The 57,671-nt window shown below is 41.0% G+C and carries 49 protein-coding genes, 6 tRNA genes and 1 riboswitch (1 of these 56 running past the window's edge); of the genes, 34 read left to right on the top strand and 21 right to left on the bottom strand.

Annotated elements, in window-relative coordinates; genetic code table 11:
* Window positions 1–252, top strand: a 252-nt coding sequence (locus tag BLR53_RS09910; RefSeq protein ID WP_143007859.1) for an integrase core domain-containing protein, incomplete at its 5' end; no start/stop codon positions are given.
* Window positions 253–515: 263 nt separating this feature from the next.
* On the opposite strand, the gene BLR53_RS09915 is transcribed toward BLR53_RS09910, so the two are convergent.
* On the bottom strand, window positions 516–2,306 hold the full coding sequence (locus tag BLR53_RS09915) for a M61 family metallopeptidase (RefSeq protein WP_074589781.1): 1,791 nt from the start codon (window positions 2,304–2,306) through the stop codon (window positions 516–518).
* Between the two features lie 144 nt (window positions 2,307–2,450).
* On the opposite strand from BLR53_RS09915, the gene BLR53_RS09920 reads away from it, so the two are divergent.
* From BLR53_RS09920 to BLR53_RS09935, 4 genes are read left to right on the top strand one after another with little or no spacing between them, the layout of a single operon-like run.
* Window positions 2,451–3,527: an efflux RND transporter periplasmic adaptor subunit gene (locus tag BLR53_RS09920; protein WP_037442869.1), complete on the top strand. Its 1,077-nt coding sequence runs from the start codon at window positions 2,451–2,453 to the stop codon at window positions 3,525–3,527.
* Between the two features lie 10 nt (window positions 3,528–3,537).
* On the top strand, window positions 3,538–6,651 hold the full coding sequence (locus BLR53_RS09925) for an efflux RND transporter permease subunit (protein ID WP_074589312.1): 3,114 nt from the start codon (window positions 3,538–3,540) through the stop codon (window positions 6,649–6,651).
* 10 nt (window positions 6,652–6,661) lie between these two features.
* Window positions 6,662–7,975, top strand: coding sequence for a TolC family protein (locus BLR53_RS09930; RefSeq protein ID WP_074589783.1), 1,314 nt, complete (start codon window positions 6,662–6,664; stop codon window positions 7,973–7,975).
* A gap of 17 nt (window positions 7,976–7,992) precedes the next feature.
* A complete protein-coding gene (locus BLR53_RS09935) occupies window positions 7,993–8,847 on the top strand; it encodes an N-acetylglucosamine kinase (protein WP_037442865.1) in 855 nt (284 codons plus the stop codon).
* A gap of 6 nt (window positions 8,848–8,853) precedes the next feature.
* Here BLR53_RS09935 and BLR53_RS09940 read toward each other — a convergent pair whose 3' ends face one another.
* On the bottom strand, window positions 8,854–9,345 hold the full coding sequence (locus BLR53_RS09940) for a GAF domain-containing protein (RefSeq protein ID WP_037442863.1): 492 nt from the start codon (window positions 9,343–9,345) through the stop codon (window positions 8,854–8,856).
* A gap of 187 nt (window positions 9,346–9,532) precedes the next feature.
* Window positions 9,533–9,730, bottom strand: coding sequence for a hypothetical protein (locus tag BLR53_RS09945; protein ID WP_037442861.1), 198 nt, complete (start codon window positions 9,728–9,730; stop codon window positions 9,533–9,535).
* Window positions 9,731–10,138: 408 nt separating this feature from the next.
* Here BLR53_RS09945 and BLR53_RS09950 point away from each other — a divergent pair, with 408 nt between their 5' ends.
* Entirely contained in the window at window positions 10,139–12,658 is a 2,520-nt protein-coding gene (locus BLR53_RS09950) for an NACHT domain-containing protein (protein WP_074589314.1), read from the top strand.
* A 13-nt stretch (window positions 12,659–12,671) separates the two neighbouring features.
* Here the strand turns inward: BLR53_RS09950 and BLR53_RS09955 are convergent, their stop codons facing one another.
* From BLR53_RS09955 to BLR53_RS09970, 4 genes are all read right to left on the bottom strand, one after another.
* Window positions 12,672–14,381, bottom strand: coding sequence for a PAS domain-containing protein (locus tag BLR53_RS09955; RefSeq protein WP_083332046.1), 1,710 nt, complete (start codon window positions 14,379–14,381; stop codon window positions 12,672–12,674).
* A 101-nt stretch (window positions 14,382–14,482) separates the two neighbouring features.
* Entirely contained in the window at window positions 14,483–16,087 is a 1,605-nt protein-coding gene (locus BLR53_RS09960) for a S8 family peptidase (protein ID WP_074589318.1), read from the bottom strand.
* Window positions 16,088–16,293: 206 nt separating this feature from the next.
* Entirely contained in the window at window positions 16,294–17,085 is a 792-nt protein-coding gene (gene cobA / locus BLR53_RS09965; RefSeq protein WP_074589321.1) for a uroporphyrinogen-III C-methyltransferase, read from the bottom strand.
* An 89-nt stretch (window positions 17,086–17,174) separates the two neighbouring features.
* Complete coding sequence (locus BLR53_RS09970) at window positions 17,175–17,612, bottom strand: RrF2 family transcriptional regulator (protein WP_037441549.1); 438 nt, start codon at window positions 17,610–17,612, stop codon at window positions 17,175–17,177.
* Window positions 17,613–17,943: 331 nt separating this feature from the next.
* On the opposite strand from BLR53_RS09970, the gene BLR53_RS09975 reads away from it, so the two are divergent.
* A complete protein-coding gene (locus tag BLR53_RS09975) occupies window positions 17,944–18,255 on the top strand; it encodes a hypothetical protein (RefSeq protein ID WP_037441547.1) in 312 nt (103 codons plus the stop codon).
* 88 nt (window positions 18,256–18,343) lie between these two features.
* Window positions 18,344–19,672 carry a sigma-54-dependent transcriptional regulator gene (locus tag BLR53_RS09980; protein ID WP_037441545.1) on the top strand — a complete coding sequence of 443 codons (1,329 nt, stop codon included), beginning with the start codon at window positions 18,344–18,346 and terminating at the stop codon, window positions 19,670–19,672.
* A 1-nt stretch (window position 19,673) separates the two neighbouring features.
* On the opposite strand, the gene BLR53_RS09985 is transcribed toward BLR53_RS09980, so the two are convergent.
* Together BLR53_RS09985 and BLR53_RS20280 are read right to left on the bottom strand one after the other, a co-directional pair.
* The gene (locus BLR53_RS09985) at window positions 19,674–22,211 is read right to left on the bottom strand and encodes a hybrid sensor histidine kinase/response regulator (RefSeq protein ID WP_074589323.1); all 2,538 of its coding nucleotides are present in this window, start codon (window positions 22,209–22,211) and stop codon (window positions 19,674–19,676) included.
* Window positions 22,212–22,294: 83 nt separating this feature from the next.
* Window positions 22,295–23,722 carry a methylated-DNA--[protein]-cysteine S-methyltransferase gene (locus tag BLR53_RS20280; protein ID WP_074589325.1) on the bottom strand — a complete coding sequence of 476 codons (1,428 nt, stop codon included), beginning with the start codon at window positions 23,720–23,722 and terminating at the stop codon, window positions 22,295–22,297.
* 153 nt (window positions 23,723–23,875) lie between these two features.
* On the opposite strand from BLR53_RS20280, the gene BLR53_RS09995 reads away from it, so the two are divergent.
* The 3 genes from BLR53_RS09995 to BLR53_RS10005 are packed head-to-tail and all read left to right on the top strand — an operon-like array spanning window position 23,876 to window position 26,222.
* Entirely contained in the window at window positions 23,876–24,439 is a 564-nt protein-coding gene (locus BLR53_RS09995; protein ID WP_037441539.1) for a dihydrofolate reductase family protein, read from the top strand.
* 5 nt (window positions 24,440–24,444) lie between these two features.
* Window positions 24,445–25,203 (top strand): AraC family transcriptional regulator, encoded by a 759-nt coding sequence (locus BLR53_RS10000; RefSeq protein WP_074589327.1) that lies wholly within the window; start codon window positions 24,445–24,447, stop codon window positions 25,201–25,203.
* Window positions 25,203–26,222: a gliding motility protein GldB-related protein gene (locus BLR53_RS10005; RefSeq protein WP_244889480.1), complete on the top strand. Its 1,020-nt coding sequence runs from the start codon at window positions 25,203–25,205 to the stop codon at window positions 26,220–26,222. Before BLR53_RS10000 ends, BLR53_RS10005 begins: the two co-directional genes overlap by 1 nt.
* Window positions 26,223–26,262: 40 nt before the next feature.
* On the opposite strand, the gene BLR53_RS10010 is transcribed toward BLR53_RS10005, so the two are convergent.
* Window positions 26,263–27,216, bottom strand: coding sequence for a bifunctional helix-turn-helix transcriptional regulator/GNAT family N-acetyltransferase (locus BLR53_RS10010; RefSeq protein ID WP_074589330.1), 954 nt, complete (start codon window positions 27,214–27,216; stop codon window positions 26,263–26,265).
* A 182-nt stretch (window positions 27,217–27,398) separates the two neighbouring features.
* Between BLR53_RS10010 and BLR53_RS10015 the strand changes: the two genes are divergently transcribed.
* Window positions 27,399–27,998: a hypothetical protein gene (locus BLR53_RS10015; RefSeq protein ID WP_074589332.1), complete on the top strand. Its 600-nt coding sequence runs from the start codon at window positions 27,399–27,401 to the stop codon at window positions 27,996–27,998.
* Window positions 27,999–28,100: 102 nt separating this feature from the next.
* Window positions 28,101–28,985 carry a pirin family protein gene (locus BLR53_RS10020; RefSeq protein WP_037441527.1) on the top strand — a complete coding sequence of 295 codons (885 nt, stop codon included), beginning with the start codon at window positions 28,101–28,103 and terminating at the stop codon, window positions 28,983–28,985.
* Window positions 28,986–28,996: 11 nt separating this feature from the next.
* On the opposite strand, the gene BLR53_RS10025 is transcribed toward BLR53_RS10020, so the two are convergent.
* Entirely contained in the window at window positions 28,997–29,845 is an 849-nt protein-coding gene (locus BLR53_RS10025; protein WP_037441525.1) for a helix-turn-helix domain-containing protein, read from the bottom strand.
* A gap of 135 nt (window positions 29,846–29,980) precedes the next feature.
* On the opposite strand from BLR53_RS10025, the gene BLR53_RS10030 reads away from it, so the two are divergent.
* A complete protein-coding gene (locus BLR53_RS10030) occupies window positions 29,981–30,949 on the top strand; it encodes a phytanoyl-CoA dioxygenase family protein (RefSeq protein WP_074589334.1) in 969 nt (322 codons plus the stop codon).
* Between the two features lie 57 nt (window positions 30,950–31,006).
* On the opposite strand, the gene BLR53_RS10035 is transcribed toward BLR53_RS10030, so the two are convergent.
* Window positions 31,007–31,078: transfer RNA gene (locus tag BLR53_RS10035), tRNA-Glu, on the bottom strand.
* A gap of 35 nt (window positions 31,079–31,113) precedes the next feature.
* Window positions 31,114–31,189, bottom strand: a tRNA-Met gene (locus BLR53_RS10040).
* A 254-nt stretch (window positions 31,190–31,443) separates the two neighbouring features.
* On the opposite strand from BLR53_RS10040, the gene BLR53_RS10045 reads away from it, so the two are divergent.
* The 6 genes from BLR53_RS10045 to BLR53_RS10070 all read left to right on the top strand — a co-directional run bounded on the left by BLR53_RS10045 (window position 31,444) and on the right by BLR53_RS10070 (window position 35,875).
* Complete coding sequence (locus BLR53_RS10045; protein WP_074589337.1) at window positions 31,444–32,079, top strand: Crp/Fnr family transcriptional regulator; 636 nt, start codon at window positions 31,444–31,446, stop codon at window positions 32,077–32,079.
* Between the two features lie 79 nt (window positions 32,080–32,158).
* On the top strand, window positions 32,159–32,716 hold the full coding sequence (locus BLR53_RS10050) for a YeeE/YedE family protein (RefSeq protein WP_083332047.1): 558 nt from the start codon (window positions 32,159–32,161) through the stop codon (window positions 32,714–32,716).
* A 9-nt stretch (window positions 32,717–32,725) separates the two neighbouring features.
* Window positions 32,726–33,139: a DUF6691 family protein gene (locus BLR53_RS10055; protein ID WP_074589339.1), complete on the top strand. Its 414-nt coding sequence runs from the start codon at window positions 32,726–32,728 to the stop codon at window positions 33,137–33,139.
* A 12-nt stretch (window positions 33,140–33,151) separates the two neighbouring features.
* Complete coding sequence (locus BLR53_RS10060; RefSeq protein ID WP_074589341.1) at window positions 33,152–34,516, top strand: MBL fold metallo-hydrolase; 1,365 nt, start codon at window positions 33,152–33,154, stop codon at window positions 34,514–34,516.
* A 31-nt stretch (window positions 34,517–34,547) separates the two neighbouring features.
* Window positions 34,548–34,976 (top strand): hypothetical protein, encoded by a 429-nt coding sequence (locus BLR53_RS10065; RefSeq protein WP_074589344.1) that lies wholly within the window; start codon window positions 34,548–34,550, stop codon window positions 34,974–34,976.
* Between the two features lie 290 nt (window positions 34,977–35,266).
* Window positions 35,267–35,875, top strand: coding sequence for a TlpA family protein disulfide reductase (locus BLR53_RS10070; RefSeq protein WP_051759707.1), 609 nt, complete (start codon window positions 35,267–35,269; stop codon window positions 35,873–35,875).
* Window positions 35,876–35,931: 56 nt separating this feature from the next.
* On the opposite strand, the gene BLR53_RS10075 is transcribed toward BLR53_RS10070, so the two are convergent.
* Entirely contained in the window at window positions 35,932–37,302 is a 1,371-nt protein-coding gene (locus tag BLR53_RS10075; protein WP_201771363.1) for an amidohydrolase family protein, read from the bottom strand.
* A 270-nt stretch (window positions 37,303–37,572) separates the two neighbouring features.
* Between BLR53_RS10075 and BLR53_RS10080 the strand changes: the two genes are divergently transcribed.
* From BLR53_RS10080 to BLR53_RS10105, 6 genes are all read left to right on the top strand, one after another.
* Window positions 37,573–38,721, top strand: a complete 1,149-nt coding sequence (locus tag BLR53_RS10080) for an efflux RND transporter periplasmic adaptor subunit (RefSeq protein ID WP_051759705.1) — start codon at window positions 37,573–37,575, stop codon at window positions 38,719–38,721.
* A 4-nt stretch (window positions 38,722–38,725) separates the two neighbouring features.
* On the top strand, window positions 38,726–41,857 hold the full coding sequence (locus BLR53_RS10085) for an efflux RND transporter permease subunit (RefSeq protein ID WP_074589346.1): 3,132 nt from the start codon (window positions 38,726–38,728) through the stop codon (window positions 41,855–41,857).
* A gap of 26 nt (window positions 41,858–41,883) precedes the next feature.
* Window positions 41,884–43,284 (top strand): efflux transporter outer membrane subunit, encoded by a 1,401-nt coding sequence (locus BLR53_RS10090; RefSeq protein WP_074589349.1) that lies wholly within the window; start codon window positions 41,884–41,886, stop codon window positions 43,282–43,284.
* Between the two features lie 61 nt (window positions 43,285–43,345).
* On the top strand, window positions 43,346–44,389 hold the full coding sequence (locus BLR53_RS10095) for a sensor histidine kinase (protein ID WP_176763532.1): 1,044 nt from the start codon (window positions 43,346–43,348) through the stop codon (window positions 44,387–44,389).
* Window positions 44,390–44,400: 11 nt separating this feature from the next.
* Window positions 44,401–45,159 (top strand): LytR/AlgR family response regulator transcription factor, encoded by a 759-nt coding sequence (locus tag BLR53_RS10100; RefSeq protein ID WP_037439181.1) that lies wholly within the window; start codon window positions 44,401–44,403, stop codon window positions 45,157–45,159.
* 227 nt (window positions 45,160–45,386) lie between these two features.
* Entirely contained in the window at window positions 45,387–45,761 is a 375-nt protein-coding gene (locus BLR53_RS10105; RefSeq protein ID WP_037439179.1) for a hypothetical protein, read from the top strand.
* A 73-nt stretch (window positions 45,762–45,834) separates the two neighbouring features.
* Here BLR53_RS10105 and BLR53_RS10110 read toward each other — a convergent pair whose 3' ends face one another.
* Window positions 45,835–47,121, bottom strand: a complete 1,287-nt coding sequence (locus tag BLR53_RS10110; protein WP_074589791.1) for a glycoside hydrolase family 2 TIM barrel-domain containing protein — start codon at window positions 47,119–47,121, stop codon at window positions 45,835–45,837.
* Between the two features lie 262 nt (window positions 47,122–47,383).
* Here BLR53_RS10110 and BLR53_RS19935 point away from each other — a divergent pair, with 262 nt between their 5' ends.
* Window positions 47,384–47,539 carry a hypothetical protein gene (locus BLR53_RS19935; RefSeq protein WP_169741367.1) on the top strand — a complete coding sequence of 52 codons (156 nt, stop codon included), beginning with the start codon at window positions 47,384–47,386 and terminating at the stop codon, window positions 47,537–47,539.
* Between the two features lie 95 nt (window positions 47,540–47,634).
* Window positions 47,635–49,491: an alkaline phosphatase gene (locus tag BLR53_RS10115; RefSeq protein WP_074589353.1), complete on the top strand. Its 1,857-nt coding sequence runs from the start codon at window positions 47,635–47,637 to the stop codon at window positions 49,489–49,491.
* Window positions 49,492–49,550: 59 nt separating this feature from the next.
* Here BLR53_RS10115 and BLR53_RS10120 read toward each other — a convergent pair whose 3' ends face one another.
* The 5 genes from BLR53_RS10120 to BLR53_RS10140 all read right to left on the bottom strand — a co-directional run bounded on the left by BLR53_RS10120 (window position 49,551) and on the right by BLR53_RS10140 (window position 50,774).
* Window positions 49,551–49,940: a VOC family protein gene (locus BLR53_RS10120; protein WP_074589355.1), complete on the bottom strand. Its 390-nt coding sequence runs from the start codon at window positions 49,938–49,940 to the stop codon at window positions 49,551–49,553.
* A gap of 417 nt (window positions 49,941–50,357) precedes the next feature.
* A tRNA-Glu gene (locus tag BLR53_RS10125) sits at window positions 50,358–50,429 on the bottom strand.
* Between the two features lie 46 nt (window positions 50,430–50,475).
* A tRNA-Met gene (locus tag BLR53_RS10130) sits at window positions 50,476–50,548 on the bottom strand.
* Window positions 50,549–50,591: 43 nt separating this feature from the next.
* Window positions 50,592–50,663 (bottom strand) — tRNA-Glu (locus BLR53_RS10135).
* Between the two features lie 35 nt (window positions 50,664–50,698).
* Window positions 50,699–50,774, bottom strand: a tRNA-Met gene (locus BLR53_RS10140).
* A gap of 110 nt (window positions 50,775–50,884) precedes the next feature.
* Here BLR53_RS10140 and era point away from each other — a divergent pair.
* A complete protein-coding gene (era, locus tag BLR53_RS10145) occupies window positions 50,885–51,763 on the top strand; it encodes a GTPase Era (RefSeq protein WP_037441069.1) in 879 nt (292 codons plus the stop codon).
* Window positions 51,764–51,807: 44 nt separating this feature from the next.
* On the top strand, window positions 51,808–53,109 hold the full coding sequence (gene der / locus BLR53_RS10150) for a ribosome biogenesis GTPase Der (RefSeq protein ID WP_037441042.1): 1,302 nt from the start codon (window positions 51,808–51,810) through the stop codon (window positions 53,107–53,109).
* Between the two features lie 56 nt (window positions 53,110–53,165).
* Here the strand turns inward: der and BLR53_RS10155 are convergent, their stop codons facing one another.
* On the bottom strand, window positions 53,166–54,773 hold the full coding sequence (locus BLR53_RS10155) for a S41 family peptidase (protein ID WP_074589357.1): 1,608 nt from the start codon (window positions 54,771–54,773) through the stop codon (window positions 53,166–53,168).
* 176 nt (window positions 54,774–54,949) lie between these two features.
* Here BLR53_RS10155 and murQ point away from each other — a divergent pair, with 176 nt between their 5' ends.
* The 4 genes from murQ to metH form a co-directional block, all read left to right on the top strand.
* On the top strand, window positions 54,950–55,756 hold the full coding sequence (gene murQ, locus BLR53_RS10160; protein ID WP_037441066.1) for an N-acetylmuramic acid 6-phosphate etherase: 807 nt from the start codon (window positions 54,950–54,952) through the stop codon (window positions 55,754–55,756).
* Between the two features lie 11 nt (window positions 55,757–55,767).
* Window positions 55,768–56,337, top strand: a complete 570-nt coding sequence (locus tag BLR53_RS10165; RefSeq protein WP_037441035.1) for a hypothetical protein — start codon at window positions 55,768–55,770, stop codon at window positions 56,335–56,337.
* A gap of 50 nt (window positions 56,338–56,387) precedes the next feature.
* A complete protein-coding gene (locus tag BLR53_RS10170; protein ID WP_037441032.1) occupies window positions 56,388–57,137 on the top strand; it encodes a Bax inhibitor-1/YccA family protein in 750 nt (249 codons plus the stop codon).
* Between the two features lie 121 nt (window positions 57,138–57,258).
* A riboswitch (SAM riboswitch) is annotated at window positions 57,259–57,367 on the top strand.
* Window positions 57,368–57,474: 107 nt separating this feature from the next.
* A protein-coding gene (metH, locus tag BLR53_RS10175; protein WP_074589360.1) for a methionine synthase crosses the window boundary here: on the top strand, window positions 57,475–57,671 show its start. The gene runs 3,463 nt beyond the window's last position; 197 of the gene's 3,660 nt are visible here — the first part of the coding sequence; it begins with the start codon at window positions 57,475–57,477; its stop codon lies off the right edge, out of view.

Consider the following 57,671-nt stretch of genomic DNA (forward strand, 5'->3'; position numbering starts at 1 on the left):
AGTCCTTATGAAAATGCCATTGCAGAAAGGGTAAACGGGATACTAAAATCAGAATTTGATTTGCATAGCTCAAAAGTTGGTTTTAGGGAAACTACCCAAAAGATAAGAGAAAATATCCAAACCTATAATCAATTAAGGCCCCATGCTAGTTGTGATTATCTAACTCCAGAGCAGGCACACCTGAAACACGGGCCATTGAAAAAAAGATGGAAACCTAAATGGTGCAAACCAAATGAAAAGCAACTTGTATAATTGATACAGGAATAACAAATTTGCGTGTATAGTCTATCTAAAATTAATTCAGTAAACTGTATAGCCATTTCAGGATAAGACAAAAGAAATAATTTGACCTGTCTTTATTCGTAGCATGCTAGAATATGGTCTTAGTGTTGGTGCTATGAAACCCGCAGGAGTGTAGTTATAAACTAAATTCTATTCAAGTAAAACGCCGGTCTCCTTTTTGAGGACCGGCGTTTTTGAACTGATTTTTGGTTGTATTTTTCTGGGTCAGGGTTTTATACACCTGTCCAACGTTTCCAGACAGCTTTTTGGGCTGCTGTAGCTTTTGGATTGAGTTCTGCACTCAATTTAACGTTAGGGCTGGATTTCAGTTTAATGCTAAAGTCTTTTTCCAGACCGTCACGAAGTACTTTAATTTGGATGATGTCTCCAACTTTTTTGTTCTGGACAATCATCTGATTAATATTTCTTTCTGCGGGCAAGCCATCAATGCTGATGACTTCATCATTGACATTCAGACCATCGGTCCAGGCAGCAGAGTTTCTGGATACTGAGCTAATAAAGTTCCTGCCTTCTATGATTCTGTTGGAGATGCCAAGGTATGGAATTTGTTTTCCTGCATTTTCATCTTTAATTGTGATGCCTGCATAAGCCAGGTACTTCTGATATTCGATTGGTGCCGTACCGTAAATATATTTGCTGTAGAAATCTGTCAGGCTAATGCCGCTGATCTTTTCAGCCATAGCCTTAAATTCAGCGTCAGTGTATCCTTTACCTTCAGCTTTAACTTTCTCGTACATAGCCTTCATTACGTCGTCAAGGCTTTTCGCCCCTTTGGTGGCCTGAGCAATCTCAATGTCCATTAGTAAGCCGATTAACTCCCCTTTGCTGTAATAGGAAACGGTTGTGTTAGCGGAGTTTTCATTCGGTCTGTAGAATTTGATCCAGGAATCGAAACTGGCTTCTGAAGCACTTTGAATTTTTGCACCGGGTGTGTTCACAACTGCAGTGATTGCATCTGCCAGTGTAGAGACAAACTCCTGGTTCGTCCACAAACCAGAACGGAGCATCAGCTTATTCTCATAGTAAGCTGTAAATCCCTCTGAAATCCAGAGGTTAGTTGTGTAATTTTCGCTTTCGTAATCAAACGGACCTAATGCTACCGGACGCAGACGTTTCACATTCCATAAATGATAATATTCATGCGCAACCAGGTTTAAGAAGCCTTTATAACCTGCTTCTGTAGTATAGGCATCTCTGCTTGCACCCAGAACCGTCGAGTTCAGGTGCTCCAGTCCGCCACCGCCACGCTGGAAGTTATGTACGATGAAAGTATAATGCTTATTTGGATTTTCACCATAGATAGCTGTGCCCTGTTCCACAATTTTAGCCATATCAACCTTCAATTTCTCTGCATCATAATTTCCGCCGCCATACATTGCAACTTCATGTTTTACACCGGCAGCCGTAAATTCAAAAATATCCTGATTACCAATTTCAATCGGGCTGTCGAACAGTACGTCATAATCTGAGGCAGTATAAGTAAATTTCTTTCCTGCTACCGGCTCCAGGCCTGTAGACACTTTAGACCAGGTATGAAAAGGCACAACCTGCACAGTGCTCGACGATGCCAGGCTTCCATCCGGATACATAAAGATCCCGGTTGGAGAAATGAATGCATGAGAATCATCTACAAATGAGGTTCTTACAGAAACTTCAAAAGCATAAACACTGTAATTAACTTTAAGGTTCTTCGCTCCCGAGGTATATACCCTCCAGGTATTCTTATTAATTTTTTCTGCTTTAAGTGCCTTGCCTGCAGCATTAGCCTTAAAACCTTCTACATTTTTCGCAAACTCACGGATCAGATAAGAACCCGGCGCCCATGCTGGCATCTTCACATCTACAAACTCTTTACTCAAACCCGAAAGTTCCATTTGTACTTCCGCATAATGTGCTTGCGGCTCCTTAAAGCTCAGTTCGTAATTAATTTTTAACTGCGCTTTTGCAGCAAAAAAAGGGGAAAGGATCATCATCATTCCCAAAGTCAATTTTCTCAACAACATATTTGATTCTTTTGCGGCAAATTTAAAACATATGCTAATGCCGGCCATTTAAAATAAATAATAAGCTGTAACATACTTAATACAAGCTCCGGAGGAGAACTTATTTGAATATTTTTGTTTTCTCATACTTCCGTAAAATCAATTATGAAACTTAAATATCTTATTTATACGCTGCTTGTTGCTGGTGTCGCTTATCTCATCTATTACCGGATTTCCGCTAATCAAAAAATAGGTGCGTCTTCTAATGGAGGTGGTGCATCCGGTGGTAAAGCCCCTGCCCTGAATGTAACGGGTGTCGTTGTTCAGCCTGCTCCTTTTGCCGATAATCTGGAGGTGACAGGAACAATAGAAGCGAACGAAGCGGTCGCATTGCAGTCAGAAGTTTCCGGTCTGGTAACCGGAATTTATTTTACTGAAGGTGGCCAGGTTACGAAGGGTTCTTTACTCGTTAAAATTAATGACAGAGATATACAGGCCCAGTTGCAGGAATCACTAACTAAACAAAACCTGTCTGCAACTAATGAAGGTCGCGCCAGACAATTGCTGGATAAAGGGGCAATTAGCCAGGAGGAATATGATACCGCTCTCGCAGATCTGAAATCTCTGCAGGCACAAGCACAACTGATTCGTGCGCAGCTGGCAAAAACCAGTATCCTTGCACCTTTCAGCGGAAAAATAGGCTTAAGATCAATCTCACAGGGGGAATATATTACTCCGACCACCATCATCGCAAATTTACTGAATACCAACCCTGTTAAAATCAACTTTTCGGTTCCTGAAAAATATATGGCGCAAATTAAAAACGGCGCAACTGTTACTTTCCGTACCGATGGTTCAAACCATATGTATACTGGAAAAGTATTTGCCATTGAACCGGGCATCAACTCACAAACGAGAACTCTTCAGATCAAGGCTTTAGCCCAGAATGCACATCAGGAATTACGTCCGGGGTCATTTGCGAAAATATCACTTACACTGGATAAGATTGAAGACGCGATTATGATACCTAACCAGGCTATTATCCCGGTACTGAAAGGTAAAACAGTTTTTATAACTAAAAATGGTAAAGCAAAACAGGTAGAGGTACATTCCGGAACACGGACGGACCAGAATATCCTGATAACTTCAGGCTTAAGCGTAGGTGATACCGTGCTAACCTCCGGAGCATTATCCTTGAAAGATGATGCAGCTGTTCATGTTACACTGGTTAAACAAAAATAGCACCTGACAAATGAGTATTTCAACCACAAGTATAAAACGGCCGGTTCTGGCCATTGTAATGAACCTGATGATCCTGCTTTTCGGGGTTATCGGTTACAATTTCCTTGGCGTAAGGGAGTACCCCAATATCGACCCAACGGTTGTATCGGTAAGAACTTCTTATCCGGGAGCAAATTCAGATATTATTGAATCGCAGATCACCGAACCCCTGGAAAAGGCGATCAACGGTATCGATGGGATCCGGAATATTTCTTCGTCCAGTAACCAGGGAACAAGTAACATTACAGTCGAATTCAATCTTGATAAAAACATAGAAGAGGCAGCTAATGACGTTAGGGATAAGGTATCCCAGGCGAGCCGCTCACTTCCAAAAGATATTGACGGTAATCCTGTAGTAAGCAAGGCAGATGCGAACTCCGATGCGATTATTACCATGACCATCCAGAGTGATCAGCGTAATCAACTTGAATTAAGTGATTATGCCGAAAACGTTATCGCCGAAAGAATTCAGACAATTCCCGGAGTCAGCGGAGTACAGATCCAGGGACAAAAGAAATATGCTATGCGTATCCGGATCGATCCGGGTAAACTGTCGGCCTACGGTTTAACTTCCCAGGATATTGTTGCTGCACTTGATAAAGAAAACGTGGAGCTTCCATCAGGAAAAATTACGGGTGCCAATACGGAGCTAACGGTTAAAACTTTAGGAAAACTGACTAACGAAAGTGAGTTCAACAATCTTATCCTTAAAAATGACCTGAATAACGTTATTAAATTAAAAGACGTAGGATACGCAGAATTAGGCCCGGAAAATGAGGAAACCATCCTGAGAGAATCTGGAAAACCCATGGTTGCTGTAGCCCTGATTCCACAGCCGGGAGCTAACTATCTGGATATCTCCAAAGAGTTCGAAAAACGTTACGAACAGTTAAAGGAAGAAAGTCCAAAAGATATCACATTGAATATCTCACTGGACAATACCCGGTTTATTAAAAGTTCGGTAACAGAAGTTGCCGAAACAATCTTACTTTCCCTGGTACTGGTAATCTTAATTATTTACCTTTTCTTCAGGGACTGGGCAATTGCATTCCGGCCTTTGATCGATATACCGGTCTCTCTGGTATTCACCTTTTTTATCATGTATATTTTCGGTTTCTCGATCAACGTATTGAGTTTACTGGCGATTGTACTGGCAACAGGCCTGGTGGTGGATGACGGGATTGTGGTTACGGAAAATATCTTTAAAAAGGTCGAAGAGGGCTATTCACCTTTCGAGGCAGCAATTAAGGGTGCAAACGAAATCTTTTTTGCCGTTATTTCTATTTCAGTAACCCTTGCCGCTGTATTTCTTCCGGTTATTTTCCTGCAGGGATTTGTCGGGCGGCTTTTTCGGGAATTCGGAATAGTCATCGGGGCCGCAGTACTGATTTCAGCATTCGTTTCGCTCACGCTTACACCGATGCTGAATGCTTACCTGATGAAAAGTACGGGCCACGTAAAATCACGTTTTTATAACTGGACTGAGCCTTATTTTGTTGCATTGAATGATAACTATGCATTAAACCTGGAGAAGTTCCTGCGTAAGAAGTGGCTTGCCATTCCTATTCTGGTTGCCTGTGTCGGACTGATTGTATTGTTCTGGAAAGTGCTGCCTAAAGAAACGGCTCCTTATGATGACCGAAGTGCTATCAATATGAATATTACGACTCCTGAAGGTTCATCTTACGATTATACAGATGAATTTATCATGAAGATCGCTAAAATGGTAGAGGATTCTGTTCCGGAGAAAAAAGTATTAATTACCATTACTTCTCCTGGTTTCGGCGGATCGGGTGCGACCAACAGTGGGTTTGTGAGAATGGGTCTGACAGATCCGGGGGACAGGGACCGTTCTCAGGAAGAAATTGCTGCACAGCTTACCCGTATCACCAAAAAATATACAGAAGGTAAAGTACTGGTTACGCAGCAGCCAACGATTTCTGTTGGGCGTCGTGGCGGTCTGCCGATCAATTACATAATTCAGGCACAAAATTTTGACAAACTGCGAGATAAAGTACCTCAGTTTATGGAGGAAGTAAGCAAGGATCCTACTTTTACAGTATCCGATGTGAATCTAAAATTCAATAAACCTGAAATCAACCTGACTATTGATCGTGATAAAGCAAGGAACCTCGGCGTTTCGGTAACAGATATCGCACAAACTTTACAACTCGGACTAAGCGGGCAGCGTTTCTCTTATTTCTTTATGAACGGCAAACAGTATCAGGTAATCGGACAGTTTGACCGCGGAAACCGTAAAGACCCGCTTGACCTAAGCTCTGTCTACGTGAGAAGTGATAAAGGCGAGCTCATTCAGATTGACAACCTTGTCTCTTCTAATGAAGAGAGCAGCCCACCACAGCTCTACCGAAATAACCGTTTCATAGCAGCTACGGTATCGGCAGGTCTTGCACCCGGTAAAAGTATAGGAGATGGTATTGAAGCCATGGACAGAATCCGTGACAAAGTTCTGGATGAAACATTCTCGACCGATTTAGGTGGTGAATCAAGGGATTTCAAGGAAAGTTCTTCGAATACGATGTTCGCTTTCGGATTAGCTTTATTATTGGTTTATTTGATTTTATCTGCTCAATTTGAGAGCTTTAAAGATCCAATTATTATTATTCTTACCGTTCCTATGGCTGTCGCTGGTGCATTTCTGTCGCTATGGTTATTTGGCCAGAGCTGGAACATCTTCAGTCAGATCGGAACAATCATGCTGATTGGTCTGGTTACCAAAAATGGTATTCTGATCGTGGAATTTGCCAATCAGCTTAAAGAAGAAGGAAAAAATGTGCAGGAAGCAATCAGAGAAGCTTCAGTTTCCAGGTTAAGGCCTATTCTAATGACCAGTCTTGCTATTGCAATCGGTGCCTTACCAATTGCCCTCGCCCTTGGTGCAGCTGCGAAAAGCAGAATGGGTATGGGTATTGTAATTGTCGGTGGAACTACTTTCTCCCTGGTACTTACCTTATTTGTAATTCCTTCGATCTATTCTTACTGGTCTAAAGAACACAAACAGAACACAGAGCTGGAGCGCTCTTTAAAGGCAGCCCTGGAAGAGGATGAAAAATCTTCAGTTTAATATGAGCAAGATGAGCAAAAAAATATTTCAGATTCTGCTGGTTATGGCTGTTTTCGGCTTTCAGCAATCTTATGCCCAGGATACCCTGAGTCTGCGGGACGCGATTACGATCGCACTGCAAAACAACTATGATATCCGTCTGGTACAAAATCAGGTGGAGATCGCCAAAAACAATAATAATGTAGGTAATGCCGGAATGTTACCCAATCTAACCGGAAACTTCAGTAAAGGAGGTGGCAGGCAGAATTCTGTGCAAACACCCGCCACCGGACCAGAAAGAAAAGTTGATGGTGCCAGAAGTACTAATATGAACTATGGTGTGGGTCTGGGATGGACAATTTTCGATGGTTTACAAATGTTTGCCAATCATGACCGGCTGAAAGCACTGCAGCAACAGGGAGAGATTAATGCAAAGGCGACTATCTTAAGTACGATATCAGACGTCGTGTCTGCCTACTATGCTATTGTGAGGCAGCAAAAACTTGTTGTCGCTACAGACACTGCGCTGGATATCTCCAGGCTGAGAGTTACGATTGCGAGCAACAAACTAAAAATCGGACGTGGTTCAAAACTGGATGTATTAACTGCACAGGTAGATTACAATACAGACACAACAACCTATCTGCAGCAGATCAATATCCTGAGAACGTCTAAAATAACTTTGAATGAGATTATGGCCAGGGACCTGAAAACCCCTTTTGTAGTTGGAAATAATCTCGATATAGATGAAGGACTCAAATATGCAGAGCTGGACAGGATGACCCAGGAACTCAATCCTAATCTCCAGAGCGCAATGGTCAGCAATAAAATCGCTGCACTAAATCTAAAAGTTGTTAAAGGCCAGCGCTACCCGGTAGTTGCTTTGAACGGCGGATACGAATTTTCCAACAGCACTAGTCCTACGGGCTTTAATCAGAAGTTCAGAGCTAATGGAATGACATATGGTGTTACAGCTAACCTGAACATCTTTAACGGCTTCCTGCAGCGGCAAAACGAGCGTAATGCGAAAGTAGAGATTCAAACAGCAGCTCTTACACTCGCACAGACCCGCCAGACGGTAAATTCAATGTTACTGTCCAGCTTTGAGAACTACAGAACTAACCTGGACCTGCTCAAAGTGGAAACCGGCAACACAGAACTAGCCAGACAAAATCTGGATATTACATTCGAAAAATACAGGCTCGGCAGTATCACGCCGCTTGAGCTCCGTGAAGCTCAGCGTAATTCAATCAATGCGATTACCAGGTATCTGGACGCAAGATACCAGGCCAAGCTTACAGAAATCAGCCTGAAAGAAATCAGCGGAACTTTAAATGTTCAATAATATGTTTAATTTAGGACATGATTTTAGTTGCTGACAGCGGATCGTCTAAAACTGACTGGAGAGGTTATCACCAGGGGAATATTATCAGTTTTGAGACCAAGGGTATCAATCCGTATTTTTTAAATGCACAGGATATTTTCAAAATTCTGTCAGAGGTGAAAGAATTGGAAAATCTGAGAGACCGGGTCAGAGAAATTTATTTTTATGGCTCTGGGTGCTCTTCTCCTGACAAGCATGAGGTCGTATCGAATGGACTATCATCGTTCTTTACCAGCGCTTTCATTTGCGTGGAGAACGATCTGATTGGTTCAGCTTATGCAACATGTGGAGACGAGGAAGGTCTGGTCTGTATCCTTGGAACAGGATCTAATGTTTCTTACTATGACGGCGCAGCCACCCGGGACGGCAATCATGGATTAGGCTACCTTTTGGGAGATGAAGGTTCCGGAACTTATTTCGGTAGAAAAATGCTATCCAGCTATTTATATGGCCAGATGCCAAAGGAGCTTAGTCTGCGCTTCAAAGAGATGTACCCTATTGAAAAAGAGGAAGTCATTACCGCTGTCTACCAGCGTCCGTTTCCCAACACTTACCTGGCTACTTTCAGCAGGTTTATGGCAGACAACCAAAATCATCCATTTATTCATACTATACTGGAAAATGGATTTCAGGAGTTTATAGACGTGAATATCAAAGATTTCAAGGACTATGAAAGATTAACCTGCCATTTCGTGGGCTCGATATCCTGGTATTATCAGGACATACTGCGTCAAATAGGAGCAAAAAATAATCTTCATATCGGGCATATCCTGCAAAAACCAATTGAAGGGATTTTCCAGTACATCTTGAAAAGAGAAGGTTTGCCCGCTTAGTAATACCTACTGCTGGCCGATGGCAGTGCCCGGAGAGTTATTTCTTCTCAGAGCATTTATTTCTATACCGACAGCATCTGCAATTTCATCAAGTTCGAATTGTTCTTTACTGGTAAAATCCTTTGTCTGATAATCGATCAGGCACAGCATGCCTATGATCAGGCGTTCTTCTGAATAAACAGGTGATGTCGCGTAAAACCGGATTCCCCTCTCCGCAGCAAGTAATGGGTTGGTTAGCCGGATAACTGCTTGTACATCATCAGACATTAATGTAAAGGCATCTTCTCTGAGTGCTATAACAAACGAATTAGATGCTTTTTGGTCCTGGGGGCCTCTTTCTATTCCGGAATTAACAAAATTAATGATCGCTGCAGTCATTCCAAATTTAACTGCAGCGCGCTCAGCTAAATTCTCAAAAAATTTATTGTTCAGATTCGATTGAATCCGATACCCCCCGGCATAACCTGCAGAAAGATTAGAGTTTATGGTGTAATTCATAGTAAATTTCAATACTTGTGCAATTATTATACCCTAATAAAAACATTGTCTTAAAAATATTACATAACACCGTCTATTATCGTCTAAGAACTGTAATATTTTCGATAGGCTATTTTCAAAACATTATAGCCATTATTTGGTTCATAGACGATATGCATCATTTTCCACATTATGGGCAATTTTTGCTTTACATCTTATCGGATACTTCCTGGTAGCGGATAAATTGCCAGTTAAGCTTAACATCGCGCTCAAAAAAAACTTTAAAACTGGAATTTGGAGGCAGGGTGAAATGAAAGGACAACGTAGTTTCTTTCTGATCTTTTGGTATAAATCCGGGTAACAGTGTGAGGGCTATTGATTCGATCTGGTCGGCAGTATGCTTCATAATTTTAATTTATCAGGCAAAATTAGCTTTTTCATTTTCTTTAAACGTATAGGAGAAAATTGCTTTTGCTTCAGCAGTAAAAAAAAAGATAAATCACGTTCCCATCCTTAATATATTCTAAAGGTTAAGGAACTGTATTCTTCATGTTCCTTTTGTTCATTAAACATAAGGAAACTAAGAGTTAAATTTGTTCATTTCATTCATTATTCATTCGGAAACATATAATATAGCGCTCATAGTTAAATAATTAACCTATTAAGTATAAATTAGTAGATGTTTTTATAGAATGACGGATAAATATTAAATACCTCTTGTTCATTTTAAACACATATGTGTATATTGGTTTCCATAATACGCCATTTATTATCTAATGGCTAAAGAATAAATATCAAAAATTATCACTCTTGTATGGAATACGGTCAACAACTCAATGAGCTAAAAGGCTTAATTCTCTCCAAATGCGGAATACGGTATGTCACGCCCGCGGATTGTAAAAGGATCTCAATAGAAATTAGTAGAGAGCTCAACAAAAATGTGAGTGAGACTACTATTAAAAGACTATTCGGATTTGCAGTCGTCAAACATAAATTCTCAAATTTCACCCTCACCACCCTCGCGGATTTTGTAGATATGGCTAAGGTAACCGAATTCATTATTCCGGAAGCTGAAAAATGTGCTATAGAATTTAAAAGTTTGAGAGAGAAAGCAAGTAAAATAACTCAGTTTACATTAAAGACCATAAAAAACAGGTCAGGAATTCCATATCAATACACAATCAGCAGAGACTACGCTGTAAAAGATTTTGAAAGATTCTATCAGAACGAAACTATTTTCACCAGCCTGGTTTCACAGCCTGGATATGGCAAAACAATCTCATTAAGTCACCTGGCTGAAGAGATGTTTTATGCAGAAAAAGCTCCTTATAAAGAATCGACAGTTTTATTTTTAAAGGCCTATAATTTCTTCAGTAAAGAGCTGGCAAGACTTCATATAGATGAACTGCTGCAAGTTCATTTACAGCTGAACGACAAACAAAATATACTCGACTATATAAATAAAACCCACGAGATTAATAACAGCAAATTTGTTCTCATTATTGATGGTTTTTCGGATATGCCCGTGCTCAAGGAAGATCTGTTCGGCATATTTGATAACCTGATCAACCTGATTTGCGCCCTCGAAGATTATAAGAATATCAAGCTGATATTAAGCATGCGGTCCACTACCTGGACTCGCTTTTACGACAGGATCCGGCATTCTTCCTTTCTAATGGACCATTGGTTTCCCGGGCAACATTACAACGCGAATGAGATGAATAATGTACCTGCATTCTCAGAAAAAGAAGTTGACGCAATTGTTTCTAAACTGAACGAGCAACAAACAGTTTTAATTAGCCCCGCACTGAAAGCCCAACTTAAATATCCCTTCCAGATTCAATTGTATTATCAGCTGAAAGAGGAAAATCCTGATTTCAGCTATTACTCAAACATCACATTTTTCGAACTTGTATCGCGCTTTATTAAAGAAAAAATTTATCATTCAAACTATTATACAGAGAAGATTCTCTTCCTGAAAAAAATCATTAAACTAACCAATTACGGAAAGAACGCTAAATCCGTTGAGAAAGATAAGTTATTCAGTGAATTATCGTCGTTCCGTAACGCTTATATGGAACTCATTGCAGATGGTATTTTAATGGAGGAGAAAAGTGCAGATGAATCCCACCCTAAGGAGTATGTGCGCTTTCTTCACCCACATACATTTGAATATTTTTTATTTGTTGAGATTCTGGAAAAATTCAATCTTCAAACCAACAGCGGGTTTTTCAATTTCATCAATAAGGAGTACGAAGGAAGCAACGTCAGGTTCCAGCTTTTGCAATGGACTGCCAGATTTCTGATTATCACCAACAATTTCAACGGGTTGCGTCAATTGCTTGAAATAAACTTGGTGAGTTTTGAATTGAATTATCTGCTACTTTTTGTAGCTGAAGAAATTAAATACAGGTCAAAATCTGATTCTGCTTTGCTGGAAACACTGGAAAAGCAGAAATTCCATGATTATGTGATCTCCAAGCTCAATAATTTTGACTTCATTGACTCCTGCTATAGAGAGTCTATTCTTGCGTTCATTAGCATTACTAAAAACCAGGACCACCTGATTACGTATTACGCTATTTTGGGGATTATCGATTTTTGCCGTCTTGATAAAGTCTCCATCAAGAACAATATCGAAATATTAAGTAATTATGAGGATTCAACTTGGATGTTTCATCGTGCACGCTCATTACAGGTTATTCTTGCTATTCTGAATGGTACACCTGTTAAAGATCCGACTCTGCTGCAACAAATAACAGATCTGAAAAACGGAAAAAACCCGTTCAATATCGAAAAAGGCCAGATAATGAATACAAAGGTGTGTATCGGTTATGTCTATCTGCTATTTATCAACCTGCTTACAGGTGATCCTGAATCCGGTGCAGATATGTTACAGGAAATATTAAAGGTACACGCTGATGACAACAGAGGTAAAACTGTTTTCAGCAACTATTTGATATTCCTTTACGGGTTGTTTCTTGCACAGTCAAAGTCTGTTAAATATATCAAACAGGGTGAAACTCTTATTGAGGAGTATCTGCAGAAAAAAGACATGCGTTTAAGCAGATATCAGGAAGCTATTATATCAATGTTGAAGGCACAGCAGGCATACTCTAAAAAAGATTACGTGCGTGTGTTAAGCTATTCTGCAGATGGACTTGCTATGTTTAGACGTAATGACATTGCTTTAAACCCTATTATGATTTATAACCTCCTGATCAAAGTTTATTCGGATTTAAAAAATTATGGAAAGGCGCAGGAATACACACTGGAAAAGATGGAGTTAATTAATAAATGCCAGATTGACCAAAAAGTTTTCGCTAACTTTTAACTAATTGGTTAATTCAGCTGTCGTGCGATGGGGTCTTATCGGCTATATTTATAATAATAGCATCCAGTTCTTTCGCTGAGTTTTCCAGATGCAACAACAATTCTTCTTTATCATCGCCGGGTTCGAAATTCTTAAGCAAATCGACTAGTCCCATGACCCTGGCAAGTGGCGCCCGCACCAGATGAGATTGTATCCAGGCAATTTCCTTAAATTTCTTATTCTGCTCCTCGATTTCTCTCAGGTGCATTTTATTCTGGGTGATATCCCGTTGTATAGATATCCAGTGTGTCACCTTGCCGCTTTCGTCGGCGATGGGTGCATTACTCTGGCTAACCCAATATTCCTTCCCCTGCTTGGTATAGTTGATTACCTCGATCTCACAGGGTACCTTATTCGCTATCGCCGCACTGAGTTTTCTAATTTCATCCCTGTCTGTTTCCGGCCCTTGTGATATTCTTGGAGAGGCACCTAACAGTTCATTTTTATGATACCCAGACATACGGGTAAATGCTTCGTTGACATAAATAATTGCCTGACCACTGCCCTCTACATTGCCGGTACAGATTAAAACGGCATCTGTAGCATTAATTACAACTGATTCAAGCAACCTTGACCACTCTTCTTCCTGTTTACGCTGGGAGATGTCTTGCATACTACAAATCATCCGGACAGATGCACCCTGGCCGTCAAAGACCATAAAACCACGGTCAAGCACAAATTTATATGACCCGTCCGAACAGCAAAATCTATATTCTTCCTTCCACCTCGCAATCCGGTTTATAATATGCTGTTTCATGTTATGTGTAACACGCTCCCGGTCTTCAGGATGAATCTGATTTGCCCACCATTCACTGCTGGTGGTATTTTCAATAAGGTCTTTATAACCAAAGATTCCCTTAATCCCTTTATTCCAGTGTATTTTCCCTGTCAATAGATTCCAGTCCCAGATTGTATCACTGGTCGCCTTAGAAACAATCTCGTATCGTTCTGCACTTTCCCGAAGCGCTGCTTCATTTTTAACGCGTGCAGTGACGTCCCTGAAACTGCATAGATATCCGCCAATTGCAGGATCTTCAGTTAAATTAACCAACAACGTTTCTACCCAGAATGTATCGCCTGCAAGATTTTTACATCTTAGAGGTTCAAGCCTGATCCTGTCAAAAGAATAGATATTTTCAAAATATTTAAGTAGTTTTTCATGGTCCCGCTTATCGACATATTGTAATGAGGAGTGCCCGATAAATTGTTCTGCCATGGCATCTTTACCGAGAAATTTCAATAAGGTCGGATTGAGATAAATGTACCTGAGATCTACGCCGACAACAGCGATCATATCGCCCCCGTCTTGTACCATTTCCATGAACTTACGCTCCTGCTGCCCTAGTTCAATTTGCTTTAATGGTAATGGCCGGATGCTTGAGATCGTAACTAAAACAGCATTTTTAATTGGTGCATCGATGTCGCTCAGATGCAGTAATACAACAAGATTTTCACCGCCTTTAGTGGTATGAATCTGCTGCTGTTTACGCTCGCCAAACTGAATAGCCGACAAATTATCGTCATTGCCGGACCAAAGCTCGTTAACCTCCATTTGCAGGAATTCTGCTAAGCTGTACCCATATACTCTAACTGCAGCATCATTAACCAGCAGAAACTTCAGAGAGATACGATCATACACCCACATGGGGAGTGGTGACGAATGAAAAAGGAGTTCATTAGTCATGGTAATACAGGGTTATCATATTGTAATTATACAAAAAAATAAACAAAAGAACCCTTCCGTCTGGAAGGGTTCTTTTGTTTAAATGAAATGAACAGGGGGGGTTATTTATAGCTCGCTGCAAGCTTAAGTGCTTCATAAGCATTAACGATCCCACCGCTGATAGATAGCTCTGCAAAAGGCACAACTTTAGCCTCTTCTCCTTCTTCACCACTGATCTCCACATCATGATTGACTTTTGTTACGGTCTTCATAATGATCTCTTTTACCTGAGCAGCTTTCAGCTTAGGATAGTATGACCTGATTAGCGATGCTAAACCTGCAACTACCGGAGAAGCCATACTCGTACCATTATAAGCCTCATATTTAGAGCCCGGAACAGTCGAGTAAATCTGCACACCTGGTGCAAATACGTCAACTGTTGTTTTACCATAGTTAGAGAAAGAAGCTTTAAGTGTCTTGTCATCTTTAGGCCCCGAAGCACCGACTACTATATAAGCATCGGCAATTCCACCACCTTCATATCTGCGATCCGGAAAGCTTTTCTCTACATCCAGGTTCTTATTATCATTTCCTGCAGCCTGAATGATAAGCACATCTTTTGACATTGCATATTTTACCGCATCATCGACTGCTTTTTTATCCCAGGAATATGCTTTACCAAAACTCATGTTTAATACCTTCGCGCCATTCTCTACAGCATAGCGGATTGCATTAGCTACATCTTTATCTCTTTCATCTCCGTCCGGAACACTACGCACACCCATAATCTGCACATGGTCTGCAACGCCTTTTATACCGAGGTTGTTAGTACGGTCTGCCGCAATAATACCGGAAACATGTGTACCGTGACTGGCATCAGGCCCGGCTACATCATTATTACCATAGAAACGCTCTTTGCTATCTGCATAATTATCGCCGACAAGCTCCGGACGCGGATCATAATTCATATTCAGATTGTATGCTAATTGTTTCTGATAATGATCTAATCCTTTCTTAATCTGTGATTCGTAAAAATCTTTATAAGTCGTATTTTCCAACTGGCTCACCATAATACCTTTAAGCCGGTCTTCCATACCTGTTTGTGTCTGAACATTTTTGAAATCTGCCTGATCCGGGTTGTCTTTACCCATCTTTTTCACCATTTCGTCCAACACACCTTTTAAAGCTGAAATATTAGCAACAGCGTTCTCTGCTTCGTCTTTCTGTTTGTCGAAATCTGTTTTAGCTTTCTGATAAGCTTCGAACGCGGGCAGGTCTTCTGCTTTTACGGTTTGTGCAGTCTGCTTATCAAACTTCGCAGAATCTCTTCTTAATATTCTTGTCAATTCAAGCGTTTCGTGGTCCACAGAGCCTTTCGCCGATCCCAGAAAGTTCCAACCATGTACATCATCTATATAGCCGTTTTTATCATCGTCCTTTACATTTCCTGCAACTTCTTTTTTATTGGTCCAGATTACACTTTTAAGGTCTTCGTGTGTAGTCTCCACACCACCGTCCAGTACGCCGACAATCACAGGAACGGCTTTCTTTCCTTTCAATAGTTCTTTATATGCTTTTTCTGTACTGATTCCAAATACGGTATCTTGTTTCAAATCCTGGTTCTGCCAGTTGTTATTCTGCTGTGCAAAAGCGCTAAACCCCAGTCCAAAGGCAAATACAGTACTTAAAGCAGCACGCATCATCAATTTATTCTGTCTTGTATTCATAGTATGTTATAATTAGTCTTAAAACGTAAAACCGGAGAATTATTGTCCCGCCTGACGGCAAGGCGCGAACTGTATTAAAGAATAGTTCCCAGGCCCGGTAATCAAAGTTAAGAATAGAGCTTATTATAAAATAAAAAAACCAGATATTTCTACCTGGTTTTAAATATTATATAGTTGTAAACGGATTATTTCTTCAATAAATCAAATTAAGCGTCAGCGAGTATCGCATAGAAATCACGAATTCTGTTAAAGGACGGATGCAGCGAAACGACATTGCCAAATACAAGTAAGGCCGGGGAAGATATTTTATGATCCTCTACCAGTTCTGCTATCGTGTCTACCACACCAACGAGAATATGCTCATCTACTGTGGAGCCATTTTCAATCACAGCTACCGGAAGTCTTTCTTTACCTTCTTTTCTGAATACCTCAGCAATTTCCCTAATTTTCTCAATTCCCATTAAAACCACAACCGTTGCGTCAGATTTCGCGGCTCCGGTTAAGTCAGCTGAAATTTCGCCGCGGGTATTTACCCCGGACAGAACCCAGAAACTTTCGCTCAATTCACGATAGATCATTGGGATTTTGTGTAAACCAGGAACTCCTGTTGCACTGGAGATACCAGGAATTATTGAAGTTTCAATGCTATAAGATTCCGCGAAATCAACCTCCTCGTAGCCTCTGGCAAATACAAAAGGATCTCCGCTTTTCAAGCGTACCACATGACCGTAGTTGAGTGCGTAATCTACCATAAGCTGGTTTACAGCCTGCTGGGAAAAAGCCTCATCGCCAGTTCTGTTTCCTACAAAAATTTTGATTGCTTTTTCTGGTGCATGATTGAGTAATGCTTCATTCACAAGTGCATCGTATAAAACCACATCAGCACTCTGCAATGCTTTAACACCTTTAAGACTGATCAAATCGGGATCACCAGGTCCTGCACCAAGTAGCGTAATCCGAGGTTCGAGTTGATTGTTTTTGATTTGATTTAAGACCATAAGTAGCTAGATTTTTGTGATTATATATGTCCGTTAACACAAATATAACAAAGTCTATCGATTTACTGGTCTTTTATTCAGAAATAATTTTAAAATCCTTCTTCTCCGTTTAATTCACGCGCAATCACGTCTGCTACAGAGGTTTTAGACAAAACTTCAAGGGTAGCATCCCGGACATCAATAAAAGTTTTACGTATTCCACATGTTTTTTCATCGTGGCATTCATCGCATTTTCTGTAGAATTTTAGACTCGCACAGGGAACCATTGCAATAGGCCCGTCCGTAATTCTCAGAATATCTGCCAGATAAATATCAGCTGCATCCTTATTAAGATTGTACCCGCCGCCGGCTCCTTTTTTACTGTATAAGTAGCCTGCATTACGCAAATCCAATAAAATCTGTTCCAGAAATTTCCTTGGAATCATCTCCTGCTCAGCAAGTTTGACAATTTGCATAGGAGGATTTTCGACATTCTTGCCTAAAGCCACCAGAGCTTTAATGGCGTATTTTGTTTTCTTAGACAACATATAGATACAAAGCTAAGAAAAGATTTAGTTATTGTTGAAATACAACAGTTTCATTACCTGCAGCGCACAATATCCCGTATTATATTCTTCTATTTCTTTCACAGACAACAGAATTTGAAAGGGCAATAGTCAGCGTAATAGTCAATATTGGCTATAAAATGCCTGTTAAAAGGGCAAAGTGTGGAGAAAGTCGGCACCTATATGATCTTTAGATAACACTCAAAATACTGATAATCAACGGAATTAATAAATAATGGCACGCTGGCATTATTTTGAAACATGTCTTATCAGAATTAACTATAACATATTTATAAATTTAAAACATATCACTATGAAAAATTTCATTTTATCAGCAGCCCTTTTAGTATTCGCAGGAGTTTCAACCGTTAATGCAAATGAAATTAAATCGCCGTTAGCGATTACAGTACAGCAAGATAGTTCAGCTAAAGTACCGGTTAAACTGGAAGAATTACCACAGCCAGTACAAACTACCCTGAAAGCTGATGCTTATAAAGACTGGGTGCCTACTACCGCATTTTTAATTACCAATGCTGATAAGTCTACTTATTATCAAGTAGATGTGAAAAAAGGAAATGAAGTTGCTTTCCTTAAAGTTGGACAAGACGGTACAGTTATTCAATAACCTTATCCATTTTATTAAAATATAATGATATAAAAGCCGGAAGTTCTCCGGCTTTTGTATTTTTGCCGTAATATCAAAGCGGATAATCATGGCGAAAATACTAATTATAGAAGATGACCTCACGTTCTCACAACTACTGGAAGGCTTTCTTAAAAAGCACGGCCATGAACCGGTCATCGTCCATGATGTCAAAAATGCATTCAAATTACTTTCCCAGGATGAATTCCAGTTACTGCTTATAGATTACCGTTTACCTGACGGAAACGGTTTTGATATTTTAGCGCATGTCAGAGAAAAAGGACTGCACAGTCCGATTGTAATCATGACAAGCTTCAATGATGTTCGTACAGCAGTTAAATCTATTCAGCTTGGCGCAATGGATTATATCACCAAGCCTGTCAACCCTGACGAACTGCTGATGATTATTAATTCGGCATTAGATAAGAAAGATATTCCAGATACTAAAGATACTGTTGAACATAGCGATTTTATTAAAGGTAAAAGTGCTACAGCAGATAAATTATATGCACATATTGACCTGGTTGCTCCCACTGACATGTCTGTAATTATACAGGGTGAAAGTGGTACGGGAAAAGAATATGCTGCACGTACTGTACACACACAGAGTAAAAGAAATGGCAAACCGTTTATAGCAATAGACTGCGGTGCCCTTTCTAAAGATCTCGCTGCAAGTGAATTATTTGGCCATGTTAAAGGTGCCTTTACTGGAGCTGTTAGTGATAAAAAAGGACAATTCGAAGCCGCCGATGGCGGAACGTTATTCCTTGACGAAGTCGGAAATCTGAGTTACGAAGTACAGGTAAAATTACTGAGGGCACTACAGGAACGGATTATACAGCCGCTGGGCAGTAATAAAAGGATTCCAGTAGATGTCAGAATTATCACAGCGACCAATGATGACCTGCTGAACAGCATCCAGCAGGGAGAATTCAGAGAAGATCTGTATCATCGTCTAAATGAGTTTAAAATCCTTTTACCTGCCTTAAGAGAGCGGGATAAAGATCTGGAGCTTTTCATTGAACATTTTATTAAACTTTCTAATAAGGAACTTGATCGTAATGTAAAGCACCTGGCGCCAGCCGTTAAATCACTTTTATTAAATTATGACTGGCCGGGTAACTTAAGGGAGCTTAAAAATGTAATCAAAAGAATGGTATTACTGACGCCGGGAGATACCGCTGAAATGGAATCGCTTCCGGATGAAATGATCCTTGCAATCAAGCAAAGTCCTAAACCCGGTGGTTCAGATTTAAAAGCAATCAATGAAAGTAATGAGAAAACCCTGATCATAGAGACGCTGATTAAGGTTAAATACAATAAATCAAAAGCTGCAAAGCTGTTAAATATCGATAGAAAAACGCTTTACAGTAAAATGGAGCGCTACGAGATAGAATAATTTACTGCTGCTGTAAGTTTGCAATCTTCTGGTCTACCAATTCAATAAGGGCATTCAATTCTGTAACCATCAATCTGGTCGTATTTGCGTCTTCTACTGTAATAGTACCTGCCCGGTCCAGACTGATCTCCATTAAACGAAATTCCGCAGCTAGTGTTGAGGCCCCCATCTGAGCTGTCCTCCCGGCGATACGGTGGACAATAAGTCTGGCTTCTTCGAACTCTGTCTTTTTCAGTGCTTCCAGCAAGGTCATGCTGTCCTGCTCGCAGTCATCTCTGAACCGGTTTAAAATTTTTAAAAGCAAGTCATTGTCTCCAAAGGTCATCTTTTCGATAACGCTTGTGTCGAAGTCTACCACGCTGGTGGTTATAGTTGGTTGTGTAATAATTTTCTGCGTAACTGGTATTGCTACGGATCCCGGTACCCGGAATACACCTAAAAGATCCGTTTCCCGGAAAGGTTTCATTAGTAAGCCATCAAATCCCTGTGCAAGGACAGACTCCAGTTCTTCCGGCAGGACTTGTGCAGTCATCGCAAATATCTTTACATCTGCAGGAATCTTTCTGCGCATCTGCTGACACAATTCTCTTCCCGAAATTCCAGGCATCCGGATATCCATTAAAATATAACTGACTTCATTATCCCATGGGGCAGACAGCATATCAACAGGACTGTTAAAGCACCGGTACGCAATATTACGCCGTTTAAAAATCACCTCGCACAAGTCTAGAATGAGACTGTCGTCATCGACCACCCAAACACGGCCCTGAACAACCGGCCCCTGCAGTTCAGGCGTATTTTTAGGAAGATCCGTTTCTTCTCCAACCTCCATAGTCAGATATACTGTAAAAGTACTTCCTTCTCCAGGTTTGCTCTTCACATAAATCCTTCCGCCTTGATTCTCTACCAGCGACCGGACAATATTCAATCCCAGACCAGCACCAGCTTTGTTAGTAACCTCTTTATCCGGAGAATCAATCTGCTCAAACTCAATAAATATCCGGTTACTCTGCTCCTCTGTCATTCCGATTCCAGTATCGGTTATAGTGAAAATCATGTGGAGCTGACCACCCTGCCGTTTATCTTCTGCCCGTAATAAAATCTCACCATGAGGCGTAAACTTAATGGCATTACTCAGCAGGTTATACAGAATCTGCTTTAAACGGAACGGATCTCCCATCACAATACCAGAACCGGAAAGATCAACGTCAGTACGCATGATCAGTTTTTTCTGTTCTGCCTGGGGTTTCATAACAAGAATCACATCCTCAAGCAGATCGGCGAGACGGAAAGTCTTGGAACTGAAGGTAAACTTGCCTGATATAATCCGGTTATAATCTAAAATCTCATTGACAATTTGCAACAGGTGTTCTGAGGAACTATAAATCGCATTAATATCCCTTAACTGAGGGTTCGGCTGATTCCTGATAATTTCTGCATAACCAATAATAGATTGAAGGGGCGTCCTGATCTCATGACTCATATTAGACAGAAAGCGCTGTTTCGCCATACTGTGAAATTCGGCTTCATCCCTCGCTTCTTCGAGTTCCTTCCGGTAAAGGTTGCTTCGGGTAATATCAGTGAGAATCAGGTACAACAGAATAACGGTAAGGAGGAAAAATCCGATCATAATGAAGCTGATCCTGCTGATTCCGGTATTAACGACTTCTTTAGCGCGGATTCCATTCTGTTCGATCTGAATAACCACCTCTCCCTCTACCTTACGCAGAATATCCAGCATCTGGTTAATGAGCTTATTATTAGCTTCAGCTAGTACAGCCTCCCGGTCAAGAAACCTCGCACTTTTAATTTTCTGTTCTTCTGCGATTGTCCTCAGGGATTTTTCGAGTCCTCTCGCGATTACAGTATCTGCTGATAGTGAAATTGTATCTCTCTGGATCTTTTCTTCATTTGTCACCTGATAGGAAGTATTCTCTTCCTCTTTTTTCTTTCCAAAAATCCGGTTAAAAAGTCCTTTCTTCTTGACCTCATCTACCGGGAAAATAGTTACTGTCGAAGTTTTTTTCTCTGTAGTAACCACGGTGCTATCCTGCGGGCCCGGGCCCTTATTTACCAATTGATTAAGCTTCTGTACTTCATTTCGAAAGGATTGGTTATTAACCAGGCCTTCTCTTACTTTCAGATAATTTACAAATTGCCTGTCACGAATAACCAGCAGGCCCTCAATAGACTTAATCCTACTCAGTTGTACGGAGTCATTCTTATACATACCTGAAAGGGAGTCGAGTAATACACGGAGCTGCCGGGACTCTTTAAAAAACTGATTGTATTTACCAGGGGAACTAAATGCCAGGTTCTTCTGCTGCTGATCAAGACTGGAAACTTTACGGGATACCATATTAACCAAACGGAGTTTATCATTCGGCGCCGATATAGAATTAACGGTATCGAGCATCTCGTCAAAGGCAACCTTACTGACTCCCCAGGCCAGGAACAGCGCACAGAAAGCGAGTAAAAAACCCACTATGATTTTTCCTTTGGCAGCACTTAAAAAACTCTTCCTGGTTACATCTGTCATTCAGCCCTGGTTTTAATAATCCGGTAAAGATAACAAAGCCTGTTGTTTTTTGTTCAGTTTTGCCCAGCTTATAAAGCAAACGCTCAGCCCTGATCCAGCATAGTACGGAAGGTTAGATTGATACGGGGAGTTTTCACTTTTACCGTCGGCGGTAATCTATGCAGCCAATGTGTCTGTGTGGTTCCCTGCATAACGAGTAAGCTTCCGCTTTCGAGCATCAAATACACGTAGTCGCCGGTTGTCTTGTGTTTAAAGGCAAATTTACGAATCGCTCCAAAGCTCAGGGAAGCAATACAGGTGTCTTTACCGAGAGACTTCTCGTCATCACTGTGCCAGGCCATTCCTTCTTGTCCATCATGGTAAAGATTGAGCAGGCATGAATTAAACTTCTGGCCGGTCTGTGCCTCTACATGGTGTTTTAAAACAAGCAGGGCCGGAGTCCAGGCTTTAGCTATTTTTGTAGTCTTCGAATAAGTATACTGAAAAGCTTTGTCTCCATACCAGGCCGCTTTTCTTTTCGTATAGATATGTTTACCAAATATAACAGCCTCATCGGGCTGCCATTCTATTTCTTCCAGCAGAATTGCAAAAAAAGACTGCGCATCGGCAATACTAAACTGAGATCCGTAATAAAAAACCTCGCCGTCATATGGTAGTATATTCTGCCTCTCATTTTCTGCTAAAGCTGATTCCCATCCAATCATTGCGCTTTTCCTGTCTGCCCCCCAATGATATTGTCCGAAAGCTCCACTGGATTGAATTACCCGGTGACAGGGAATAAGAAATGCTACAGGGTTCATTCCTATCGCAGTACCTACAGCCCTGGACGAGCCCGCCGCTCCGACGCCAGCTGCAATCTGTCCATATGTGGTTAATCGTCCAGAAGGAATCTTCAGAAGGGTCTCCCATACTTTTAACTGAAAGGGAGTTCCTTTAAGGTGCAATTTTATCTGTTTGAGATGGCTCCAGTCCTGTCCGAAAATATGCAGCGCATTCTGTTGTATGGTGTCTGTCAGCTGTTTGAATACGGCATTCGGGAATCTCTTCTCCAACTGCTGAAAAGCACTTAACGTATCTTCAGCAAAAGCCATATAACAAATTCCAATGGCAGTAGATGCAACCAGCACCTGACCAAATGGGGTCTGGGCAAAGCTGTAATTAATAAGCAGCAAATTACCACCCGTTTTGAATTCTCCGGGGGTCATTCCTTCTATATGAACGAATAAATCATGCAATCTTCCTGTACCCGATAAACCGCTGTCATACGCGGTATCAAATAAACTGGATTGCTTATCCCGGAGAATGCTTTTAGCATGTTCTACTGTCAGGTACTGCAAAAACTTCTTCGGACTTACTCCTGCCCATTCTGTAAATAAACGTTGAAAATGAAATGGACTTAGATGTACACTCTCCGCTATCTCGTCAAGGTCAGGCTGAGTTTTAAAATTCCGGCTGATATAATTAATTGCGGCTTCGATACGTTCGAAATTTGTTTCTTCCTGTGTGTTCATAAGCTTCAGATATTATACAAAGATAAGGCAGGCTGAAACACCCGAAAACCCAAAACTTGCTAAAGTTATCCCATTATACAGGCAAAAACTAAAATCTTATGATTTGGGGAGTTGTTATTAAATATATTAAATTAGACGAACCAAATAGAAATCATGAGAAAACTAAAATTGCAATTGCAGATGAGTGCTGATGGTTATGCCGCAGGTCTTGAAGGAGAACTGGACTGGCTGGTATGGGACTGGGACGATAACCTGAAAGCACATGTCAGTAAACAAACAGAAAATGTTGACTGTATACTGCTCGGCAGAAAACTGGCAGACGGTTTTATCCCACATTGGCAATCTTTACAGGAAAACCCGGAAACAGCGGATGCATCCAGCGAAAAGATGGTCAATACGCCAAAAATTGTTTTCTCTGCGACTGCAAATGCACAGGACTGGAAAAATACGATGGTTATCAGCAGCGATGCGGAAACTTTTATCAGGCAGTTAAAATCTCAGCCAGGAAAAGATATCATGGTTTACGGTGGCTGCAGTTTTGTATCTTATTTAATAGATAGCGGTCTAATCGATGAGTTCCACCTTTACATGAATCCTGTAGCAATTGGTGGAGGTCTGCCTGTTTTCAGAAAGTCCACTGAAAATATTCAACTCCGACTAACTCAGTCACTTTCTTTCAGTTCGGGAATTGTACTGCTTCAATACGAGCCGAAATAATAATTATGCGCCCTTCTTCTTTTGAATATAAAAAATGGAACCATTCAGATAATATTGAAATGTTTTCCTCAATAAATGAGACTGACTACTTTCCTGTTCACTTTCATGATTACTATTGTATTTCCCTTATAACCGGTGGAACGGAGCAGCTGGATACACCAGATGAAAGTTTTTATGCGTTAACAGGGTCTGTGAGTGTAACCCAGGCTAATGAAGTACATAAGAACCAGGCGATTGATAGTTCGGGATACAGTTACCAGACACTGTATGTTAATCCTGATCTGCTGAAATATCACGGAACCGGGAAAAAACCGGAAAGACTAGAGCGCGTTATAAATGATAATATCCTTGCCGGTGAGCTCAGTAATTTATTTACCGGTCAAAGTTCTCTGGCCAACTTTGAAACCGTATTAAAAAGACTTTCGCAGTACGCTACAAGCGAAAAACCGGTAACGGAAAATAGGTTTGCACTGCTGGACGAACTCTGTGAAACCTTTCCTTATCAGCCGGTTAGCCTGGATTGGTTATCAAAACAGTTCTGTATGAGTAAATTCCATTTTGTAAGGGTTTTCAAAGCTGCCAGAGGCATTTCTCCTCAGGCTTATATGATGGTTAAAAGACTCAAAATTGCAAAAGCAATGCTCCTGAAAAGCCAGGATCCCCGACATGTTGCTTTTATGACTGGTTTTTATGATCACGCTCATCTGAATACTGCATTCAAGAGATTTTTTGGTATTACGTTATCCATGATTAAAAAAAGCTAATGAAATCACTTTTCGTACTGAGTACAGGGATACTATTTTTTCTGATCTTTTCATTAAATAATAACCTGCTTGGTCAAAGCAGAAAGTTAACCTATCGGGACAGCTTGATGATGGTTTCTGATAGTATAAGGGTAGATAATATTGTCGTTCATAATTTATTTAAAAGCCAGATTCTTGCGCATCAGAACGGGGCATACGACAGTCTGATGATTGTTAAAAACGTATACCGCCCGCATCAGCAACTTTGGGATGGTTGTTACGGAATGATCTTCGGCGAAGAGAATGCTTCCAGGTTTAACAATCCATCGGGAATGATCGCCTGGAATAAAACGTTGTATCCGGAAAACAAAGCTGCTTTTGACCTGAAGACAAGGCAATTGATTTCTATGAATCTTGATTCTATCCTGAAATTTAACCTGCATAAATTCAATCAAATGGTAAAGGTTAATCCTCAGGCCGTCATCAGCATTTTATTTACCCCATTACAAGGAATTGGTTTTGGTGGGTGTAATGCAGATCAATTCGCACTGGAGCTCAATTACGCAAATAATAATCTGGACTATACAATTCACAAAGGAATTCCTCATGAATTGAACCACCTTGCTTACGAACCGGGAAGACTTAAAGACCCGCTTAATGAAACTGCTTTGGCACAAGTGATTGACGAGGGATTTGCCTGCTATTTCACCTGGATATTTTTTGACCAGAACATAAAAGAACGTGAAGCTGTAGAAAATATGTCAGAAAAAGAGTGGAACTGGTATCTCAAAAATGAAAAGGAAATCTTCAGGCAGGTTAAGGTGTATTTTAATTCCAAAGATGGTAATAATCCTTTGTTGAGAAATGACCAGTTCAAACTATTTCCCGACGCACCTAAAACTCTTTTCTACTGGCTGGGCTTCAGAATTATTCAATCTTATACGGATTTACACGGTCCGGAATCCTGGAAGGATATCTACAAACTACCTATAGCTGAGGTTTTAAACAAAAGCGGATACGAAAAGAAAATGCAGAAATAAAAATCGGCCTTTATACTTTTCGCATCAACCAGCGCTGTAATTATAAATGGATTTTCAATTCCATTTGAATATTACAGCGCTCATAAGGTGTAGCACGCCCCACTACTTTTTCAAATCCTAATTTCTGATATAAATTAATTGCCGGTTTCAACAGGGTATTACTTTCCAGATACAAGTTCCTTCCACCTAATTCTTTTACCCGGTTTACTATAGTACTCCCCAATAACCAGCCGATATTTTTTCCCTGAGCTTTTGGAGACACCGCCATTTTCGCCAGTTCGTAATCGTATTGCGGGTCATTCATTTTAATCAGCGCACAACTTCCAACCACGTCATCCTGATATAATGCAATAAAAATTTCTCCTCCCCGATCCAAAATATATTCTTTTGGATGATCTAAAGACTGATGATCAGCACTCTCCATTTTAAAATAGGTTGAAATCCATTCTTCATTCAATGCTTTGAAATCTTTAGCGTATTTTTCCTCAAAGGGCACAATTTTGACATCCTTGGCTTCTCTTAGTTTTTTATGTTCTACAATCCTTTTGTATAATGACTTTTGTTCTAAAAGATATTCCCATTCCTCTATCGCCTCCCAAAGATTGTTTCTGCTGCTTTCCAGAATTTCCTGAACTGCACTTCCAACGTCTACCACCTGCTTTTCAAATTTCTCTGCCATGTCCCGGCCTTTAGCAGATAATCTGATCACATTTCTTCTTCCGTCGTTCTTGTCTTTATTCTCAGTAACAATTTTCTTTTTTGCCATTTCAGAGACGATTTTGCTAACCGAAGGATGAGAATGCCCAATCTGCTGCGCAATTTCGGTAATCGTAAACTCCCCCTGCTGAAGCACATGAAAAACGGGAAACCATTTTGGCTGCAGGTCTACGTCAAATAATTGATATACCTGTGCAGCATCATCTGAAACTTTATCGGAGAGCATCCTAAGTCTTGTGCCAATGGCCATATGCCCTGTTTGATTAAAAAAATCCATTGTATATTTAAATATGTTAATTACGTAATCAGTTACGCAAATATATGCAAGATTTACACTATGAAAAAAAATAAATTAGCACGATGATGATTGTCAGCACTTTAATTTTAAAAAAAGATGTTATTTGTGTTGCGTTTTAGAGAATCGTTGCGTTTATAATAAAAACCTAAAACCAAATAATTATGCGCTACTTACCTCTCCTATGCCTGGTATTTTTCAGTTTCGGATGTTCAAAAGAAAAATTCGACCGGACCGATCCCAAAAACGGGCAGACAACTGAACTTTTTGTCGACCACTTCTATTCTACTGACAATAGCAACATCTACCTTTGGTCGGATAAAAGCTCATCTCCATTATCATTAACAGAGTTTTCGGAAAGGGAAATTGGTTACACTTATAAAGTTAAAGCAAAAGTATATGTGCCGGATGTAGCTCCCCAGGATGGTCCGGACAAGTGGTTCGTACTGGAGCAGGTTCTCAGCAAAGAAAAGTATACCGGCAAGGAGCCATTTGAAATTTCGCTGCAGATACATAGCATACTTGCCCGTGGACTGGCTTTCAGGAAACTGGACGGCAAATTCATCTACTCCGGTGCTTATGAGCTAAAGCCACTGAATCAGGAGATTGCCAGTCAAATGGATCAGATTCTTTCATTGGCGGAAAAAATGCAAAGCAATGCCGACTATAGTGCTAAAGCCAGAGTAAGGGCTTTAGTTACACATGATCCTGAAAACCCTAACAAAGGTTATATTGTACAACAATTGTTAACTGCTAATCTGTAATCTATTGTTTTGATTTCCGATCAGAAGAAAATTCACCTATTGTAATTGGTAATTTTTTAGCAAATTACAATAGGTGATTAATCTGCATTTAAACAACGCGCCATGTCAAATATTAACCTTATCATAGAAGAAAGAGCGGCAAGTATTGGGAATTTTATGGTGGGCCGGCTATTGCCCTTCCGGGAAAAAAGAATGGTGGGCCCTTTCATTTTTATTGACCACATGGGCCCTGTAAAAATGAATGAAAGGGAAAACTTTGACGTTATGCCACATCCACATATCGGCCTGTCTACGCTTACTTTCCTATTCGAAGGAAGCATTATGCATCGCGACACACTTGGTAACGAAGTCGAGATCAAAGCTGGTGCGGTAAACTGGATGACTGCTGGAAAAGGTATTGTCCATTCAGAACGAACACCTGAATATCTGCGGCATTCTGACAAGGTTATTCATGGTTTACAGATTTGGGTTGCCCTGCCTAAAAAACTGGAAGAGATGGAGCCTGAGTTTTTTCATATTGACGCAGGGCAGTTACCGTCCTGGACAGAGGGTGACCTGCAATATAAACTTATTGCAGGAGAAATATCCGGACACCGGTCTGCAGTCCCTGTGTACAGTAAATTATTTATGCTGCAAATAAAAAGTTCAAGCCGCCAAATCGTTAACATCGGCAAGGAACTTTATGGAGAAGCCGGACTTTATATTTTAGAGGGCAGCATCGAAAGCGACGGCAATACGTACGGTCCGAAACAATTACTGGTAGCTAAACAGAGTTCTTTATGTGAATTTGTTATGGAAGCCGACAGCACAATTTACCTTTTCGGAGGTGATCCATTTCCAGAACAAAGATTTATAGACTGGAATTTTGTGGCTTCAGATAAAGAATTAATCAATACTGCGAAACAACGTTGGATTGACCAAGCTTTTGATAAGATCAACGGCGATGATACTGAATTTGTTCCCTATCCGGCATTATATAAAAAATAGACGCCATGAACTTATTTTGCGCTGCTAAATTGCTTTTTAAATTCAAGCGGCCCTAATCCAGTCAGTTTGTTAAAAAGCTTATTGAAATAAGACAAACTCTGAAACCCTACACCATAACAAGCTTCTGATACATTAATATCTTGCAATAGCATTGTTTTTGCAAGATTAATCCGGTACTGATTCACAAAATCTGTAAATGTCATATTGGTTTGCTTTTTGAAATATCTGCAAAATGCTGCCGTGCTTAAGCCTATTTTTTCTGCAACCTTATTCACATCTGTATGCTCATGGTAATGCTGATGGATATACTCATAAACACTACCCATCCGGACTTTATCATTTAAGAACAGTTTCAGGCTGGTATCTGTCTCATTAAGTTGGGTGTATTCTTGGCTCCCTGCCAGCAAATTAAAGATTTGAAGTAACTTAATGAGGCGCCCGAAGCTCTGGAGTTGCTGAATCTCTTTTAGTAGCTCTACAGCTTGCTTTTTAGTCTCTCCGTGAAATGAAATTCCAAAAGCCGCTCTTTTAAAAAGTAGTTTTATACTTGCAAATTCAGCGATCCCAGGCAACACATCATTTATAAAACTGTCTTTCAGCTGCACGACAATCTGTTGATAATCGGTCATCAGTCCATAGTCGAAATTAAGGTGTGGGATATTTGACCCGATAAGTACGAGATCACTTTCCATAAAACTCGATATATGCTGTCCAACATGCCTTATTCCGGTTAAGCCCTCAATAAATATCAGTTCAAATTCCGGATGATAGTGCCAGTAAAAATAATTCCTCAAACTCGGAGAAAAAATGCGAAAGGAATGTCCCGGCTCAATCAATACATCTTCTTTCTGAATTTTCATCTTCGTTGTATTATCAATAAGTCATAAAACAAATTTATATAATGATCAATATAGAGCAAAAAGGTGTCATTACGGAGGAAATTCGACATCGTGTTTGACGACAAATTTGTAGGAGCAAACTAAAAGTATAAAATTATGGAAAAAGAAACTATACCTCCAGCAACCAGATCAAATCTAATACATCATGATATTCCAGGAAATCCATCTACTGCGGCAAGTAGCAGTGTAAAGTTAAATGACCGCAGCAGTGGCGAGAAATTACGGGTTCTGTCTGAAGATGACTGGACGTTTTGGATCCGGAATGGATACGTAATCATCAAACAGGCTATCTCATTAGAACAGGCTAAAAAAACGGCAACCTTCTTATGGAACTTCGAGGGTAAAGACTCCGGCAACCCCGAAACCTGGTACACCGCACCATTATCAGAAATGAAAATGAAGGAACTGAGTAATACTGGTATGGTAGAAGTTTATAACCACCAATTATTATGGGAGAACCGTCAGAACAAAAGAATTTATGATGCTTTTTGCGATATCTGGGGGACTGAAAAATTATGGGTGACTATCGATCGTGCCAACCTCAACTTCCCGATTCGTCCCGGCCATGAATATAAAGGATTTATACACTGGGATTATGATCCGGAGACCAAGCCTCAAAATGTACAGGGCGTACTGGCTCTAGTGGACCAAACGGACGAAAATATGGGCGGTTTTCAATGTATCCCGGAACTATATCGTACCTACGATCAGTGGAAACTGACGCAACCTGATGACCGAAATCATTTTAAGCCGGACACGACCGGTTTTACACCGACAAAAGTAAAAATGGAGGCCGGTGACCTCTTGATCTTTAATAGTTCACAACCCCATGGGATCAGGGTGAACAATAGCAAGGATAAAGTCCGGATTGCACAATATATTTCGATGATGCCTGCTGAGGAAGATAACGAGGATATCCGGCAATGGAGAATTTCCTCCTGGAGAGAACGGAAAGCACCTGAAGGTTTTGCTTTCCCCGGCGATCCCCTGCAACGGGAGCAACAGTATTCCGCGGCAGAACTTTCCCCTTTGGGTAAGAAACTACTGGGGCTGGATAAGTGGTAGCTAATTAAAGGAATAAAAAAAGGGAAAGAATCTATTAAGAATCTTTCCCTTTTTTTGTAGCCCGTAGGGGAATCGAACCCCTATTTCCAGAATGAAAATCTGGCGTCCTAACCGGTAGACGAACGGGCCAAATGAAACGACAAGCTTAAAAGCCTTGTTCCTTTTGGTAGCGGGGACCAGACTCGAACTGATGACCTTCGGGTTATGAGCCCGACGAGCTACCAACTGCTCCACCCCGCACTATGTTTGTTAAAAAGAAGCATTCGACTGTCTCTCTCAACGGCTGCAAAGGTAACACAATTTTGTGCTCCTCCAAATCTTTTTTACAAAGACAACCCCTGCTGAGGTCATTTAAACCGTCAATCAACTACTATACAACTACTTAAACTATATGTTTTTTTTCAATAAAAATATATAGTTATCCCGCAGACGCCTGTAGAATCCTGACCAGGCAATTTCTACCTTTACAAAAGGTTCCATATTTAAATTTCAAGATGAACGTATCCATTACAAACTATATCGATCAGGTATTTCCTCAATTTGAACCTGCTCTTAAAGAACTGCTGATTAATCAAGCCAGATTAAAAACATTCGCAGAAGGAGAATTCCTGATGGAAACCGGCCAATATTTACAATTCACTGTACTAATTGTAGCAGGAAGGGTAAAACTCTATAGAAATGGAGAAAATGGAACAGAATTTTTCATGTATGAACTTGAACCTGGTAACGCTTGTGCATTATCGCTGTCCTGCGCGATCAAACAGCAACAAAGTGAGGTTACGGCAAAAGCCATAGAAAAAACCATCGTTTTGCTTATACCAATCGGATTAATGGATAACCTGATGCCGGAATATAAATCGTGGTACTATTTTGTGATGGACACTTACAGACTGAGATTTGAAGAACTTTTGGAAGTCATTGACAATGTAACTTTCAAAGCGCTTGATGAACGTCTATTTGCCTATTTAAAACACCAATCAGAAAAACTGGGCACAAACCATTTACAGATTACCCATCAGGAAATTGCAACTGATCTGAATTCTTCCAGGGAAGTGATTTCCAGGATTCTCAAAAAAATGGAACAGAAAGGTCTTGTAAAACTGAACAGGAATGCCATTGAAAGACTATAGTAATTCTTAGGTGACTAAAGTCACCTGATCAGAAAAAAAAGTATCGGATATTTGAACAGCAGACAATAATTTAAAGGCTATGATAGAATTCATTCAACAACCCTGGTCCTGGTATTTTTCGGGCTTCATGATCTTCGTAATTATGCTGATGTTACTTTACTGGGGGAAATCATTTGGGTTCTCTGCCAACCTGCGGACGATCTGCACAATCGCAGGAGCCGGTAAAAAAACAAAATTCTTTGATTTTGACTGGAGAACGCAGAAGTGGAATCTACTATTTCTGGTTGGGTCGGTCATAGGCGGGTTTATCTCCTCTCAGTTCTTAAAAGACCCGGCTACTCTAAAATTATCGGTTGAAACCATAGCTGACCTGAAACAAATCGGATTCGATTTCAATGGTGAAATGAATCCCGCGGAGCTCTATTCTTTGTCTGCCCTGAAGAACCCTAAAATAATACTAATCCTAGTCTGTGGTGGCTTACTGGTGGGCTTTGGCACCCGGTACGCCGGAGGTTGCACTTCAGGGCATGCCATTTCTGGATTATCTGACCTTCAGATTCCCTCAATAATAGCTGTAACCGGCTTTTTTATTGGCGGGCTTACGATGACACATCTGATTATTCCTTTCATCTTCTAATCCCGAACTATGAAAACTCTAAAATATATAGCGGCAGGTATCCTCTTTGGAATTACAATGTCGAAATCTGAAGCAATTTCATGGTTCCGTATTCAGGAAATGTTCCGTTTCCAATCTTTCCACATGTATGGGATTATCGGTACAGCTGTGTGCATGGGAATAATTGCCGTCTGGTTAATTAAGAAATTTCAAATCAAAGATTCCACAGGACAGCAAATCATATTTAAAGAGAAAGAGAAATCGTTTACCCGTTATCTGATTGGTGGAACTATATTTGGATTGGGATGGGCATTAACAGGTTCATGTCCGGGTCCGATGTTTGTAAATCTAGGTTATGGTTATCTTTCGATACTTATTGTAATCGCTGGTTCAATTGCCGGAACCTACATCTACGGTTTAGTTAAAGATAAAATTCCGCATTAAAATTAACAGTACATGAAGATTCAACAATTTGAAGACAAGCACCTTTCACATTACAGTTATGCAATTCTAAGCGAATGTGAAAGTCAGATTATACTCATCGACCCTTCCAGAAATCCGAAAGTTTATGAAGCCTATGCTGCAGAAAATAAAGCTGCTATAATCGCCGTTATTGAATCTCATCCGCATGCAGATTTCGTGAGTAGCCATCTGGAATTTCACCAGCGGCATAATGCGAAAATTTACGCACATAGTTTAACCGGCGCATCCTATCCTTTTGAGCATTTTGATAAAGGGGCAGTGATAAATCTTGGTAAAATAACGCTCAGCAGTCTTCATACGCCGGGCCACTCCCCTGATAGTATCTGCATTGTTCTGCATCACAATGGCCGGGAAGAAGCCGTGTTTACTGGTGACACACTTTTTGTAGGTGATTGCGGAAGACCAGACCTGCGGGAAGATGCCGGCAATCAAAAGGCAAAACGGGAGGAACTCGCAGGAAAGTTATTCCATTCATTACGGGACAAATTGATGCGCTTACCGGATCATGTCACGGTATATCCTGCGCATGGTGCCGGAACACTCTGCGGAAAAGGCCTAAGTACTGCCAATAGCAGCACTATCGGCGCAGAAAAAGCCGGTAACTGGTCGTTAAATGAACCTGATAAACCGGCATTTATTCGGACTTTAATTGCCGATCAACCCTTCATCCCAAAATATTTCGGCTACGATGTAGAACTAAACCGCAGTGGAGCGCCGGCTTTTGAAGAGGCTATTAAAAAAGTATCTGTTTTGGCCCAGGAAGATAGGAATAGCAGAACTGTAATATCTTCGAACGACAGGAATGATCTGATAATAATTGATACCAGGCCGGAAACAGAGTTCAAGAAAGGTTTCCTGCCAGGATCGGTTAATATTCAGGAGGGCAATAAATTTGAAACATGGCTGGGGAGTATTGTCAATCCTGGTGAGCGGTATTATCTGGCTGCCGCCGACAATGAAAAGCTGCTGGCGATGATCAGCCGGACTGCCAGCATAGGATATGAATCTCTTATAGCTTCTGCATTTATTAGTAAAGGTGGCTCGCAAACCATGGATGCACCGGATCTTGAGCTTTTAACAAGCAATCCGGATCACTTTACTATTGTCGACGTCAGAAATACCGGCGAAGTTAAGGCCCAACCGATATTTGCACATGCAATACACATCCCATTGGCAGAGCTGCGCGAGAGAACAACAGAAATCCCAACAAACAAACCGATTATGGTACACTGCGCCGGGGGATACAGAAGCGCCGCAGCCAGCAGCATCCTCTATATAGCCCTGGGAACTCAGACCCGGATCTATGATTTAGGAGAGGCGATTGCACAGTTTAAATAAGTTTATAATTAAATTCATAGCTTTGACATTCATGCAAAACAGGAAAGCCCAAAATATCTACACGCAATTTATGCATATCGGAAGAAATCCGATTGCCTTGCTGCTAATGATATTTTTCGTGATTTCTTCTTGCCCGGTTAAACAAAGTATTAATGCCTATCTGGGAAAACCAGACATCCCAGCCCTTCCCGGAAAAGCAAAGGCAGGCACACTGAAAACAGGAATATATCTGAATAATGTGGCCGTATGTCAGATTTCAACTGATATAAAATCCGGGAGTCTGCAGATAGACCAGCAGTCTTCAACATTAAAAGCGTCAGTCTTATTTCTTACTTCCTTATTACTCGCAGTTAACTGTTTGTGGCTGACCTTAATAAAGCCTGCCATCAAATCCACAGGGGATAAAGAACTCCGCTCCGCCTGCCCAATTTATCTGCGTAACTGTCTCTTTCTGATATAGACAATAAAAACAGTCCGCGTATGCTGACCAGCACACCGGCTTTCCGTAGCCTTGTCTATTCTTTTATCAAATTCTATCGATAATATTTATAGCAATGCATAAAGTTTACTTTGTAGGCTTATTTATCCTGCGCTGCGATTTAAATAGTTATTCTCAAACGCCTGTTTCTCCATTGCAGCAATTTAGGAAAAGTGTATATGCGACTTACCCGGTTCGCAGACTAAACAGCCCTGGTAATTGCTACAAAAAGAATAAATAATCAATGTATTTTTAACACTCAAATAATTATAATGGAAACAAAAAAGAAATGGTTTACTGCATCAAATATCTTCACTGCTGTCATATTTTTGTTGATCGCAGCTTTGATGATCAATCCACAAATTAAAGGAACAATGATGCAGGGACTAATGAAAATTGGTTTATTTCAGCCTGAAGTCCCATCTGGCACAAATATGGATTCGGGATCTGAAACCAATGCACAACAAGCCAGTACATCGGTTTCTTTCAAAGACGAAAACGGCGCAGTTTTACCTTTGAATTCACTTCAGGGTAAAGTAGTGTTCATTAATTTCTGGGCAACGTGGTGTCCTCCTTGTGTAGCTGAAATGCCTTCGATTAATGCTTTATATGATAAATTAAAAACAAACCCTAATGTTGTTATTCTCATGGTTGACGTGGATAACAAAGCAGAGCAATCGCAGGAATTTATGCGCAAGAATAAATATAGCTTACCAGTCTTCACACCGGCAAGCGCAATTCCCCCAGAATACCTGGGAAGCGCAATCCCGACAACTCTAGTATTGAATAAAGCAGGTAAAATAGTCTTCAAACATGAGGGTGGTGCGGATTATACCAATCCTGAATTCCTGGCTTACCTGGAAAAACTAAGCAAAGAATAGACATCCACGGAACACATCCTGTTATACAGGATGTGTTTATTAGCCCGGACGGCAAATCAATTACCTAGCGGTCCATTACTGATTTTTTTACCTGCTTTATAAACTGCCTCAATTTTCCTCGTATTCTTGATATCCTCCACCGGATTACCTGAAAGTATGATCAGGTCTGCTACTTTACCTTTTTCCAGCGTCCCATAATGTTTTTCAAGCTGCATCGCTGTAGCACTATTTTTGGTGGCCGTTCCGATCGCCTCTAATGGTGTGAGACCTGCCTGCACCATTAGTTCCAGTTCAAGATGTTCCGAAAAACCCTGTGTACGCAAGGGTGTTGCCCCCGAGTCTGTCCCCATAGCGACTAGAATACCAGCGTCATACAACTTTTTTAAATTCTTCAACGCAATCTCAAAACCTGCTTTATTACGGGTGTAACTTCGTGAATTCCTCACTTCCTGTTGATATCCGGGTGCCGTGATCATCGCTAATACTCCCGGCTCCAGAGAAGCTTTGAAAAACGGATCATCTAACCAATCAGGGTTATTTCCGTAAATAAAAGAAAACTCATCTAAAGCAAGGGTTGGAATATAAATAACGTTTTTCTGTTTCATCTCTTGTATCAAGGCATCGCCGATAATACTATCCCTGATACTATGACCTATAATATCAACATCATTATCAATCAGATCACGTGCGTCTGCCAGGTAATATACATGCGCAGCGACACGCAGTTTATGTTGATGCGCCTGATCAATAATTGACTTAAATATAGCAGGAGACATTGGTTTTGCATCTCCCCCGAATTTATCCTGCCAGATTTTCACAACAGATGCTTTAATCTTCGCCAGACTATCAATCTGTGCCGGCACCTGGGAAGCATCCGAAGGGCGAAACAGATAATCCTTTCCCGAAGAAAGCGCTGGCGACGGCCCATTTGGTACGTTGAACCCATAACCGGCAGAATATAACCGGGCACCCGGTAATTGCCCATTCAAACTGGAATCTCGTAATCCACTTTCAAAAAGCATAGGCCTGTCGGTACCCATAACCTGAATAATACTAACTCCATAATCCAGATATTTCTGAAGCTGAGCAAGGATATTCTCCCGCGTATAATGGTCAGCATTAGTTGTCGTACCCTTCAGTGTACCGATATGAACATGCGCGCTGATCATTGCCGGCATAATTGTTTTACCATTTAAGTCTATAATCTGCGTGGCAGATGCTGTATCCAGATCTGCGCCTATTCCTGCAATAGTATCACCCTGAATAAGAATGCGGGTATTTTCAACCGGCTGCCCGCCATTTCCATCTATCAATCTCACATTTTTGAATAAAATCGTATTTACATCTGTTTTTTTACTCGTGGTACATGATTGCATTAAAAGTATACCGGCAACGGCTATAAATAAGGCTTGAATAGTTTTTCTCATATAAATGCGTTTTGATTTATGCTGTATAATTGACTGGGACGAGGTAAACCCTTAAGATAAACACTTATTATCAACGATTTTAACCAGTAATTGTTTATTTATCAGTTTATTCATAAAATTAAACAGCCCTATATTCAAATAAAGGCAATTTCAGCACTTCGGCGAGTATCCCCTACGTTTCATCCTGAATTTAATCCAGCTGGGTTCTTTTGCAGCAGAACCACCTTCCAGCCACCAGTATATTTGCCGCCAACATTAAAATACAGGCAAATGCTTTTTAAATTCAACTTCCAGAACGTCCTTCTAATTTCCCTGCTGTTTTTCCAGATTTCATTAAACTGGGGATGCAGGTCCCATGATAAACCCGCAGAGGAATCTGTTAAAAAACTAGCGGCAGTGACGCTTCAAGAAAGCCAGGTCACTGTCAGCTCTGCTTATCCGGCAAGGATCGAAGGTAAAGTCAATGTGGATATACGGGCACAGGCAGAAGGCTATCTGGAAAAGATTTTTATCGAAGAAGGTGCTTTTGTAAAAGCAGGGCAACCTCTTTTTAAGATCAATGATCTTCCGCTTAAAGAACAACTAAATACCGCAAAAGCAAATCTCTCTGCCGCTCAGGCCGCAGTAAAAAATGCAAAGCTTGAAGTAGAAAAGTTCACCACCCTCAGCACTAATAAAATCACTTCCGGTTTTCAGCTGAAGACGGCAAATGCTGCACTGGAAAGTGCAGAAGCAAACGTTGCACAACAAACAGCATTGGTAGAGGCGGCAAAGATTAATCTCGGTTTTACAACGGTAAAGGCCCCGGTGAGTGGGTTTATTGGCAGAATCCCAAAAAGAACTGGTAATCTGATTTCCCGTACAGACACAGAGCCATTAACGACCCTGACAGACATCAGTCAGATCTATGCTTATTTCTCAATGACAGAACTGGATTTTCTGCAGTTCAATAATCAGCAATCCGGTAACAAAACATTGCCGCAACTAATTGCAGATCTACCGCAGGTTTCGCTGATTCTTGCAGATGGTACTCCTTACGAGAAAAAAGGAAGGATTCAAATGATAGATGGACAGTTTGACACTGCAATTGGTGCGATAAGCATCCGTGCAGCATTTGACAATCCAAAATATATACTGCGCTCAGGTAACACCGGACGAATAGTGTTGCCGGAAACCATCAGTAATGCTATCCTCCTTCCGGTCAGGGCGACGATGGACATGCAAGACAAAATCTTTGCATTCAGACTTAAAAAAGATCAGACAGTAGAACGTGTTTCCATTATAACCAATGGTAAAAGTGGGGATAATTATATCGTTAAGGGAGGTATCAAAGCCGGTGATGTCGTGATTATTCATGACGTAGCCACCATTCAGGAAGGCGAAAAAATACACCCGGAAATGACAACCGTTAAAAAATAAGAACATGCTCAAAAAGATTATTGACCGGCCGGTACTGGCTACGGTTATCTCCATTATATTACTATTGCTTGGTATTGTCAGTTTGACCAGACTGCCCATTACCCAGTTCCCCGATATTGCTCCACCCACAGTATTCGTTTCAGGAGCCTATCCGGGCGGAAACAGTGAAAGTGTGACCAGATCTGTTATCACACCTTTGGAAGAAGCTATTAATGGTGTGGAAAATATGCAGTATATGACCTCCTCGGCGGGTAGCGATGGCTCATTTTCAATTACGGTGATTTTTGGTCTCGGAATTGATCCTGACCAGGCAGCTGTAAACGTACAGAACAGGGTTGCCCAGGTTAACAGCCAGATTCCCGAAGAAGTACTCCGCGCAGGAATTACGACCACCAAACAGCAGAACAGTAACATTATGTACTTTAACCTAACCAGCGAGGATAAGGAAAAGTATGATGAAATCTTTCTGCAGAACTATGCAAAAATTAATCTGGTACCAACATTAAAACGTATCCCTGGAATCGGGAATGTACAACTCTTTGGCAGCAAGGACTATTCTATGCGAATCTGGCTCGATCCGGGCAAGCTAACCATGAATAAGCTGGTACCGCAGGATATTGAAAATGCTTTAAGTAAAAGTAGCCTGGAAGCATCTCCAGGAAAACTCGGCGAAGACTCTGATGCTCCTCTGCAGTATGTAATCAAATACAAAGGTAAACTGAATCAGAAAGAAGAATTCGAACGAATTATTGTCAAATCAAATCCGGATGGTTCGATGCTGCGTCTTAGGGATGTATCCAGAATAGAATTCGGAGCTTCTTTTTACGACAGTGATAATAAATCCAATGGAAATCCAGCGGTGACTATGGGAATCCAGCAGACCAGCGGATCCAATGCCACTAAGATTGAAACTGCCGTCCGTAAAAATCTAGAGGAACTAAACAAAAAATTCCCTAAAGGAGTAAAATACGAGATTATCCAGAGTGTAAAAGAACAACTGGATCAATCTATTGCCCAGGTGAAGACCACCCTGATAGAGGCCTTCATTTTGGTCTTTATTGTTGTGTTTATTTTCCTTCAGGATTTCCGTTCTACATTGATCCCTGCTATAGCTGTACCAGTTGCAATTATCGGTACCTTCTTTTTTCTTCAGCTGATAGGCTTTACCATTAATGTACTAACCTTATTCGCGCTGGTACTGGCGATTGGAATTGTAGTGGACGATGCTATCGTAGTGGTAGAAGCGGTTCATGCAAAATTGAATGGCAGCAATCTTACACCTCAGGAAGCTACGCAGTCTGCGATGAGTGAAATTACCGGAGCCATTATCTCTATTACACTCGTCATGTCAGCGGTATTCCTGCCGATTGGATTTATGGAAGGTCCTTCCGGCATATTCTATAAGCAATTTGCTTTTACACTGGCCATTGCCATTCTAATCTCCGCTGTTAATGCTTTAACACTCAGCCCGGCACTATGCGCCCTGTTTCTCAAAGCTGAACACAGTCCTGCAGCAAATGAGCCGGCACCTGGTTTCAAAAAGCGTTTCTTTACGGCTTTCAATATAGGTTTTGATGGTCTGACCAATAAATATATCCATAGCGTTTCTTTCCTGATCAGGAAAAAATGGTGGAGCATGGGTGGCCTTGCTATTGTCAGCGGGCTCGCTTTCTGGATGATGACTGTGTACCCTAAAGATTTTATTCCAGAAGAGGATGACCGTTTTATCATGTATAATCTGTCGCTTCAGGCAGGTACTAATCTGAACTATACAACTACGGTGATAGATAGAATCGACAGTGCTTTCAGGACAATGCCGGAGGTAGAGAGTATTACGAGTGTTTCAGGGTTTAATATGCTGAGCAATAGTGCCGGTCCATCTTATGGTATTGGATTTATGCGACTGAAAGAGGCTAAAGACCGGGGTGAAATTCAGGATATGAATAAAATCATAGAGGCGATGAACAGCCGCTTGGATGGTATACGTGAAGGAGAGTTAAGCCTCTTCCGCTCCCCTCCTGTCCAGGGATTCGGCAGTGTGAGTGGTGCAGAAATGGTATTGCAGGACAAATCGGGTGGTGAGTTGACAAAGTTCAATGAGAATGCTCAGCAGATTATCGGAGAGCTGAATGGCTTACCTGCTGTTGCAGCTGCATTTACAACGTTCAGAGCCGATTTTCCACAGTATGAAGTTATTGTCGATGAAGATAAGGCCAATCAGCTGGGTACAAATACCCGTGATATCTTAACCACTATGCAACTTTTTTACGGTGGAAGCCAGGCCGGTGACTTTGTTCGTTTCGGTAAATTCTACCGGGTTACACTGAAGTCAGAAGGCGCTGCGAGAATGGATGAAAATTCATTGAGCCAGGTATTTATTAAAAGTGAGACGGGAGCTATGATTCCTGTAAATACACTGGTTAAACTCAAAAAAGTATATGGTCCGGAAGTAGTGAGCAGGTATAATTTGTTTAATAGTATTACGGTGAATATCATGCCTGCGCCGGGTTATAGCAATAGCCAGGCAATGGACGCTGCAGAACAGGTCCTTGCAGAAAAACTTCCTGCAGATTACGGATTTGAATGGAGCGGATTAAGTCGTGAGGAACGCAATTCAGGCGGACAGACGGTATTTGTCTTCGGAATGTGTATCCTGTTCACATACTTCCTTCTAGCTGCACAATATGAAAGTTACCTGCTGCCATTAGCGGTTATCCTTTCCATCCCTACCGGGATACTGGGGGTGTTCATTGCAATCGGCGCAACGGGTATCACCAACAATATTTATGTACAGATCGGGCTGATCATGCTCATCGGATTATTAGCCAAGAATGCTATTCTGATTGTCGAATTTGCACTGCAGTCCCGTCGTAACGGAACACCATTACTGGAAGCTGCGCTTAGCGGCGCCAGATTGAGGTTGAGACCAATTCTTATGACATCACTGGCATTCGTTGCCGGCCTTGTTCCGCTAATGATGGCGACAGGACCATCTGCAGTAGGTAACCGTTCAATCAGTACCAGTGCCGCAGGCGGGATGCTTTCAGGCGTACTCCTTGGCTTATTTATAATTCCTGTTCTATTTATCATTTTCCAGGGACTGCAAGAAAAGATCAGCCGGAAAAAACTATCCTGACACAGGCAAAATCAAACGAAAATCACATGAATTTAAAACATCTCATTATAGGTATATCCATGCTTTCAGTTGCTTCCTGTAAAATAGGAAAAGACTATGTAAAGCCCGAAACCGGCCTGCCAGATGCATTCCGAAATGCCGTTGCCACCACCGATACGCTTACACTGCCGGACAGTAAATCTTTCTTCAGAAACAGGGTCTTGTTAGCGCTGATCGATACTGCGTTAGTTAAAAACAACGATCTGAAAGTTGCACTGGCTAATATCACCAGCGCTCAGCTTACCTTAAAAAGGGTCAGACTGAATTATCTGCCTGAGCTGACTGCACAGGTAAATGGCAGTCACAATATTTCTTCAAAAAACAGTCTTGCAGGGATCGGAAACGAACAGTTTACCGGATCCCGGGACATCGAAGATTATACAGCATCACTGGGCTTTAGCTGGGAAATCGACATCTTCGGGCGTATTAAAAGGGAAAAAGAAGAAGCTCTTGCATTGATGCTGCAAAATATAGAAGTCAAAAAAACGGTACAAACCCGGCTGATAGCAGATGTTGCGAACGCATATTATAACCTAATTATGCTGGATGAGCAACTTCATATTGCGAAACAGAGTTTCGCACTGAGCGATAGCACCTATAAACTCCTCCAGGTACAATATGAAGTTGGAGAAACTACTTCCTTAGGTTTGCAGCAAGCAGAAGCGCAACTCGAAATGACCAGACAACTCATTCCTCAGATCGAACAAAGTATTGCCCTTCAGGAGAACGCAATGAGCCTACTGACCGGTACTTTCGCGGGCCAGGTTAAACGTACAGAACAACCGGGTGCAGAATTCCGGGCAGAGGACCATACTGGATACCCGGTATCGTTATTATCCTTCAGGCCTGATATCAAAGTTGCTGAATTTGCTTTGAAAGCTGCAAATGCCCGGGCTGGAATTGCTCAGGCTTCGCTATATCCAACTTTAACTATTACGGCAAACGGGGGCCTCAATTCATTTAAAGCCTCGAACTGGTTCAGCATACCCGGGTCGTTATTTGGTAACGTTATGGGCGGTATTACACAGCCAGTATTTCAGCGTAAACGATTAAAAACACAATATCAGCAGGCGGTAATTGAAAGAGAAAAAGAGGTATTCAACTTTCGTCAGGCCGTGCTGACTGGCTATTCTGAAGTTTCAGATGCGCTAATCAGCAAAGAAAAGCTGGATTTACAAATGACCGCCGCTTTAAACAGGGAAAAAGCTTTGGAAGCCGGAATAAAGTCTGCCGGAATCCTGTTCAGCACAGGAATGGTAAATTACCTGGAGATCATTAACGCAAATAATAATTACCTTCAGTCCCGTTTACAAACTGCCCAGCTTCAAAGAGACCAGGCAACTGTACGCATTGCACTTTACCGTGCCTTAGGCGGAGGTTGGAATTAAGATCTCTCCGGAATTAAGTATAATAAACACCATGCAGCTAGAGCTCAAAAGACATATCCAGATGAGATTACTGTTCATACCAGTAGTATTTTTTATGATTTACCTGCTGGTATACTTGGTAGATCCCTTTAGCGAAAACTGGAAGTGTTATCTCGATTATTCAGCGCAGGAAATATTCGTGGAATTCATAATGGGTATCTTACTTAGCTGGGCAATTATCGAATTCAGCCAGTCTATCAGTTCGCTGATGGACAGGTTAATGCCCTGGTCGGGATCTTCCCTGGTCAGGTTTCTGGCCCAAACAGCGCTAATTATTGTATCCGTTATCATTATGCTGTATCTGCAGGACAGAATATTTGTACTGATCTACGGAAATCAGAAACTTACCCCACAGGAAAATCTAAGCATCTGGCAATTCTGTGTGGTCAGTATTATTGTTTCAGTGATTGTAAGTCTGGCGAACACCGGTTATTATTTACTGAAGAAATGGAAGATCTCCATGTCTGAAGCCGCCGAACTGCGTATCCATACATTGGAGCTTAAAGAGGTAGCGATGCATGCAGAATTACAATCTCTCAAATTACAGCTGGACCCACATTTCATGTTCAATAATTTCAGCACCCTCTCTGAGCTGATGAACGGTGACCTTCCGCAGGCAAATGCTTTTCTGGATAATCTGGCTAGAGTTTACCGGTATATGATCCAGAACCTCAAAAAGAACCTTGTTCCACTGAAAGAAGAAATTAAATTTGTTACCGCCTATCTTTATCTGATTTCCATCAGGCACGGCGATAACGTCCGCGTCACTATTGAACTTGGTGAACAGGCAATGGAAAAATCTATTCCCCCGATTACCATCCAGTTACTTATTGAAAATGCGATTAAACATAATATTGCATCGGCAGAAAACCCATTGTATATTTCAATAAGTTCTATCTCTGATCAGGTCGTAATCAGCAATAATCTTCAGCGTATACCAGTGACCATCCCGTCATCCGGTATGGGCTTACATAATATTAAAGAACGATACCGGCTTTTGGCAGGTCAGGAACCGCTAATTAATGACGATAATGAACTATTCCAGGTTTTCCTTCCTTTACTCTAACCGAAGCGGATATGAAGATTTTAATTCTTGAAGACGAAAAACATAATGCATCCAGACTAAAACGGATCTTAATGGAATCTAATCCGGACGTAGAAATACTGGATACACTGGAAACGGTTAAAGTCAGTGTGGAATGGCTCCGGAACAATCCCATTCCTGATGTCATCTTAATGGATATCAGACTGGCCGATGGATTGAGCTTCGATATCTTCAGTCAGATTAACGTCGCCTGCCCCGTAATATTCACGACAGCTTATGATGAATATGCGGTAAGAGCCTTTAAAGTTAATAGCCTGGATTACCTGCTAAAACCTATTGACAAAGACGAATTGCAGCAGGCTCTGCTTCGGGTAAATCCGGTAAAAACTAATTATTTGAAAATGACCGATGTCCAGATAATTTTGGAACAGTTTCGGCAAAGCTCCACCTCCTACAGAAGGCGCTTTTTGATTCCGGTACATGATGGATATATGTCTGTCGGAACAAATGAAATCAGCTTTATTTACTCAGAGTTTAAACTGACACATCTGTTTCTGGATTCCGGAAAATCAATTTGCATTCAGCAGACACTGGATGAACTGGAGGAAGAACTGGATCCTGAATTATTCTTTCGGGGTAACCGACAGATTATATTAAGTGTTGACAGTATCGATAAAATCTATAATTCCTTCAACGGAAAATTAAAGGTGACATTAAAAAAAGACAACCAGAAAGAGGTTTTCATCAGCCGGGAAAAAGCACCACTATTTAAAGCATGGCTAGATAAATAAGTCCATTCGGTAAAAAAGCATTAAAAGAGTTTAATACTTTTCTAATTCTGCTTAATCCCATTCGAAGAAGAAATTAACTTCGCACAGTGCTTATCAATCTGGAACTATCCGGCCGGAAAATTCAATTTCCAGTTGCATAGATCAAGGTTATTTTTGATCAGATGAATTGCGTTATAAAAATGTTTATATTGGATAAATATTTAATAAATAACCATTTATAAATCATTATGAAAAAGCTAAGCTTAGTTTGCACAGTTATCCTCGGGCTGTTCTTTTGCCTTGATGCCTCAGCACAAACCACTGCGGATTATTTCGCAGGGAAATGGAACGTTACAATATTCGGCACGCCAAATGGAGATGCCAAAATAACGCTGGTCCTGGAGAAAAAGGGCACAGACCTCACAGGAGTAGTTCGGGACTCTACAAATACCGAAGTATCCACTATCACGCAGATAGATCAGAACGATAAATCAATCACTGCAGCTTTTAATATCCAGAACTATGATGTAACGCTTACCTTAAATCCGGTTGACCAGGATAACACTAAAGGAACGCTGATGAATATGTTTGATGCTGTTGGCGTCCGTGTAAAAGAAAACTAAGCCAGGAGACTAGTCGAAATAAAATAGCGCACCCTGCCAGAAAGCAGGGTGTTCGCTGTGCTTCCACCCCCACCTATTTTTTCACGAAGAAGGGAATATTTGCTGTTGCCACATTGTTATTCCCATCGGAGACATAAATAAATAATCGGTAAGCCCCTTCCTGATCGGGCGCAGTCACCATAGCCTTATCGAAAGAGGCGTTTTTCACCATCCCTGGAATAGGTTTTGGTCGAATTTCGCGATCACCGCCTGTCTTTAGGTCTGTACTCTCCGGTAGCAGTTCCCAGCGTGTTGTCAGCTTATCCATATCAGGATCGGTAACTCTGATTGTCGCAGAATACGATTTACCCGGACTTAGGTAGATAAAATCCAATACCTTTTTATCGTCAAGACGGAAAGAATCAAGGTGCGGGGCGCGATTTTCCGGCCATTTCCCCGACCACAGATACTGCATCACGTCAACTACCTCGTTCTCCTCCCCCGCTTCCGTAAACAATCCGTACCATGTAGGCGTGCGTTCCTGTTTTTGGCCCCAAAGAAATACATAGGACCCAATACAATGCTTATCTTTCAAGATAGAAGCTTCGTAACGACTTTTATAAACGACAGCTTTTTCGCTGCTAGTCTCTTCTACGGAAGCTTTCCAAGGTGTTTGTGGCCCTTCCCAGTGTCCTGTCGGCCCCCATTCTGTTACCATATATGCCTTTTCCCAGCCAGTAGCCTTTATTTGGTCTGGCACGGCGGCCAGACCACCATATACCTGAACAGATATCAGATCTAGTGCAGGGCACTTCTCTTTGATATAATCTATTTCCCGTTGATTAATTCCCGCAAGCATGGTGGTAACCAGATGGTTTGGATCAATCTGATGAATCATTTTAGCGATGTCATTAACTGCATCCCAGACTTTAGGATTTTTATACTCCAAATTCAACTCATTACCAATCCCCCAGGCCAGTAGCGCCGGATGATCTTTGTATTTCAACACCTCGTCACGAATCCGGTCCAACTGTGAGGCAACAGCTGCAGAGTCTTCATAATTGAAACCATGACGCTCAATACCAACTCCTATTCCCATAGTTACTGTCAAACCCAACCGCTGCGCATCGTCTAGAACTTTCTGACCGTTTGTCGTGGTCCAGGTACGAATAGAATTCCCCCCATAAGCTTTTAGCCGGTCCATATAATCAGTGCCGCCAGCCCCTTTTATAAAATAAGGCTTTCCACCACGAAACAACGTATACCCCCCGTCCTGTTTAATAATCTCGGCTTTTACGGGCTCCTGCTGTTGCGCCAGAGCAGTAGAATCAATTGAAAATAATACCAGGAAACTTAAAGTCGTTAATGCCGAAAAATTCATGTGGTTCAGTTTTAAAGTTAAAGTAATGAAAAAATCTTTGATAGCTTCCCACATCAAGCGGTAATCCACAGATGTAACAAATGATGAATTTAATATTTATTAACACTAATGAAACATAGCAAGCTTAGATTCGCCCCATATTAATCCGGTAATATTTTGGAATAGTTATCCAGGAATCTTCAGCTCCCTTTCGGAAAACCGAAACACGATAATTGCGACCTGAGCGTATCTTTCAGGAACCCGTCTCGTTAAAAGACAGGATATGAATGCGCTTAAGTACGTAGTTATGATTACTAGCTCCGGAAAATATGATTTAGTGAGGACAAGTATTGCCGGTGTATTTAAAGGTTCAAATAACTGGTCAAAAGAATATATTTGGCTCATGCATGTAAGTCCTGTTCCGGTGGCACCGAGGTAGAGACAGGTCTACAACTCCAGGTACAATAATATTTAGGTAGTACGTACCTCGACCAGAAGTTGATAATAGCTCAAGTTGATTAAACAAAACGTAGAATGGTAGGAAATATTAAAATCAGCTTTGCAGCACTAATCTTCGGATTAGGGTTGCAAAGCGCTTCCGCTCAAACAGCGCTTAATGCGAATCGCGGACACAGTCATAATGACTATAAGCAGTCTATTCCTTTATTAACCGCTTATCAGGCGGAAATGGGCTCCATTGAAGCCGATGTTTTTTTAAGAAATGGAGAACTCTATGTTGCGCATGAAAGTAGCGAAATTCGCGAGGGAGCTACCTTGAAAAAACTCTACCTCGACCCACTGATTGAATTGTATAAAGTGAACGGCAACCACCCGTATGCAGATCCCGAATTAAAACTTCAGTTAGTTATTGATATTAAGCAAAATTACCGGGACATATTACCTACACTGTTGAAAGAAATATCGGCCAATCCTGAAGTTTTTAATAGCCTCAAAAATCCAAATGCCATTCAATTAACCATTAGTGGTAATGTTCCTAAACCCGAAGAATTCAAAAACTATCCCGAATTCATTTCTTTCGACGGAAGGCCATATATAAACTACACCTCCGGGGAGCTTAAGCGGGTAGCGATGATTAGCGACGACCTCAAAAATTATACGGTTTGGAACGGCAAAGGAAATCCGACAAAAACTGATGAACTTAAATTAAAACGGGTTATTGATAAAGCCCATCAGCAAGGCAAAAATCTCAGATTCTGGGCAACTCAGGACAGTCCGAATACCTGGATTGTTTTAGAGCGTATGGGAGTCGATTGGATTAACACCGACCATCCTGATAAGCTTAGAGAATTTTACAGTCACCAAGAGAAACTGACTTATACGAATCCGGTTCCTTACCCAGTTTATACACCGAGCTATAAAACAGATGGGATAAAAAAAAGGGCAAAGAATATTATCTTGATGATTGGCGACGGTATGGGCCTGGCCCAAATACATGCAGGTTTAATGGCTAACCACGGCGATTTAAATATTTCCAGGATGCGCAATATAGGTTTTGCATTAACTAGTGCTGCCGATGCGGGAAATACCGATTCTGCTGCAGGCGCTACAGCTTTAGCTACCGGGCATAAAACCAATAACCGGTACATCGGTATGGGCGCTGATAATTTAAAGAAAACGAATTTGGTAGACACACTTTATGCTCGGGGTGTTAAAAGTGGGGTAATCAGTGTCGGCGACATCACAGATGCTACACCGGCTGCTTTTTATGCACATCAGCCAGACCGGTCGATGAATGACGAGATAGCACATGATCTGCTCCAAAGTAAAGTCGAAATTTTAGTCGGTTCCAATCAGAAAAGCTTTTTCAACAATAAAGACCAGAACCTTATATCCGGTCTTCAGGCGAAAGGGTATAAGGTAAGTAACAGCCTAATCGAGTTTAGACAGCAAAGTGAGGGTAAGCAATTAGTCTTAGTTACAGATTCTGCGACACGTGCCGTATCGAAGGGTCGTGGAGACTGGCTAAAACAATCTTTACTTCACAGTATATCAATCTTATCAAAAAATAAAGGTGGTTTTTTCATCATGACTGAAGGTGCGCAGATTGATTACGGAGGGCATGACAACAATCTGCCGGTCGTTATCACCGAACTACATGATTTTGATAAAACTGTAGAAGCGGCCTTACGTTTTGCCGATTTGGATGGAGAAACGCTTGTTATTGTCACAGCCGATCACGAAACGGGAGGATTAACGCTACTGGATACGGCTCCGGAAAAAGGGATGGTTAGGGCAGCATTTAGTACAAATGACCATACTAATATTGTCGTGCCGGTATTTGCCTATGGTCCAGGTGCCGAAGATTTTAAAGGCACGTACCAAAACAATGAGATTTTCTACAAGATTATTCAAGCCTATAAATTGAAATAGTATAATACTTATCTATTAATTCCAATAAAAGATGCGTCGCTGGAACGGTACATTTTTTACTACATATTATCCATTAGCAATACATTAAACCGGTGACCATCTGGGTCACCAAAGGCGAAACCATAATACCCGTTTTCATCTCTGCCAACTGGCTGAAAGATAGTACCACCAGCACCCTCAACTCTCTCCGCCCATTTATTCACTTCCGCCTCGGTGTCAGCAGCCAGCGTAAAAATGATCTCGCCGGCAGATCCCGAGGTCAGAAACTCATCTATTTTAGATCCTTGTTCAAAAAAATGAATTACCAGTTCATCTTCACTAAAAAGAAAACTGGCGAATTTGGGGTCGTTGTTCAAGCCATTTGACTTAAAACCCAATTTGTTATAAAATTGACGGGTAAGTTGGGCGTTCTTTACACTAAAATTGGCCCATATTTTTTTTGTTTTCATGACGTAGTTTTTTCACATTATCCCATCTTCAACATTCCCTATTTTGAATCACTGGCGTGATCAACCAGGATCGCGTCTTTCGTTTTAGTAATACTTCGTTAAACATTAAGTTACAGCGAGATTATGGAAATCACAATTGTTTTTTCCTAAAAATGTATTATGCCTTACTTCTCTAGCATCCTCTGCTTCCGCCTGGTGTTTTAACGATCAAGGCATTCGCCATTTTATTTAAAACAAACGGTGTTTATTAAAAAATATTCAATCTTATAAGTTTTATGAATTCTGCTTATCGAAAGATAGGTTTCGACCTGGCGTGTAGTTTCAATTTGGCCGAAAATGCGATGGTTTGATGGAATGAAGTCCGGTAGCAATAAAGAAAGGGATAAAAATTATTAGATCTAATTTTATCCCTTTCCGTAGCCCGTAGGGGAATCGAACCCCTGTTTCCAGAATGAAAATCTGGCGTCCTCACCCCTAGACGAACGGGCCATTATGTAAAAGCGCTCAATCTTTTCAGATTAAGCGCTTTACTAGGTAGCGGGGACCAGACTCGAACTGATGACCTTCGGGTTATGAGCCCGACGAGCTACCAACTGCTCCACCCCGCACTCTGATTAATGAAAAACGCCGAGTGCATCTGCGTTTTTATTGTAGCCCGTAGGGGAATCGAACCCCTATTTCCAGAATGAAAATCTGGCGTCCTAACCGGTAGACGAACGGGCCAAATGAAACGACAAGCTTAAAAGCTTTGTTCCTTTTGGTAGCGGGGACCAGACTCGAACTGATGACCTTCGGGTTATGAGCCCGACGAGCTACCAACTGCTCCACCCCGCACTATTTACAAAAAAAAACGTTTGAAGAATTGAATCTTCCTTTGTTTTAAATTGGTCTGCAAAGATATATTTCGTTTCTTTGCAATGCAAATTTATTTTAAAAAATATTCAATGTCGCATAAAGCAGGTTTTGTAAGTATAATTGGTAAGCCAAATGTGGGTAAATCCACCCTAATGAATGCCCTGGTGGGGGAAAAACTGTCGATCATTACACCTAAAGCTCAGACTACACGTCACCGCATCCTGGGAATTGTTAATGAAGAAGAACATCAAATTGTATTTTCTGACACTCCCGGTATTATCAAACCACGTTACGGACTGCAGGATTCGATGATGAATTTTGTTAAAGGTGCCTTGAGTGATGCAGATCTGATTCTATTCGTAACAGACATCAATGAGCAGCATGATGAGAATGATGTATTAGAGAAAATTATCAATTCTACGATTCCGATGATTGTACTGATCAACAAAATTGATGGTGCAACTCAAGAGCAGGTAGAGGAAAAAACGGCTTACTGGCAAGATCTTCTGAAACCTAAATATATCTACGCTATCTCTGCCTTACACAGATACAATCTGGACGGTATTATGGAACGTGTTCTGGATTTCCTTCCTGAGCACCCTGCATATTATGATAAAGAAGACCTGACTGACAAAAATCAACGTTTCTTTGTATCCGAAATCATCCGTGAAAAAATCTTTAATAATTATCAGAAAGAGATTCCTTATAGTACGGAAGTAGTAATTACAGCATTTAAAGAAGAAGAAAAGATCACAAGGATCAGCGCAGAAATTATCGTTGAGCGTGACTCACAAAAAAATATCCTGATCGGAAAAGGCGGTTCTATGTTAAAAAAGGTAGGTACTGAATCCCGTAAAGACATCGAGAAGTTCCTGGATCAGAAAGTATTCCTGGAAACCTTTGTTAAAGTAATTCCAGACTGGAGAAGTAAAAAGAACTATTTAAAAAGTTTCGGGTACGAAAATTAAACCTACCTTTGCAACCCCTTAATAATTAATACAATTCACAACACATGAGTAACATTATCGCAATCGTCGGAAGACCGAACGTAGGCAAATCTACCCTTTTTAACCGCTTAACCGAAAGTCGCAAAGCAATTGTAGATGATTTCAGCGGTGTAACACGCGACCGTCATTATGGCGTCGCTGAGTGGACAGATAAACAATTTACCGTCATAGACACAGGAGGTTATGTAGCTAATTCTGAAGACGTATTTGAAGCGGCTATCCGCGAACAGGTCGTTATCGCAATTGAAGAAGCCTCTGTACTACTGTTTATGGTCGATGTCACTACTGGCATCACAGACCTTGATGATGAAATCGCACAACTGCTTCGCCGCAGTAAAAAACCGGTTTTCATTGTCGTTAATAAAGTTGATAATACCTCCCTGGAAAATGACGCGGCTGTATTTTATGGCTTCGGACTCGGTGAAATCTACTCCATTTCTTCTATGACCGGTTCCGGTACAGGAGATTTACTGGATGACGTCATTTCACACTTCCAGGACGAACCATTAGAAGAAAACTCTTTACCGAAATTAACTATCGTCGGCAGACCCAATGTAGGTAAATCCTCATTAATCAATGCCCTGATGGGACAGGAAAGAAATATCGTTACCCCTATCGCAGGTACAACACGCGATTCCATTCACATCCACTACAATCAGTTCGGACATGAATTTATGTTTATTGATACTGCAGGTTTACGTAAGAAAACCAAAGTAAAAGAAAACATAGAATTCTATTCTGTAATGCGTACCATCAAAGCATTAGAAGAAGCCGACGTGGTTATTCTGATGATTGACGCTGTAGAAGGTTTGGAATCACAAGATGTCAACATCTTCCACTTAGCAGAGAAAAATAAGAAAGGTATAGTGATCCTGGTCAACAAATGGGATTTGGTAGAGAAAGACCATAAAACGATGAAAGCTTTCGAAGAACAGATTCGTCAAAAATTACAGCCATTTACAGACGTGCCTATCGTATTTACTTCTGCAATACACAAACAACGTATCTTCAAGGCCATTGAAGTTGCACTGGAAGTTTATCAGAACAGGGGTAAAAAAGTACCTACATCTAAATTGAATGATGTTATGCTGCCGATTATCGAAAACTATCCGCCACCAGCTTTAAAAGGTAAATACATTAAGGTTAAATACATTACGCAGATCAATGCTACATCACCAATGTTTGCCTTCTTCTGTAACCTTCCTCAATATATTAAAGAGCCATATAAAAGGTTCATTGAAAATAAATTACGTGAGAATTTTGACTTTAATGGAGTTCCGATTCAAGTTTATTTCAGACAGAAATAAGCTGTTAAAGCTATCGTTTACAGAGGGGTTGTTCATTCATTTGAACGACCCTTTTTTTATTGCAGTGCGTTGAGCGCTTGCTTCACCATACTGTCGCTTTGGTTCATCGCTTTATAATAACCCGCATCACCCAGATAATATTTATAAAGCAAGGCTTTAAGGTCAGTACAGATTATTGGTTTTGCACTAGCCAGCTGCCGCTGATCGACTGTTATATCCTTTGCTGCAATGAACCTGATGAAATCCCTGTAATCAACGTCACTGATCTTAAATGCTGCCAGATTCTGTTCTAGAAACTGTACAGAATAACGCGGGGCAAGAATATCAAACACAAAATCAAACATGACTTTTTTAGTCAGCAAGACATTATAGGTTTTGTTCATACCAGCCGTATCCATTTTAACATAAATATCAGGTTGTATGCCACCGCCAGCAAATACTTTTTTGCCGGAACCTGTCGTATATGCCAGATTTCTGCGCAGTGAGTCTTTAGGCACAAAATTATTATCAGTTAGTTCACCGTCATTGAAACGGTCTTCTATTTCGTTCTGGTAAGCTGTAAAGCCTTTCTTATAAGATTTTTGAATACTGCGGCCGAGCGGGGTGTAATAACGGGCAATTGTAAGGTTTAAAGCAGAACCATCCCCGAAAGGAAACTGCTCCTGAACCAAACCTTTACCGAAAGAGCGGCGCCCGACGATAATTCCCCTGTCCAGATCCTGCACCGCACCAGCGAGAATTTCACTGGCAGAAGCCGAGTTTTCATTGATAAGCACAGCCAGCTTACCTTCCTCAAACTCACCACCGCCGGTTGCGATATAATCTGTTCTTGGTTCGTGTTTACCTTCCGTATAAACAATCAGCTTATTCTCCGGAAGAATCTGGTTTGCCAGGCCGGTTGCTGCAGTTAGATATCCCCCACCGTTATCACGAAGATCAAGAATCAACTTCTTCATTCCAGCAGCTTTCAGATGACGGACCGCTTCAACAAAATCTTTATCCGTACTCGCACCAAATTCACTGATCCTGATATAGCCCGATTCTCCGTTGATCATATAAGCAGCATCAATACTACTTACGATTACCCTTCCTCTTTTTATAGCCAATGAAACCGGATGATCTGCACCAGAGTGCAAAACCGTAAGTCGTACAGAAGTTCCGCGTTTACCTTTGATCCGGCCAATCATATTATCTCTTGTGAGTTTTCTTCCGCTCACAAAAACACTGTCAACCTTCAAAATTTTATCACCAAGTTTTAAGCCAGCTAAAGAAGCGGGGCCGTCTTTAATTACTTTCGTAACCAGCAAAGTATCTTTAAGAATATAATATTCAATTCCTATCCCTTCAAAATTACCCTCCAGCATATCAGACTGTTCACTTGCCTTTAATGGGGGAAGATAAATACTGTGCGGATCGAGCTTATGCAACAGGCTGTCGATCTCCAGATGGCTCAGTGTATCGGCGTTAATTTCATCAACATAGTTTCTATTGATCAGGTTGATGATCTCGTCCACTTTTTCCATGGAACTATCCGCATATTGAATATTACGTTGCACCGTAAAGCCCTGATCCTTCAAAAACCTATAGCCCAAGTACATACCACCTATTAAAGTGACTGAATAAGTAAGGGCGATTAGCAGATTTTTACGGGTAGTTGGCTTCATTGGTGAGTAATTGCACAAAGCTATAAAATTAGGCTGTCAATTAACTATTTAACCCCCGCAGATTTATAATTGTTTCATATTTTCTCACAAATACCGTACTTTATAAAGAATTGGCTGACGAAGGCTTGAAATATCCTGCGCCGGCTGGCATCAATAACACATTTGAAAGCAAATTTATGATACGCACAACTGAACAGGACTCCCTTTATAACAATATTGACCAAATGAGCTTTCGGGAAATTCTTACCGGTATTAATCAAGAAGACCAGACCGTTCCGCATGCTGTGGCCAAGTGCATCCCGCAGATTGAGAATCTGGCCGTTGCGGTTACCGAAAGGATGAAAGAAGGTGGCCGGTTATTTTATATCGGTGCCGGAACCAGCGGTAGATTAGGCGTGGTAGACGCGTCAGAATGCCCTCCCACTTTCGGGGTGGCGTTCGATGAAGTCGTCGGCATCATTGCAGGTGGTGATACAGCCATCAGACGCGCAGTGGAGAATGCCGAAGATGATACTGAACAAGCCTGGAACGATTTATTATACTATCAGATCGGGCCGAAAGATAGTGTAATCGGACTGGCTGCATCTGGAACTACTCCATATGTAATAGGCGGCTTGAAAAAAGCAGCAGAAAACCAGATCCTTACCGGCTGTATCGTTTGCAACTCAGGAAGCCCGGTAGCGGCAGAAGCGCAATATCCGGTAGAAGTAGTTGTGGGTCCTGAGTTTTTAACCGGTTCTACAAGAATGAAATCAGGCACCGCACAGAAACTGGTTCTTAATATGCTCAGTACTACCGTAATGATCAAATTAGGCAAAGTTAAAGGCAACAAAATGGTGGATATGCAGTTAACCAATAGTAAGCTTGTAGACCGTGGCACGCAGATGGTAATGGCAGAACTTCAAATCCCCTATGAACAGGCAGAAGCTTTGCTTATTGAGCACGGAAGCGTACGCAAAGCAGTAGAAGCCGGTCAAATTTAAACAAAGATTTCATGCACGAAATAGAACCATTTTACCGCTGGAGAGATGATTATATCGCCGCGGAAGATCCACGATCCCCTTTTTATAATACAGAATATTCAGAGTTTTATTTTGATAAGCAACTCTATAATTACCTAATCCATCCACAGTGGGATGACTTCGGGTCTACTACGTTATACATTAAAGTCCTTTATACAGATTATGAAAGGCAATATTCTATTATCGAATTTATAGGAGAGTGGAATGATGCGATCTCCAATGATATTATGCTGCTGAAAAGAGAAATCCTGGAGCTGATGATAGATGAGGGAATTCATAAATTTATCCTGATAGGAGAAAATGTCCTGAACTTCCACTCTTCGGAAGACAGCTACTATGAAGAGTGGTTTCAAGATGTCGAAGATGGCTGGATAGCAGGGATTAATTTTACACCCCATGTGATCGAAGAGTTCCGCAGCAGCAATATTGATTATTACATCAATTTTGGCGGTCAGCTTGACGATTTGGCATGGAGAACCCTCAAACCGGTACAAATTTTCAAAAAAGTTGAAGAAATCCTGACAAAAAGGTTAGGGGCATAACCTTTGTATACAGTTTAGAATCGGTATATTTAAATTAAAAATTAAAACGAATGGAGAACAATAATCATAACTGGTCAAACCAATCTGTTTTTGTAGAAAACCAAACAGGAACAGTGGCAAAGAAATTCTTTGCAAACGTATTTCTATGGATGTTTGTGGCATTAGGTATTTCAACCGCAGCTGCAGTTTACATGGCCAATACACCCGAAATGCTGAATTACCTGATTAATCAGGAAACAGGCAAAATGTCTATTTTAGGATATGTAGCTATGTTTGCACCACTGGGTTTGGTTATGCTAATGAGTGCGGGCCTTAATAAACTCTCCTATTCCGCTTTACTGGGTGTTTTTATTCTTTACTCTTTACTTACAGGAGTAAGCTTAAGTTTCATCCTGTTAATTTATGCATCCTCTTCGGTGATTGGCTGTTTTGCAGCTGCTGCCGGTATTTTCGGTTTAATGGCTGTTTTAGGCTATACAACCAATACTGACTTGAGTAAATTCGGCCCGATCCTTATGGTTGGTGTTGTAGGGCTGGTAATTGCGATGGTTGTTAATATGTTTCTGCAAAGCTCGCAGTTCGATTATATCATGAGTTTCTTTGGTGTAGCAATCTTTACTGCGCTGACCGCTTATGATGTACAGAAATTAAAAAGAATTGGTGCTGGTCTGGAAGAGAACGGATCTACAATGGCAGATGCAGATTCTAAAAAGCTAGCGATTATGGGTGCATTATCCCTGTATCTTGACTTTATTAATATCTTCCTATTCTTATTAAGAATCTTTGGCGGAAGAAAATAAGCTAACACATTCCACAGAATAAAATACCGAAGGCCGTGCAAATATGCATGGCCTTCGGTATTTTATTGCGTTTACACACCAATTTCTTGGAATTGATTTTTCTTTTTTGCATTTTTGCACCAGCTTATAAAGAAAGACGGAGGGATTAGACCCGACGAAGTCTTAGCAACCTGTGCTGACAAGGTGCTACATTCTACTCGAACGCTGCGGCTGTTCCTGAAAGATAAGTTAATTCGATCCACCCTGGATTTCTGATTAAGCATATTACCCTATTGTAACCCGTACCCTTATTTATTCCGGAACTGTTTACAATACCAATTGAATATGCATCCAAGCTATGAGCATTAGAGAAGATTTAGAGCAAAGAATATTAATCATAGACGGCGCCATGGGAACCATGATCCAGCGTTATACCCTTTCAGAAGAAGACTTCAGGGGGGAGCGTTTTAAAGATCATCCCTGTGATGTTAAAGGTAACAATGACCTGTTGAATCTAACCAGGCCAGATATTATTAAAGCCATTCACACCGACTA

The sequence above is a fragment of the Pedobacter antarcticus genome (assembly GCF_900103515.1).
In the GTDB taxonomy this organism is placed as follows: domain Bacteria; phylum Bacteroidota; class Bacteroidia; order Sphingobacteriales; family Sphingobacteriaceae; genus Pedobacter; species Pedobacter antarcticus.

Bases quoted from the DNA above. Each gene is read 5' to 3' on its own strand.
- BLR53_RS09915 (WP_074589781.1), bottom strand. From the start codon at position 2,306: ATGTTGTTGAGAAAATTGACTTTGGGAATGATGATGATCCTTTCCCCT.
- BLR53_RS09920 (WP_037442869.1), top strand. From the start codon at position 2,451: ATGAAACTTAAATATCTTATTTATACGCTGCTTGTTGCTGGTGTCGCT.
- BLR53_RS09925 (WP_074589312.1), top strand. From the start codon at position 3,538: ATGAGTATTTCAACCACAAGTATAAAACGGCCGGTTCTGGCCATTGTA.
- BLR53_RS09930 (WP_074589783.1), top strand. From the start codon at position 6,662: ATGAGCAAAAAAATATTTCAGATTCTGCTGGTTATGGCTGTTTTCGGC.
- BLR53_RS09935 (WP_037442865.1), top strand. From the start codon at position 7,993: ATGATTTTAGTTGCTGACAGCGGATCGTCTAAAACTGACTGGAGAGGT.
- BLR53_RS09940 (WP_037442863.1), bottom strand. From the start codon at position 9,345: ATGAATTACACCATAAACTCTAATCTTTCTGCAGGTTATGCCGGGGGG.
- BLR53_RS09945 (WP_037442861.1), bottom strand. From the start codon at position 9,730: ATGAAGCATACTGCCGACCAGATCGAATCAATAGCCCTCACACTGTTA.
- BLR53_RS09950 (WP_074589314.1), top strand. From the start codon at position 10,139: ATGGAATACGGTCAACAACTCAATGAGCTAAAAGGCTTAATTCTCTCC.
- BLR53_RS09955 (WP_083332046.1), bottom strand. From the start codon at position 14,381: ATGACTAATGAACTCCTTTTTCATTCGTCACCACTCCCCATGTGGGTG.
- BLR53_RS09960 (WP_074589318.1), bottom strand. From the start codon at position 16,087: ATGAATACAAGACAGAATAAATTGATGATGCGTGCTGCTTTAAGTACT.
- cobA (WP_074589321.1), bottom strand. From the start codon at position 17,085: ATGGTCTTAAATCAAATCAAAAACAATCAACTCGAACCTCGGATTACG.
- BLR53_RS09970 (WP_037441549.1), bottom strand. From the start codon at position 17,612: ATGTTGTCTAAGAAAACAAAATACGCCATTAAAGCTCTGGTGGCTTTA.
- BLR53_RS09975 (WP_037441547.1), top strand. From the start codon at position 17,944: ATGAAAAATTTCATTTTATCAGCAGCCCTTTTAGTATTCGCAGGAGTT.
- BLR53_RS09980 (WP_037441545.1), top strand. From the start codon at position 18,344: ATGGCGAAAATACTAATTATAGAAGATGACCTCACGTTCTCACAACTA.
- BLR53_RS09985 (WP_074589323.1), bottom strand. From the start codon at position 22,211: ATGACAGATGTAACCAGGAAGAGTTTTTTAAGTGCTGCCAAAGGAAAA.
- BLR53_RS20280 (WP_074589325.1), bottom strand. From the start codon at position 23,722: ATGAACACACAGGAAGAAACAAATTTCGAACGTATCGAAGCCGCAATT.
- BLR53_RS09995 (WP_037441539.1), top strand. From the start codon at position 23,876: ATGAGAAAACTAAAATTGCAATTGCAGATGAGTGCTGATGGTTATGCC.
- BLR53_RS10000 (WP_074589327.1), top strand. From the start codon at position 24,445: ATGCGCCCTTCTTCTTTTGAATATAAAAAATGGAACCATTCAGATAAT.
- BLR53_RS10005 (WP_244889480.1), top strand. From the start codon at position 25,203: ATGAAATCACTTTTCGTACTGAGTACAGGGATACTATTTTTTCTGATC.
- BLR53_RS10010 (WP_074589330.1), bottom strand. From the start codon at position 27,216: ATGGATTTTTTTAATCAAACAGGGCATATGGCCATTGGCACAAGACTT.
- BLR53_RS10015 (WP_074589332.1), top strand. From the start codon at position 27,399: ATGCGCTACTTACCTCTCCTATGCCTGGTATTTTTCAGTTTCGGATGT.
- BLR53_RS10020 (WP_037441527.1), top strand. From the start codon at position 28,101: ATGTCAAATATTAACCTTATCATAGAAGAAAGAGCGGCAAGTATTGGG.
- BLR53_RS10025 (WP_037441525.1), bottom strand. From the start codon at position 29,845: ATGAAAATTCAGAAAGAAGATGTATTGATTGAGCCGGGACATTCCTTT.
- BLR53_RS10030 (WP_074589334.1), top strand. From the start codon at position 29,981: ATGGAAAAAGAAACTATACCTCCAGCAACCAGATCAAATCTAATACAT.
- BLR53_RS10045 (WP_074589337.1), top strand. From the start codon at position 31,444: ATGAACGTATCCATTACAAACTATATCGATCAGGTATTTCCTCAATTT.
- BLR53_RS10050 (WP_083332047.1), top strand. From the start codon at position 32,159: ATGATAGAATTCATTCAACAACCCTGGTCCTGGTATTTTTCGGGCTTC.
- BLR53_RS10055 (WP_074589339.1), top strand. From the start codon at position 32,726: ATGAAAACTCTAAAATATATAGCGGCAGGTATCCTCTTTGGAATTACA.
- BLR53_RS10060 (WP_074589341.1), top strand. From the start codon at position 33,152: ATGAAGATTCAACAATTTGAAGACAAGCACCTTTCACATTACAGTTAT.
- BLR53_RS10065 (WP_074589344.1), top strand. From the start codon at position 34,548: ATGCAAAACAGGAAAGCCCAAAATATCTACACGCAATTTATGCATATC.
- BLR53_RS10070 (WP_051759707.1), top strand. From the start codon at position 35,267: ATGGAAACAAAAAAGAAATGGTTTACTGCATCAAATATCTTCACTGCT.
- BLR53_RS10075 (WP_201771363.1), bottom strand. From the start codon at position 37,302: ATGAGAAAAACTATTCAAGCCTTATTTATAGCCGTTGCCGGTATACTT.
- BLR53_RS10080 (WP_051759705.1), top strand. From the start codon at position 37,573: ATGCTTTTTAAATTCAACTTCCAGAACGTCCTTCTAATTTCCCTGCTG.
- BLR53_RS10085 (WP_074589346.1), top strand. From the start codon at position 38,726: ATGCTCAAAAAGATTATTGACCGGCCGGTACTGGCTACGGTTATCTCC.
- BLR53_RS10090 (WP_074589349.1), top strand. From the start codon at position 41,884: ATGAATTTAAAACATCTCATTATAGGTATATCCATGCTTTCAGTTGCT.
- BLR53_RS10095 (WP_176763532.1), top strand. From the start codon at position 43,346: ATGAGATTACTGTTCATACCAGTAGTATTTTTTATGATTTACCTGCTG.
- BLR53_RS10100 (WP_037439181.1), top strand. From the start codon at position 44,401: ATGAAGATTTTAATTCTTGAAGACGAAAAACATAATGCATCCAGACTA.
- BLR53_RS10105 (WP_037439179.1), top strand. From the start codon at position 45,387: ATGAAAAAGCTAAGCTTAGTTTGCACAGTTATCCTCGGGCTGTTCTTT.
- BLR53_RS10110 (WP_074589791.1), bottom strand. From the start codon at position 47,121: ATGAATTTTTCGGCATTAACGACTTTAAGTTTCCTGGTATTATTTTCA.
- BLR53_RS19935 (WP_169741367.1), top strand. From the start codon at position 47,384: ATGAATGCGCTTAAGTACGTAGTTATGATTACTAGCTCCGGAAAATAT.
- BLR53_RS10115 (WP_074589353.1), top strand. From the start codon at position 47,635: ATGGTAGGAAATATTAAAATCAGCTTTGCAGCACTAATCTTCGGATTA.
- BLR53_RS10120 (WP_074589355.1), bottom strand. From the start codon at position 49,940: ATGAAAACAAAAAAAATATGGGCCAATTTTAGTGTAAAGAACGCCCAA.
- era (WP_037441069.1), top strand. From the start codon at position 50,885: ATGTCGCATAAAGCAGGTTTTGTAAGTATAATTGGTAAGCCAAATGTG.
- der (WP_037441042.1), top strand. From the start codon at position 51,808: ATGAGTAACATTATCGCAATCGTCGGAAGACCGAACGTAGGCAAATCT.
- BLR53_RS10155 (WP_074589357.1), bottom strand. From the start codon at position 54,773: ATGAAGCCAACTACCCGTAAAAATCTGCTAATCGCCCTTACTTATTCA.
- murQ (WP_037441066.1), top strand. From the start codon at position 54,950: ATGATACGCACAACTGAACAGGACTCCCTTTATAACAATATTGACCAA.
- BLR53_RS10165 (WP_037441035.1), top strand. From the start codon at position 55,768: ATGCACGAAATAGAACCATTTTACCGCTGGAGAGATGATTATATCGCC.
- BLR53_RS10170 (WP_037441032.1), top strand. From the start codon at position 56,388: ATGGAGAACAATAATCATAACTGGTCAAACCAATCTGTTTTTGTAGAA.